This is a genomic window from Paenibacillus sp. J22R3 (genome assembly GCF_056269305.1).
This window is the reverse complement of sequence record NZ_JBWDNS010000002.1, coordinates 865,074-922,744: the sequence shown is the minus strand read 5'-3', so window position 1 is coordinate 922,744 and position 57,671 is coordinate 865,074. Positions and strand designations below refer to the sequence as shown.

Annotated in this window: 52 protein-coding genes (2 of these 52 cut by a window edge); 15 read left to right on the top strand and 37 right to left on the bottom strand. The window is 50.7% G+C overall.

Translation table 11 applies throughout. From position 1 onward, the window contains the following. Together AC0YN4_RS12215 and AC0YN4_RS12210 are read right to left on the bottom strand one after the other, a co-directional pair. Positions 1-107, bottom strand: partial view of a Gfo/Idh/MocA family protein gene (locus AC0YN4_RS12215; protein WP_475781737.1) — the 5' end (the start) only. It extends 907 nt beyond the left edge of the window; 107 of the gene's 1,014 nt are visible here — the first part of the coding sequence; the start codon lies at positions 105-107; its stop codon lies beyond the left edge, outside the window. 17 nt (positions 108-124) lie between these two features. After that, positions 125-1,018 carry a sugar phosphate isomerase/epimerase family protein gene (locus AC0YN4_RS12210; RefSeq protein WP_475781888.1) on the bottom strand — a complete coding sequence of 298 codons (894 nt, stop codon included), beginning with the start codon at positions 1,016-1,018 and terminating at the stop codon, positions 125-127. A gap of 193 nt (positions 1,019-1,211) precedes the next feature. Between AC0YN4_RS12210 and AC0YN4_RS12205 the strand changes: the two genes are divergently transcribed. Next, positions 1,212-2,072: a helix-turn-helix domain-containing protein gene (locus AC0YN4_RS12205; protein WP_475781736.1), complete on the top strand. Its 861-nt coding sequence runs from the start codon at positions 1,212-1,214 to the stop codon at positions 2,070-2,072. Between the two features lie 15 nt (positions 2,073-2,087). Next, on the top strand, positions 2,088-2,633 hold the full coding sequence (locus AC0YN4_RS12200; protein ID WP_475781887.1) for a GNAT family N-acetyltransferase: 546 nt from the start codon (positions 2,088-2,090) through the stop codon (positions 2,631-2,633). 100 nt (positions 2,634-2,733) lie between these two features. On the opposite strand, the gene AC0YN4_RS12195 is transcribed toward AC0YN4_RS12200, so the two are convergent. The 4 genes from AC0YN4_RS12195 to AC0YN4_RS12180 form a co-directional block, all read right to left on the bottom strand. Beyond that, on the bottom strand, positions 2,734-3,732 hold the full coding sequence (locus AC0YN4_RS12195) for an aldose epimerase family protein (protein ID WP_475781735.1): 999 nt from the start codon (positions 3,730-3,732) through the stop codon (positions 2,734-2,736). Between the two features lie 174 nt (positions 3,733-3,906). Then, positions 3,907-4,710 (bottom strand): alpha/beta hydrolase, encoded by an 804-nt coding sequence (locus AC0YN4_RS12190; RefSeq protein ID WP_475835895.1) that lies wholly within the window; start codon positions 4,708-4,710, stop codon positions 3,907-3,909. Continuing rightward, entirely contained in the window at positions 4,686-5,618 is a 933-nt protein-coding gene (locus AC0YN4_RS12185; protein ID WP_475781733.1) for an aldo/keto reductase, read from the bottom strand. Before AC0YN4_RS12185 ends, AC0YN4_RS12190 begins: the two co-directional genes overlap by 25 nt. A gap of 24 nt (positions 5,619-5,642) precedes the next feature. After that, complete coding sequence (locus tag AC0YN4_RS12180) at positions 5,643-6,629, bottom strand: Gfo/Idh/MocA family protein (RefSeq protein ID WP_475781732.1); 987 nt, start codon at positions 6,627-6,629, stop codon at positions 5,643-5,645. Between the two features lie 157 nt (positions 6,630-6,786). Between AC0YN4_RS12180 and AC0YN4_RS12175 the strand changes: the two genes are divergently transcribed. After that, the gene (locus AC0YN4_RS12175) at positions 6,787-7,392 is read left to right on the top strand and encodes a DedA family protein (protein ID WP_475781731.1); all 606 of its coding nucleotides are present in this window, start codon (positions 6,787-6,789) and stop codon (positions 7,390-7,392) included. On the opposite strand, the gene AC0YN4_RS12170 is transcribed toward AC0YN4_RS12175, so the two are convergent. Next, positions 7,389-8,174 (bottom strand): arylamine N-acetyltransferase family protein, encoded by a 786-nt coding sequence (locus AC0YN4_RS12170; RefSeq protein WP_475835894.1) that lies wholly within the window; start codon positions 8,172-8,174, stop codon positions 7,389-7,391. The genes AC0YN4_RS12175 and AC0YN4_RS12170 overlap by 4 nt on opposite strands. Before the next feature lie 168 nt (positions 8,175-8,342). Here AC0YN4_RS12170 and AC0YN4_RS12165 point away from each other — a divergent pair, with 168 nt between their 5' ends. From AC0YN4_RS12165 to AC0YN4_RS12155, 3 genes are all read left to right on the top strand, one after another. Then, positions 8,343-9,293 (top strand): nucleoside hydrolase, encoded by a 951-nt coding sequence (locus tag AC0YN4_RS12165; protein WP_475835893.1) that lies wholly within the window; start codon positions 8,343-8,345, stop codon positions 9,291-9,293. A 118-nt stretch (positions 9,294-9,411) separates the two neighbouring features. Further along, positions 9,412-9,909 carry an AraC family transcriptional regulator gene (locus AC0YN4_RS12160; RefSeq protein ID WP_475781728.1) on the top strand — a complete coding sequence of 166 codons (498 nt, stop codon included), beginning with the start codon at positions 9,412-9,414 and terminating at the stop codon, positions 9,907-9,909. Between the two features lie 36 nt (positions 9,910-9,945). Continuing rightward, on the top strand, positions 9,946-10,845 hold the full coding sequence (locus AC0YN4_RS12155; RefSeq protein WP_475781727.1) for a helix-turn-helix domain-containing protein: 900 nt from the start codon (positions 9,946-9,948) through the stop codon (positions 10,843-10,845). Between the two features lie 62 nt (positions 10,846-10,907). Here AC0YN4_RS12155 and AC0YN4_RS12150 read toward each other — a convergent pair whose 3' ends face one another. The 9 genes from AC0YN4_RS12150 to AC0YN4_RS12110 all read right to left on the bottom strand — a co-directional run bounded on the left by AC0YN4_RS12150 (position 10,908) and on the right by AC0YN4_RS12110 (position 22,187). Beyond that, a complete protein-coding gene (locus AC0YN4_RS12150; protein WP_475781726.1) occupies positions 10,908-12,668 on the bottom strand; it encodes an ABC transporter substrate-binding protein in 1,761 nt (586 codons plus the stop codon). An 84-nt stretch (positions 12,669-12,752) separates the two neighbouring features. Then, positions 12,753-13,658, bottom strand: a complete 906-nt coding sequence (locus AC0YN4_RS12145) for a carbohydrate ABC transporter permease (RefSeq protein ID WP_475781725.1) — start codon at positions 13,656-13,658, stop codon at positions 12,753-12,755. A gap of 11 nt (positions 13,659-13,669) precedes the next feature. Continuing rightward, positions 13,670-14,593, bottom strand: a complete 924-nt coding sequence (locus AC0YN4_RS12140) for an ABC transporter permease (protein ID WP_475781724.1) — start codon at positions 14,591-14,593, stop codon at positions 13,670-13,672. Positions 14,594-14,684: 91 nt separating this feature from the next. Continuing rightward, positions 14,685-16,247 carry a response regulator gene (locus AC0YN4_RS12135; protein WP_475781723.1) on the bottom strand — a complete coding sequence of 521 codons (1,563 nt, stop codon included), beginning with the start codon at positions 16,245-16,247 and terminating at the stop codon, positions 14,685-14,687. Then, positions 16,240-18,000 (bottom strand): cache domain-containing sensor histidine kinase, encoded by a 1,761-nt coding sequence (locus AC0YN4_RS12130; RefSeq protein ID WP_475835892.1) that lies wholly within the window; start codon positions 17,998-18,000, stop codon positions 16,240-16,242. Before AC0YN4_RS12130 ends, AC0YN4_RS12135 begins: the two co-directional genes overlap by 8 nt. A 392-nt stretch (positions 18,001-18,392) precedes the next feature. Next, on the bottom strand, positions 18,393-19,199 hold the full coding sequence (locus AC0YN4_RS12125; RefSeq protein WP_475835891.1) for a GTP pyrophosphokinase: 807 nt from the start codon (positions 19,197-19,199) through the stop codon (positions 18,393-18,395). A gap of 39 nt (positions 19,200-19,238) precedes the next feature. Further along, a complete protein-coding gene (gene cls / locus AC0YN4_RS12120) occupies positions 19,239-20,687 on the bottom strand; it encodes a cardiolipin synthase (protein WP_475835890.1) in 1,449 nt (482 codons plus the stop codon). A gap of 558 nt (positions 20,688-21,245) precedes the next feature. Beyond that, the gene (locus tag AC0YN4_RS12115) at positions 21,246-21,572 is read right to left on the bottom strand and encodes a hypothetical protein (protein WP_475835889.1); all 327 of its coding nucleotides are present in this window, start codon (positions 21,570-21,572) and stop codon (positions 21,246-21,248) included. Between the two features lie 342 nt (positions 21,573-21,914). Then, on the bottom strand, positions 21,915-22,187 hold the full coding sequence (locus tag AC0YN4_RS12110) for a DUF2277 domain-containing protein (protein ID WP_475781718.1): 273 nt from the start codon (positions 22,185-22,187) through the stop codon (positions 21,915-21,917). Between the two features lie 146 nt (positions 22,188-22,333). Here AC0YN4_RS12110 and AC0YN4_RS12105 point away from each other — a divergent pair, with 146 nt between their 5' ends. Continuing rightward, positions 22,334-23,233 carry an SDR family oxidoreductase gene (locus tag AC0YN4_RS12105; protein ID WP_475781717.1) on the top strand — a complete coding sequence of 300 codons (900 nt, stop codon included), beginning with the start codon at positions 22,334-22,336 and terminating at the stop codon, positions 23,231-23,233. A gap of 65 nt (positions 23,234-23,298) precedes the next feature. On the opposite strand, the gene AC0YN4_RS12100 is transcribed toward AC0YN4_RS12105, so the two are convergent. From AC0YN4_RS12100 to AC0YN4_RS12085, 4 genes are read right to left on the bottom strand one after another with little or no spacing between them, the layout of a single operon-like run. Then, positions 23,299-24,006 carry a FadR/GntR family transcriptional regulator gene (locus AC0YN4_RS12100; protein ID WP_475781716.1) on the bottom strand — a complete coding sequence of 236 codons (708 nt, stop codon included), beginning with the start codon at positions 24,004-24,006 and terminating at the stop codon, positions 23,299-23,301. Positions 24,007-24,024: 18 nt separating this feature from the next. After that, positions 24,025-24,759, bottom strand: coding sequence for a LutC/YkgG family protein (locus tag AC0YN4_RS12095; protein ID WP_475835888.1), 735 nt, complete (start codon positions 24,757-24,759; stop codon positions 24,025-24,027). Next, complete coding sequence (locus tag AC0YN4_RS12090) at positions 24,749-26,278, bottom strand: LutB/LldF family L-lactate oxidation iron-sulfur protein (RefSeq protein WP_475835887.1); 1,530 nt, start codon at positions 26,276-26,278, stop codon at positions 24,749-24,751. Before AC0YN4_RS12090 ends, AC0YN4_RS12095 begins: the two co-directional genes overlap by 11 nt. Further along, positions 26,275-27,003, bottom strand: coding sequence for a (Fe-S)-binding protein (locus AC0YN4_RS12085; protein WP_475781886.1), 729 nt, complete (start codon positions 27,001-27,003; stop codon positions 26,275-26,277). Before AC0YN4_RS12085 ends, AC0YN4_RS12090 begins: the two co-directional genes overlap by 4 nt. 172 nt (positions 27,004-27,175) lie before the next feature. Between AC0YN4_RS12085 and AC0YN4_RS12080 the strand changes: the two genes are divergently transcribed. Genes AC0YN4_RS12080 through AC0YN4_RS12065 form a run of 4 tightly spaced genes read left to right on the top strand, consistent with a single transcriptional unit; the run spans position 27,176 to position 29,569 of the window. Beyond that, positions 27,176-27,505 carry a PadR family transcriptional regulator gene (locus tag AC0YN4_RS12080; RefSeq protein ID WP_475835886.1) on the top strand — a complete coding sequence of 110 codons (330 nt, stop codon included), beginning with the start codon at positions 27,176-27,178 and terminating at the stop codon, positions 27,503-27,505. Beyond that, a complete protein-coding gene (locus AC0YN4_RS12075) occupies positions 27,498-27,851 on the top strand; it encodes a DUF1048 domain-containing protein (RefSeq protein ID WP_475781712.1) in 354 nt (117 codons plus the stop codon). Before AC0YN4_RS12080 ends, AC0YN4_RS12075 begins: the two co-directional genes overlap by 8 nt. Before the next feature lie 12 nt (positions 27,852-27,863). Next, positions 27,864-28,808: an ATP-binding cassette domain-containing protein gene (locus AC0YN4_RS12070; protein ID WP_475835885.1), complete on the top strand. Its 945-nt coding sequence runs from the start codon at positions 27,864-27,866 to the stop codon at positions 28,806-28,808. Beyond that, positions 28,805-29,569, top strand: a complete 765-nt coding sequence (locus AC0YN4_RS12065) for an ABC transporter permease (RefSeq protein ID WP_475835884.1) — start codon at positions 28,805-28,807, stop codon at positions 29,567-29,569. The genes AC0YN4_RS12070 and AC0YN4_RS12065 overlap by 4 nt, the downstream gene beginning before the upstream one ends. A 54-nt stretch (positions 29,570-29,623) precedes the next feature. Here the strand turns inward: AC0YN4_RS12065 and AC0YN4_RS12060 are convergent, their stop codons facing one another. The 5 genes from AC0YN4_RS12060 to AC0YN4_RS12040 form a co-directional block, all read right to left on the bottom strand. After that, a complete protein-coding gene (locus tag AC0YN4_RS12060; protein WP_475781709.1) occupies positions 29,624-30,397 on the bottom strand; it encodes a DeoR/GlpR family DNA-binding transcription regulator in 774 nt (257 codons plus the stop codon). An 86-nt stretch (positions 30,398-30,483) separates the two neighbouring features. Further along, the gene (locus AC0YN4_RS12055) at positions 30,484-31,956 is read right to left on the bottom strand and encodes a rhamnulokinase (protein ID WP_475835883.1); all 1,473 of its coding nucleotides are present in this window, start codon (positions 31,954-31,956) and stop codon (positions 30,484-30,486) included. An 11-nt stretch (positions 31,957-31,967) separates the two neighbouring features. Then, positions 31,968-33,260 (bottom strand): L-rhamnose isomerase, encoded by a 1,293-nt coding sequence (rhaA, locus tag AC0YN4_RS12050; RefSeq protein WP_475835882.1) that lies wholly within the window; start codon positions 33,258-33,260, stop codon positions 31,968-31,970. A gap of 20 nt (positions 33,261-33,280) precedes the next feature. After that, a complete protein-coding gene (locus AC0YN4_RS12045) occupies positions 33,281-33,652 on the bottom strand; it encodes a sensory rhodopsin transducer (protein ID WP_475781706.1) in 372 nt (123 codons plus the stop codon). 17 nt (positions 33,653-33,669) lie between these two features. Then, the gene (locus AC0YN4_RS12040; RefSeq protein WP_475835881.1) at positions 33,670-35,739 is read right to left on the bottom strand and encodes a bifunctional aldolase/short-chain dehydrogenase; all 2,070 of its coding nucleotides are present in this window, start codon (positions 35,737-35,739) and stop codon (positions 33,670-33,672) included. 626 nt (positions 35,740-36,365) lie between these two features. Here AC0YN4_RS12040 and AC0YN4_RS12035 point away from each other — a divergent pair. Further along, a complete protein-coding gene (locus AC0YN4_RS12035) occupies positions 36,366-38,471 on the top strand; it encodes a Sip1-related alpha-galactosidase (protein ID WP_475781704.1) in 2,106 nt (701 codons plus the stop codon). Positions 38,472-38,641: 170 nt separating this feature from the next. Beyond that, positions 38,642-39,334 carry a hypothetical protein gene (locus AC0YN4_RS12030; RefSeq protein ID WP_475835880.1) on the top strand — a complete coding sequence of 231 codons (693 nt, stop codon included), beginning with the start codon at positions 38,642-38,644 and terminating at the stop codon, positions 39,332-39,334. A 746-nt stretch (positions 39,335-40,080) separates the two neighbouring features. Here AC0YN4_RS12030 and AC0YN4_RS12025 read toward each other — a convergent pair. The 11 genes from AC0YN4_RS12025 to AC0YN4_RS11975 all read right to left on the bottom strand — a co-directional run bounded on the left by AC0YN4_RS12025 (position 40,081) and on the right by AC0YN4_RS11975 (position 53,043). After that, positions 40,081-40,848, bottom strand: coding sequence for an alpha/beta hydrolase (locus AC0YN4_RS12025; protein ID WP_475835879.1), 768 nt, complete (start codon positions 40,846-40,848; stop codon positions 40,081-40,083). 44 nt (positions 40,849-40,892) lie between these two features. Continuing rightward, positions 40,893-41,732, bottom strand: a complete 840-nt coding sequence (locus AC0YN4_RS12020) for a ChbG/HpnK family deacetylase (protein ID WP_475835878.1) — start codon at positions 41,730-41,732, stop codon at positions 40,893-40,895. A 26-nt stretch (positions 41,733-41,758) separates the two neighbouring features. After that, positions 41,759-42,643, bottom strand: a complete 885-nt coding sequence (locus AC0YN4_RS12015; RefSeq protein WP_090981468.1) for a carbohydrate ABC transporter permease — start codon at positions 42,641-42,643, stop codon at positions 41,759-41,761. A gap of 24 nt (positions 42,644-42,667) precedes the next feature. Continuing rightward, entirely contained in the window at positions 42,668-43,567 is a 900-nt protein-coding gene (locus AC0YN4_RS12010; RefSeq protein WP_475781700.1) for an ABC transporter permease, read from the bottom strand. 88 nt (positions 43,568-43,655) lie between these two features. After that, positions 43,656-45,350 carry an extracellular solute-binding protein gene (locus AC0YN4_RS12005; protein ID WP_475835877.1) on the bottom strand — a complete coding sequence of 565 codons (1,695 nt, stop codon included), beginning with the start codon at positions 45,348-45,350 and terminating at the stop codon, positions 43,656-43,658. A 194-nt stretch (positions 45,351-45,544) separates the two neighbouring features. After that, a complete protein-coding gene (locus AC0YN4_RS12000; RefSeq protein ID WP_475835876.1) occupies positions 45,545-46,930 on the bottom strand; it encodes a response regulator in 1,386 nt (461 codons plus the stop codon). Continuing rightward, on the bottom strand, positions 46,923-48,689 hold the full coding sequence (locus tag AC0YN4_RS11995; protein WP_475781697.1) for a sensor histidine kinase: 1,767 nt from the start codon (positions 48,687-48,689) through the stop codon (positions 46,923-46,925). The genes AC0YN4_RS12000 and AC0YN4_RS11995 overlap by 8 nt, the downstream gene beginning before the upstream one ends. 266 nt (positions 48,690-48,955) lie before the next feature. Continuing rightward, a complete protein-coding gene (locus tag AC0YN4_RS11990) occupies positions 48,956-49,930 on the bottom strand; it encodes a DMT family transporter (RefSeq protein WP_475781696.1) in 975 nt (324 codons plus the stop codon). 102 nt (positions 49,931-50,032) lie between these two features. After that, positions 50,033-50,500 (bottom strand): GNAT family N-acetyltransferase, encoded by a 468-nt coding sequence (locus AC0YN4_RS11985; RefSeq protein WP_475781695.1) that lies wholly within the window; start codon positions 50,498-50,500, stop codon positions 50,033-50,035. Beyond that, the gene (locus AC0YN4_RS11980) at positions 50,497-52,029 is read right to left on the bottom strand and encodes an MDR family MFS transporter (protein WP_475781694.1); all 1,533 of its coding nucleotides are present in this window, start codon (positions 52,027-52,029) and stop codon (positions 50,497-50,499) included. The genes AC0YN4_RS11985 and AC0YN4_RS11980 overlap by 4 nt, the downstream gene beginning before the upstream one ends. 156 nt (positions 52,030-52,185) lie before the next feature. Further along, the gene (locus AC0YN4_RS11975; protein ID WP_475835875.1) at positions 52,186-53,043 is read right to left on the bottom strand and encodes a phytanoyl-CoA dioxygenase family protein; all 858 of its coding nucleotides are present in this window, start codon (positions 53,041-53,043) and stop codon (positions 52,186-52,188) included. Between the two features lie 120 nt (positions 53,044-53,163). On the opposite strand from AC0YN4_RS11975, the gene AC0YN4_RS11970 reads away from it, so the two are divergent. Further along, positions 53,164-54,036: a helix-turn-helix transcriptional regulator gene (locus tag AC0YN4_RS11970; protein WP_475835874.1), complete on the top strand. Its 873-nt coding sequence runs from the start codon at positions 53,164-53,166 to the stop codon at positions 54,034-54,036. A gap of 128 nt (positions 54,037-54,164) precedes the next feature. Next, on the top strand, positions 54,165-55,412 hold the full coding sequence (locus AC0YN4_RS11965) for an MFS transporter (RefSeq protein ID WP_475835873.1): 1,248 nt from the start codon (positions 54,165-54,167) through the stop codon (positions 55,410-55,412). Between the two features lie 585 nt (positions 55,413-55,997). Here AC0YN4_RS11965 and AC0YN4_RS11960 read toward each other — a convergent pair. After that, positions 55,998-57,671, bottom strand: partial view of an efflux RND transporter permease subunit gene (locus AC0YN4_RS11960; RefSeq protein WP_475835872.1) — the 3' portion only. It continues 1,416 nt past the right edge of the window; 1,674 of the gene's 3,090 nt are visible here — the last part of the coding sequence; its start codon lies beyond the right edge, outside the window — the gene reads right to left on this strand; the stop codon is at positions 55,998-56,000.

Genomic DNA, 57,671 nt, shown 5'->3' with positions numbered 1-57,671 from the left:
TAAATGTCGACTAGGCCGACAATTTCAGCATTTTCCCGTTCAATCGCGTAATCGATCCATGTATTGGACATGCCGCCGCAACCTGCTACTACAATGCGATGTTTCATGAGTAATCGATCTCCTTCTATACCGGATTAGGAACAAAGTCGCCGCCGCGGCAGCGTTTGAGATAATTTAGCCCATGTACCTGACCTGTCATTTCGAGCTCATCCTTGTAAACCGGATCATGCCAGCCCTCGATATCGATGCTGCCCTTGTAGCCGGCTTGACGCAGAATCGAAATAATATCGGTCCAGTTGGAATCGCCGAAACCAGGTGTCCGATGCCAAACAAATTCACGCGGTCCGTGAATGCCGTATTCCTTCACAACATCCCATGCGATTGTAGCATCTTTTCCATGTACGTTGAAGATTTTGGATGTCCATTTGCGAAGCTGCGGAATCGGATCGATTAAGCTCACCATCTGATGGCAAGGCTCCCATTGCAGTCCGATGTTATCCGCCTGCACCGTATTGAACATCATTTCCCACGCCGTCGGGTTATGCGCAATATTCCATTCACCACGCCCCCAAGTGCCGCCCATATCGCAGTTCTCGAAAGCGATCCGAACGCCGCGTGACTCTGCCCGCTTGGTCAGTTCGCCGAATACTTCACCAAATCTCGTCATGGACTCATCGATGCTGCCGGGCATTCTACCCGTAAATCCGGTCACAAGGTCTGTGCCGAACGCTTCTGCAGCATCTATTAACCGCTCCCAGCTGGCTAATGTATCATAGTTGTCGCCCGCGCCTGTGAGTGGATTGCCGAATACGCCTAACGTCGAGATGACGATGTCGCGCTCTGCCAGCTGCTCTCTGACCTGACGAGCGAGCTCCTGTAGATCCGTGCCTTGCGTGGTTTGCCAGAACGTTAAGCCGAATGATTCGAAACCATGCGGGATGATTTGCGGGATAACCGTTGCTGCCGTACTGCCATTGACCAGTGTGCCGATTCGAATATTGTTCACGATTCGTTCCATCACCTTTCCGAATGCTATTGCTTCCAAATGCTGGTTCTGCTCTTATCGTACCGAAAGTATGAGCTTCAAACCAGAACCAAAATTGCGAACAATTCGCACAATCTTATGATAATTCCGGTGATAAAAGCGATTCCAATTGAGATTTCACCAACTTATGACGTAAAATCGTACGTATAGACTGGAGGCTGTCCCTATGACGGTAAGTCCGTTTAAAGAGAATACGTGGATTCCCGATCGCACCTTTCCGATCAACGTGTTTATTGTGAAAGACGTGCATTTGCATTGGCATGATCATATGGAATGGGTCTATGTCAAAGAAGGTCGTGCCCGGGTACAAATTGATGCTTCCTTTATTCCACTGAACAAAGGAGAACTCGCGTTCATCAATACCAAGCAGCTTCATGGCGTCGTACCGCTAGAGCCGGATGCGGAGCTCATTTGTATCGTATTTAATGAGGCATTGGTGCGGGGAAGCGGGCTTGATATTACGGAGCATCACTATTTCGTGCCCTACCTGCAGCAGCAGGTGAAATGGCCAAGCTCGATGCAGACTACAAACCCCTACATGGATGAGATGAATCACTCATTCGTTAGACTTCTGGAGGAGTTCCAAGGCAAGCAGCCTGGGTATGAGCTGCTCGTGAAGGCGGAGCTGCTGCGGATCTTTGGGCTTTATTTTCGCTATGCCCAGCAGCACACGGACTTATCTCTGACGCGCGCGCAGAAGCCTTATGATTTATCGCATCTGCTCCAAACGCTCCGCGAACGGTATCAGGAATCGATCAGCGTGAACGAAGCTGCGCGTATGGTGAATCTAAGTCCGACTCATTTCTGCAAAATCTTCAAGCAGGTCACCGGCAAGACGTTAATCGAATACATCCACATGCTGCGTGTTCAAGAAGCCGAGCGCATGCTGCTCGATACCGATTATCCTGTCGCCGAAATTGCCGAGCGTGCGGGCTTCTCCACGATGACTTATTTTGGTAGAGTGTTTAAGAAGGTTCGCAATTCGACGCCGTCAGCGATCCGCAAGGGACAGCTGCCGCTGCCATGATTAGGAGGGACTCATCTGTTTCCGAGACTAGAAACCGACAGACTACTATTACGAGAGTTAACAGAAGCGGATGCGGCCGGGATATTTGCTTGTTTCTCAAACGTTGACGTCACGCGTTATTACGGGCAAGAACCGCTCGAGCGACTGGAGCAAGCCGCCGAATTCGTCATGCTGTTCGGTCGAAATTATCAAGAGAAGCGCGGTATTCGCTGGGGAATCCAGCGCAAAGACAGCCCGGATAACCGGATCATCGGCACGATCGGATTCAATGCGTGGATGCCCAAGCATCGCAGAGCCGAGATCGGCTACGAGCTCCATCCCGATCACTGGCACAAAGGCTATGCATCGGAGGCGGTTTCAGCGATCGTCGCCTACGGCTTTGACCAGCTTGAGCTGACAAGAATCGGTGCCGTAGTTTTTCAGGAAAATGCAGCTTCCCAGACCTTGTTAACGAAGCTTGGCTTTCAGCAAGAAGGGGTTCTGCGAGATTACATCGTGCAAGACGGCAGGTCGTATGACACGAATGTCTACAGCTTGCTCCGCACTTCTTCCTCGAGATAAAAAAGTCCGCTTCAGCGGCCCGCGCACTCTCCTCCTGGAGGATGCGCACTCGGCTGCTGATGCGGACTTTTGCTTATTTACAAAATATCGAACCTGCCAATTAAGCTTTCTTCACGTAAAGACGGCCCGTCTCTTCCCAAATCTCGCCGGGAGCTAGGCTGTACAAGCCGATTTCATCAGCAGGCATGTCCACATGCGGCGCGTTCACGAGGTTGATTTGCGGCTCTGGGCAGAAGAAGCCTTCCGTAGCCCCGTTGTTCCAAATCATCCACTGCTTGTACGAAGTACCCACATCATAAACGAGCGTGATGCCATGTTTCGTGTCGGTCAGCTCCATCCGGTTGCGGCCATTCTGTGCCACTGCCGTGTAATGGTTGTCCAGCGACTCGAAGAATGGATAAACGCCTTCGCCTTTCATCAGCTCTTCGTTCGTGGACAGCGGCTGGTGTTTGCCTGTCGGAAGCATGCGCTCGCTCATTTCCCAGCGCTCCCCGATCGTCAGCTTCAAGCGGTAGTCTTGCGCAGAACCGCCCGGAACGAACGGTGCATTCACCGAGGTGTGGAACGCGAACAGACATGGCATTACATCGTCGCCTTCATTGCGAACCATGACATGCTGGTGCAATCCGTCGGCACTGATCGCATAACGAAGCTTGATCGTGAATTTATGCGGCAGGTACGTATACACCGCACTTTGCTCATCCACTAACAGCGAAACAACTACGTAACTTTCACCGGCTGTCGTGCCGAATTCTTCAACTGCCCAAGTCTCGCTATGTACAAAGCCATGCAGATGGTTACCTGTCGCAGGCTCGTTGACCGGGAATTGGTACGTCCGTCCGTTCCAAGGAAACTTGCCATCCTCGAAGCGATTCGGAGGAAATAATACCGGAATCCCATGAATGAACGGTCTCGCTTTGAACGATTCCATTTCGTCTATTGTTGGTTCATGTAGATATTGAGTACCGCTTGCCACATCACGGAAAGCGATCAGATTTCCCCCAACCTCGGGCAGAATCGCCGCCTCGTAGCGGTCATATTTCAACCAAACTGCCTTTTCTCCCTGATAGGTACCTTCGAAAGCTCTATTCTCGCTCATCGTCATTTCTACTCTCCTTTAGCTTCTTGGATCGCACAGACTACCACACTAGATTAACATAGCGGGAAGGGGATAATCATCCGAATCGTTCAAAAAAAATCCCCCCTTGTAAGGAACGTCCACACTCACGCGGACCGTTCAGCTCACAAGAGAGGCTTTCTTCCATTCCATTTGCTAAAATCCGTTGCGCTTCAGCCAAAGTCCGCATACGGTTGTCCAGTTGGCCACGTGCGGGTCTGCTTTCGCAAGTCCCAAGCCATGTGCGCCTTGCTCATATACATGCAGGTCGAACGGGACCCCTGCGCGGCGCAGCGCCATCGCAAACAACAGGCTGTTCTCGACCGGAACCGCACCATCATCGGACGTATGCCAAAGGAAGGTCGGCGGTGTATCCAGTGTGACTTGCAGCTCATTGCTGAGCAGCTCGACTTGCTCCGCTGACGGATTCGGACCAAGCAGATTCATGCGGGAGCCCTCGTGTGTAAACGGAGACTGCATCGTAATTACCGGATAACACAGAATCGTAAGATCAGGTCGACTAGACATCCGTTCTATCGGATCATCTGCTTGCGAATTGCCTGCATCATAGTGGGTGCCGGCCGTTGAGACCAGATGCCCCCCTGCAGAGAACCCGAGTATGCCGATCTTCCTCGCGTTTAAGCCAAGCTCTTCCGCTTGAAGCCGAACATATCGAATGGCCCGCTGCACATCATACAGCGCACTCGGGTATTGATAAGGCGCTACCCGGTAACGCAGCACGAAAGCTGATATGCCAAGCTCGTTAAGCCAAAGCGCAATCGGCTCTCCTTCATGGTCAGCCCGCATGCCATACCCACCGCCCGGACAGACGATGACGACACTCTCGCTGCCTTCTACCAAATAAGGCGTGAGCGCCGGACGATCCTCATCGGTCGTTCCGGCAGCAAGCGGTGCGCCTTCCGGCCATAACTCGATTAACGTGTCCGCAGATCCAACCATTTGACTTCCTCCGGCGTCAGTGTGAGCGTCGTCGCTTCCAGACAAGATTTCATCTCTGCTTCATTCCGTGCTCCGATAATAGCAGCCGTTTGGAACGATTGGTTCAGCACGTAAGCAAGCGCAATCTGGATCGTCGAGAAGCCTTTCTCTTTGCCCAGCTGCTCTGCACGGCGGTAACGCTCCCAGTTGTCGTCATTATAGAATACGCGTACCAAATCCGCATCCGTGCGATCTTCAGCCGTAAACCGGCCTGTGAAGAAACCGCGTGCTTGTGCCGACCAAGACAGCAGCGGCAGCTCCGTGCGTTCATGCCAACCCAGAATCTCATCATCGACACTAATGCAATCTGCCCAATATGGCTCCTGTGCTTTCGCTAAGCTAAGGTTAGGGCTGCTGAAATCAAATCCGCGCAGACCATGAGCGGCCGCATATTCATTCGCTTCTTGCAGACGAGCTGTCGTCCAGTTCGAACCGCCGAACGCACGAATACGGCCTGCTTCGACATGCTCATTCAGAATTTCAACGATTTCGCCAACCGGGACATTCGTATCGTCACGATGAAGGGCATACAAGTCAATATAATCCGTGCGCAGACGCTCTAAGCTAACCATCAGCTGATCGTAAATGGCTTTCTTATTAACGGTTGGTCCCTCATGGTTCGGGTGACCGCCTTTTGTCCATACATTGATAGACTCGCGGTTTTTGCGTTCTTCCATCCACATGCCGATAGCCTGCTCGCTCTTGCCGCCGTAATAAATAAAGGCTGAATCGATGGTGTTGCCGCCGATTGCCGTAAACGCATCCAAATTCGCAGACACCAATTCATAAACTTCCGGTGCAAAATAGTCCGATCCCATGATAAGCTGAGAGATGCCTTGTTTAACGCCGGGTATTGTGATTTGTTTCATGGCTCTATAAACCTCCTAGATCGATTAGATGCTAACCCGAGTACGCGAGTAAGCTGATTTCAAACAAGCATCGATAACTTTCATATTGGCCACTGCATCCGCAGGTGTGAAGGAAGCTTCTTTCTCGCCCCATACTACGCGAGCAAACTCATCTGCTTGCAGCGCATATTGATTCAGTGTCGGCTGCGTCACTTCACGCTTGCCATCCTTCGAATGTACATAGAAAGTAGGATTGCCGATAAAAGCTTCAGGCACTTCGATACGTCCGTTCGTTCCGATGATTTCAAGCGTGTTGCGGAAAGCCGCCCACATGCCGCAATCGAATGTCAGAGCTACGCTGTTCGGGAATTCCAGAATACCCGATGCCATCATATCGACATTGTCGTGTTCCGGGGAAATTAAAGCATGGACGGTTGCCGCCTCAGGCTCAGCACCGAGCAGCAATCTTGCTGCGCTGATCGGATAGCAGCCTACATCATAGATCGAACCGCCGCCCCAATCTCTGCGGTAACGCACGTTCTTGGAATCGCCGGCGTTATTGAACGTAAACGTACCGTGAATTCCGCGAAGCTCACCGATTTCGCCGGAAGCGATAATCGCTTGAATCTCTTCATAACGCGGGTGCTGGCGGTACATGAACGCTTCAGCCAGATGAACACCGTTCTTCGCAGCGGCATCAGCCATGCGAGCAGCCTCTTCCGCATTAAGCGCGATTGGCTTCTCACATAGGACATGCTTCCCTGCTTCCATCGCACGGATGGACCATTCCATATGCAAATGATTCGGTAGTGGAATATAGATAGCATCGATATCCGCATCATTCAAAATTTCTTCATAGCTTCCATAGGCTTTGGCGATGCCGAGCTTCGCTGCGGTTTCTTCCGCCTTTGCCAAATCGCGGCTTGCAATCGCTGTCACTTCGCCGGTTTCGGATTGTTTCGTGCCCGGAATAACGGAATGTACGGCGATTCCGGCGCAGCCGATAACGCCCCAACGCAATTTACGTGTCAATGTAATGGCCACCTTTTTCAATAAATTGGATTCGACCCTAGTATAGTCCATAATGAGAAGGGAAGAAATATAAAACAACTTCATTTTCATATAACAAAAGCGTACTCAAGCGAGTCGAAACAGACTTGAACCCGCATAAGAAAGTAGGCTGCACCGCTTGGAATATCTATTAGAATTGCTCATTTTCCGCTATGGTTATATAGGTTTAACGTTCGCACTCGCACTTGGCATAGTCGGTGTACCTGTCCCGGACGAGGTGCTGCTCACCTATTCCGGCTATCTCGCCGGCAACGGAACCCTGCATCCGCTGCTTGTCGTGTTATGTGCCTTTCTCGGCTCGGCTTTAGGCATTACCTTAAGCTACTTGATCGGCATCCGATTCGGTCTCCCTTTCCTGCTCAAATACGGTCCCAAAATTCACATCTCGGCCGCTAGGATTGAACGTGCGCAAGGATGGATGAATAAATACGGCAATCTGCTGCTTATTGTGGGCTTCTTCGTTCCGGGCCTTCGCCACATTACGGCTTATATGGCGGGGATGTCGAGACTGAAATTCAGCACGTTTATGCTCTATGCTTATACAGGTGCGCTGTCTTGGAGCGTGCTCTTTATTTATATCGGCTTCCTGCTTGGCGATCGCTGGCTGCATGTCAAATATTACGTCCATCATTATGGGCTTGCCTTCTTGCTCTACGGAGGTATTACGATATTCGCGGTGCTTAGCTTCCGCATGCTGCTGGCAATGAGGAAAGTGAAAGCCTAGAGCTTGATGCCAAAATATTTCTCCAGCGCTGCATCAAACTCGCTCTTCGTCCCTGCATGAAATACAACAGGTGCACCATCGCCTGCGAAAATACGGAACTCTTCTCCGGATACCGTATTGCGCCCTTCCTTCGTTCGAATCGCGAGGATCGGCGCTTTTCTGAACACCGAATCCGGCGCATTCTCGCACCAGAACGTCGCAAACTCATAATCGCCCGCTAGCTGCGGCTCTTCGGTAAAGGAATAAATCCGGCTCCATTCCCCTCGCTTCAACTCACACAGAAACCAACCAAACTCGCCGCCCTGCTCCATCCGGTAGACTTCGTCACCTTGTGTCTGCTCCAGCTTCTCAACCAGCTCAATCGGCCGCCTCGGCACGATTCCGCCAACCCCAACATCGACTAAATATGTACGACCTTCAGCCTCCACCTTCAGCACATGGTGACGCCGTTTGGGCGGTAATGTGTCGACATCACGCCAGAAGCGGGCCACAAAATCCGTAACCGGATACCCCAGCTCCCGCAGCAGCCAGCCAAACAGCGCATTCAGCTCGAAGCAGTATCCGCCGCGGCGACGGTGGATGATTTTGTCCATGAGGGAATCGATTTGCAGAGACAATGGGATGCCGTTCATAATATCCAAATTCTCATAAGGCACCGCATGCAGATGACATTCTTGCAGGTCGGACAGCGCTGCTGCACTGCCGTCAAGCGGACCTTGGTAACCGATCCTATCGAGATAAGCTGCAATTTCAGGTTTTACGTTCGTGCGATCATTCGGCATCTTAGGTCTGCTCCTTTGCCCTTACATGGTAAGGAATGAATACTTCTAAGTTTAATTTTCATTGCGTATTTGTTCAACACTTTTCATCCTAATATTGGTGCTCCGGCTCCGGTCAGGGTATACTGGACTGTAGCATCATTTAACAACTGGATAATAAGGAGTTACATAATGAAACAACTGAAAATGATCATCGATGCCGATACGGGAATCGACGACGCGCTGGCCATCTTATATGGCATCAAGTCAGGCAAGGCAGATATCGTAGGGATTACAACCACTTTTGGCAATATTCCTGTCGACCAAGCAACCGAGAACACACTGAGAATTCTGAAGCTAGCCGGAGTCGAGAACGAAATTCCGGTCAGCCAAGGTTCTTCACAGCCACTTACTCGCACGGTGGAAGTATTCCCTACCCATGTGCATGGCATAAACGGTATCGGCGATGTAGAGATTCCTGCTTCAACGCAGCGTCCTATCTCCGAACCGGCTGCTGATTTCATCGTTCGCACGGCGGATGAGCTGGAGAATGAACTCGTTATCGTTGCACTTGGCAGACTTACGAACATCGCACATGCGCTGAAGAAAGATCCTGAGCTTCCTTCGAAGGTTAAGCATCTCTATGTGATGGGCGGAGCTGTTCACGTTCCCGGCAATGTAACACCGACCTCCGAAGCTAATATTTGGGGCGATCCGGAAGCGGCTGATTTCGTCTTCCAATCCGGCTTGAAGATTACGATGGTCGGTTTGGACGTCACCTATCAAACGCGGCTTCGTCAATCTCATCTGGATTTGCTGGAGCAAACCTGCAAGCCGGAGAATCGTGAGATTGTCAGCTTCCTGAATCGCTCTATGTCCTATTACTTCAATTTCTACCGCCAGTCGGATGCCCTGCAGCAATGTGCGCCTATGCATGACCCTCTAGCCGTGATGGTTGCACTGGAGCCCGGCATCGTGCAGACGCAGCAAATGCATCTGTCGGTAGAGTGTAAAGGTGAGCTTAGCCTGGGGATGACCGTTGCTGATCTGAGGAGAAAGCCTGTCGTCGGTTCACCGGTTGACGTTTGCATTAACGTTGATGCGGATCGCGCAATTGATTTATTGCTGGAAGTGTTTGTATAATCGAAATCAAGGGACAGGGCACGATTCGCTGCACTGTCCCTTTTAATTATGTTCCATTGACTAAGAACGAACGTTCCCTTATCATAAAAATGTATGAATCTTCCTTAGAGGTGATTGGATGAGACAGCTGAATAGTTCAGTATTGCCGGAGAAGAGGGCTCAACTTGCCCAGCATGCGGAAATGAAATTGATCGGCATCCCTTGCATTGGCCTCCAAGACATGGGGAGCAAGTACCGTCATGCCAAAGAAAGCTTGCTTGGTCTTGCCGCACATATGCCTCAGATTATGGATGCTTCCGTACAATATGGAATGTGGCCGCAGGCTGCAGGACAAGATGTCCCGAATACGCATGTTTATCTATTATCCGTAGAGGTGTCTACGTTTGAAGGAATACCGGCATGGTTTGCACGCATGACCATCCCCGCTCAGAGCTGCGTCGTTGCAGCCAGTCAAGACGGTGATTTCGAAGGTGCCGGCGATGTCATTAACGCATTTATTGAGACGAACGCCTTGCTTGCTGATCCGCAGCCACGAGACTATATCATCTGCGAGCGCTATCGTTATAATGCTGAAGGTTTCGCTCGATATTCTTTTCCAATACTATTATCGAAGTAAGCACTGTGCATTGAAATCCCCCAGCAGGAGGAGCCCATGACCGTATTCCGGGGTGAGAATTACTTCCATCAGGAGAATTTCCCCTTCCATATTGATCGCTACACGATCCAGAAGGGTGAGCATATCCCATCGCATACGCATGACTTTGTGGAGCTAGTCTTCGTCGTGGAAGGCAGCGCGCTGCATGAAATGTCCGGCCATACCTACCAGCTTGTTGCCGGGGATGTATTTGTGCTGGAGCCTAACGTCTATCACAGCTATACCTGTTCACCGGACAAAGAAACGATTGTGTACAACGTTCTCTTCGAAGCGTCTTTTCTTCAGCGCGAGATGGAAGTGCTGCAGCAGATGCCCTCATTCGTCAACTTCTTCTATCTGGTTCCTTTCCTGCGCAAAACGCAATCCTTCGTCCCTTATCATTCCCTCCAACCAAGTCAGAAGCTGCAAATCCAATCCCATCTGCAAATCATCTACGATGAATTCCGTCAGCGGCGGGAAGGCTATCAGCTCATCATCAAGACAAGGTGGATTGAATGTCTCGTCTGGCTGAGCCGATTCCATCACGAGAACCGCAAAACGCTGCAGCCCGTTGCCGTCAGCGACAAAGAGTGGATGGACTCCATCGTCAACTTCGTAGAGCTGCATTACTATCAGCCGCTCACTTTGCAGCAGCTAAGCCAATTATGCGGCATGAGCGTCTCTTCCTTCACCGCCAAGTTCAAGGAAACGACCGGGCTCAGCCTGCTCGACTATAAGCACGCCGTCCAAATCCGGCATGCCGTGAATCTGCTTGAGACGACCGACAACAAAGTGCTCAACATCGCCTTAGACGTCGGCTTCAACGATGTCAGCTTCTTCAACCGCATGTTCCGCAAGCATACCGGCCAGACACCCGGCGAATACCGTCGGCGGTTGCATGCGAGAACACTGCAATAAGACAAGAAAGCCTCTCACACCATTCTGGTGTAAGAGGCTTTCTTGTCTTAACTAGCTAATTCTTACTTCGCGCTCCAGAGCTCAACGCGGTCTTTCACGTATTTCGTGTAGCCTTCTTCCATTTTCTTCACGCCGGCTTTGTCAAGATCAGCCATGTAAGCATCCCATACTTTATCGAAGTCAGCTGGTTTAGCCAGGATCGCTTCAGGGATACGTTTCCATGTGATGTCTCTCATTTTCGTGCCAAGAATGGATACTTCATCTTCGCCCGGAATGGAGATATTCCATGCAGCGCCGTATGCTTTAACTTTGAACTCGTCTTCTTTAGGGAACAGGTCTTTCCAAGTTGTTGCTTTATAAGCGGCAAGCGTTTCTTTCTCTACATCGCTGTAGCCAAGAACCAATTGCTCAGGGAAGTTCTTCGTGTAGTAGTTGCCGGATGGATCTTTGGCGCCATCGCCGTAGTGAACCATCATGTTCCAGTAGAAGCCGATACCTGTTTCTTTCGTGAATGCTGTGTTGTCGTTGTTGATACGATCTTGCACTTCTTGCGGCACAACGCGTTTGCCATCTACAACATTATAGTGTTTGCCTTCGATACCCCAGTTGTTAAGCACTTGGAATTCGTCGGAAGCCAGGTAATCCAGGAATTTAATCGTACGAACCGGATCCGGATTCGTGCTGGAGATCGAGATGCCGTAGCCGCCCATGAAACCGGTTGGCCAGAACGATGCTTCTTTGATGTCTTTGGACATTGTAACCGGATAGTGACCATACGTTTGATCGAATTTGCCAGCTGTTTTCAAAGCTTGCTGACCATCGTTGTAATCCCAGTCTTGGTCGATCAGACCAAGAACACGGCCTGTAGCAACCTTCGCTTTGTATTGATCATATTTTTGAACGAAGCTTTCTTTGTCAAGCAAGCCGATATCGTTCATGTGATTCAACCAGCGGAAGTATTCTTTCTCTTCCGGACGACGGAAGTGGTAAGTCGCTTCATGCGTGTCTTGGTTAATGAAATATTCACCATCATCAGAACCGCCTGTTGTAGCTACGGCTGGGTTCGTAACGGAAATATACATATGCCAGTCATCCGCATTCAAGGATACGCCGATGTTTTTGTTGCCATTCTCGTCTGTTGGGTGTTTCTCTAAGTACGATTTGATTGCTGCCTCATAGTCTTGTACCGTACGGATTTCTGGGTAGCCTGCTTCTTTCACGACACGGTGTTGAAGCTCGAATCCGCCGCCTGCTACGAAACGCTGCTCATCCGCTGCAGCCCATGTCGGGATCGCATAGATCGCTTGGTCTTCATTCGTATATTTAGCGCGCACCAGGTAATCGCCCAGTACTTTCTTAATGTTTGGAGCGTATTTATCGATCAGATCAGTCAGGTCAATAACCGCGCCGGCGTCTACCAGCTTGCCGATATCGCCTTTAGCTGAGATAATATCCGGATATTCACCGCTTGTTGCGATGAGCGCTACCTTCTGTGCAGGGTCGCCGACTGCGAATTCCGCATCCAGAGTTACGCCGGTTTTCTCTGTAATTACTTTACTGACTTCATCCTGCATGTTATTCCAGTTTGGATTCGGGTCTTCAGCAAACATGGACAACTTGAGTGGAGAAGTATCTTCTGCTGCAGCATCTTTGTTTGCATCAGCGTTTGCGGCATTCGTATTCGAATTGCCTTCTGTAGTTACCGCAGTATTGCTCGTTTCGTTGTTCTTCTCATTGTTGTTGCCACCGCAGCCAGCAAGTAATCCAGCAAGCATTGTAAGCGACATTAGAATCGAAGCTGTTTTGGCTGTCTTTCTTTGCATGTTGCAAACCCTCCCATTATGGTAAAAATTATATTGTATAAACAGGAAACCTGCTAATACCAAAGTCTGGTGAATCGAAGCGAGTTAGCTTTTTACCGCGCCAAGCGTCATCCCTTTGACAAAATAGCTCTGCAAGAACGGATACACGATCAAGATCGGAACCGTAACGATAATCGTAATGGCCATCTTAACGGATTCCGGTGAAATCTGAGCCATAACCTCGACCATGTTGCGGCCGCGGAAATTATCGACGTTCGTTGTCGTGCTCTGAATGACCTTCATGAGCTCGTATTGAAGCGTGGTCAGATGATCCTGCGAGCCGTTGTACAGATAAGTATCGAACCAAGAGTTCCACTGACCGACCGCAAGGAACAAGGCAATCGTAGCGAGTGCCGGCTTCGTGAGCGGCAGAATGACACGCCAGTAGATCGTGAAATCGTTAGCGCCATCAAGCTTAGCTGATTCTTGCAGTGCATATGGGATCCCATCGATAAAGGATCGAATAACGAAGACATTGAATGCGCTAACAAGTCCGGGCAGCACATAGACGGCAAAGGTGCCCATCATATGAAGATCCTTAATCAGGATATAGAACGGTATCAATCCGCCGGATACGTACATCGTGAGAGCCAAGAACGTGGATACGAATTTCCGTCCCTGGAAGTCGACCCGGCTAAGCGTGAACGCCAGCATGGAAGCACTGATGAGCCCAAGCAGCGTGCCGATAACGGTTCGAAGGATTGATATTTTGAGTCCGGTTATTAAGCCGGAGAAGGCAAATATGGTTTCGTAATTCTTCAGTGTGAATTGCCGCGGGAAGATCGTAATTCCGCCGCGTACACTGTCTGTAGAATCATTAAGCGAAATCGCGAGAACGTTTAGAAACGGATATAAGGTTGCGATAGTAACGATGACGATTGCTGTGTAGACAACGATATCGAAGATGCGGTCAGACCAAGGCGTACCGCTGGATATTGAGCGTGTTTCCATTTGGCAGCCTCCTAAATGATGCTTTCTTTCGTAATTTTCTTAAAGATGCCGTTAGCCGTGAAGAGCAAGATAACACTGACGACAGAGTTGAAGATGTTAATTGCGGTACCGAATGAGTATCGGCCCATTCCTAAGCCGTAGTTAAGCGCATACAAATCAAGCGTTTGTGAGTAATCACGGACTAGATTGTTGCCTAGCAGGAACTGTTTCTCAAACCCGATGCTGATCAAGTGACCGATCGAGATGATGACCAGAATGATGATCGTGGAGCGAATACCCGGCAGTGTAATGTTCCAAACCTGCTGCAGTCTGCTCGCACCATCCACTCTTGCTGCCTCGTACAGCTCCGGTCCAATACCGGCAATCGCGGCCAGATAGATAATCGTGTTCCATCCGGTTTCTTTCCATACATCCGAGGCGGTGACGATCCCCCAGAACAGATTGCCTTTGGCTGAGAACTGAATCGGTTCGCTGATGATGTGCAGACCGACTAGCAGATCGTTCACTGCACCGTTATCGGTGGAGAGCATTTTCGTTACGATCCCTGCTGCTACGACCCAAGAGACGAAATGCGGCAAGTACGAAATCGTTTGAACGAAACGCTTGAACACTTGAATGCGAACTTCATTAAGCAAGATGGCAAAGATGATCGGGATCGCAAATCCGGCAATCAATCCCATCACGCTCATCGCCAGCGTATTGCGCAGTGCCTGGTAGAACGAATCGTCATGAAACAGTTCCTTGAAATAATCGAACCCAACCCATTTTTGTTCAAAAAACGATTTGGCCGGCTTGAATTTCTGGAACGCCATCGTCCATCCCCAGAGTGGCAAATAGCTGAATACGAACACCCACGCTATAAAGGGAAGAGACATCAGATACAAGTATTTCTGTTGCATAAATGTGTGCCAGAAACGCGGCTTCCGGTAGTTCATAAGCAATTCCTCCTTGCTGTATGATCTAATGATAAATGAAATAAAGCGCTTTCAGTACCCTAACAATTTTGCTCAAAATCATATAAAAATCTCACATTTTCCGATATGCCGAAGGAGAGCTGCCTACGTATTTTCTGAATTTGCTATGAAAATAATCGACGTTGGAGTATCCGACCTTCTCTGCAACGAGGTAGACCTTCATCCCTTGACTGAGCAATTCCTTCGCTTTCTCGACCCGAACTTTATCCACATACGTGTTGAAATATTCGCCTGTTTCATTCTTGAACAGCTTGCCTAGATACGCACTGTTGTAATTAAATACTGCTGCCAGCGTATCCAGCTTCAAATTCTCCACATAATTGCGCTGAATCAAATCAAGCATCTTCTTGATCTGTTTTTCCGTCCCTACGGTTGATGATTCCGGCTTTAATCCTTGCAGAAAAGCAATGACATGCTGCTCCATCTCGTTGTAGCGCGATTGTTCGAAGATCGCATGGATACTTGCGGACAGCTGACCGCCTCTTGTCTGCATATCAGGATCATGCTGCGACAGCTTGCTGATTACGCTGGTAACAATTTCAGCAAGCGCAGCCTTAATCGCTTGCTCCGAGCTGCCGCGCGCCAGCAGCCACCTTCCCTTCTCCGAAACCATTTCCTCTATAGCCTTCGCATTCCCGATATCTATGGCAAAATAAAGCTGCCCTGCCGTTTCCGCGCAATCGATCGCGGTTTCCTCGGCCGATGCGTCGATAAGCGGAGTAGACACTGCAATCGGAGCTGTTTCCGCTGTAATAAGCTGACCGCCGGCATAGAAGAATCGCATACTCACGTACTTCGCAGCTTCCTCGTAGGAACTGCTGATTTCCTCTAATCGATTCACGCTGGATCCTGCCGCAGCTGTAACCACGAGATCCTCCTGGGACAAGAGTGCCGTCATGTCTTTGTATAATGCATGTCGCTTCTGTTCAACCTGCAGATCCTTCTTCACAAGCAGTCCGATAAAGGAATCTAGAGTAAACACAACGCCGATGCCCTTCTCCTCAAACGCTTGAACGAACAGCCCCTTCAGCTTCATCAGCTGCCCATGCTCAATTTCATGTTCCTTGCCTTGCAATTTCAAGAGCACGACGGTATAGCTGTCCCAATTCAGTTCAGCATCCGCCAATTCTTGCGCCTGTAATGCTGTAGGCATTTGAGTGCCCTGAGTCAAATAGGACTGTACGACTCGCTCACGATTCCAAACTTCCTTTAGCTCGTTCTTGAGCTTCTCCGCGGATTCTCGCGTAAGCGTGGCGTGCAGCCTGTTCAAGTAATCGACCAACTCGTCCTCGTCGACCGGCTTGAGCAGATAACCGTCCGTATCCAGCGCAATCGCCTTCTTTGCATAATCGAAGTCCGCGTAGCCGCTCAGAATTAATACATGAACAGCCTGCTCGTTCTTCCTCAATTGCTCGATCAGCTCAAGTCCGCTCATTCCCGGCATCCGAATGTCCACGATCATCAGATCCGGTTTGTACCGATCGTATTTGACAAGGGCATCCTTCCCGTTTGCTGCGGTATCCACCACTTCATAGCCAAGTCCATTCCAGTCAATAAGCGTTCTTAAGCCTTCGCGGATCGTAGGTTCATCATCTGTAATGAGCACTTTATACATAAGCAGACTCGCCTCCAATAGGAATCGTAAATTGCACTCTGGTACCAATGCCCGGCTCGCTCCAAATATCGAGACCATACTCGCTGCCATATAGGAGCTTCAAACGCATATGGACATTTCGAAGCCCGATGCGGTTGCCTTCCCCGTCTTCTTGATCACCAAACGTTTGATACACCTCTTCCAGCCTGTCGCGCGCCATACCTTCGCCATTGTCAATGACTTCCACGTGAATCATATCCCCCTGCAATTCGGCTTTAACGCGAACGATACCGCCTTCTTCCCTGTTCTCAAGGCCATGAATGACGGCATTCTCCACTAAAGGCTGAATGATAAGCGGAAGAATCGGTGCCTGCTCCGCCGCGGGGTCAACCAGCAGCTCATACATTAACCGATCTTCATATCTGAATTTCTGGATGTCCAAATAACAGCGAACCATATCGATTTCATTGCGCAGCATGACGGTTCGATTGCCGGCTTCGAGATTTTTGCGCATCATTTTGCCCAGAAGCCTGACGACATTCGAAATCTCCTTCTCGCCCTTCAGATGTGCCTTCATCCGAATCGATTCTAGCGCATTGAATAAGAAATGCGGGTTGATTTGACTGGCCATCATTTTGAATTTGATCTCATTTTGCTTCGACTGAATTTGTACCTTCTGCTTGTTCGATTCCTGAACTTCGATGAGGAGCTCGTTAATGCTGACCACCATGGCATTGAACTGTCTGGATAGCTGTCCAATTTCGTCCTTGCCGTCAATTTCGAGCGCAATATCGAGGTTACCGGTCGCAACCTTCGTGATGTGTTTGCTGAGACGCAGCAGTCGATTCGAGAGAAACGTCGCAAAGCCGTATATCAAGCCGATTGCCACTACGAGACTAAGCGCAACGACTGTCAGCGCCAGCACGATAATTTGATTGGCGTCCTTCACGATGCTGTCGATGGAGAATACAGAGATTACGCGAAGCCCGTTCAAGCTTGAAGCCGGAACAAGCTGTTCGATTTGGATTTGAGATGATTTTCCATCCACAACGGCTTGGAATCTCCCGCTTTGCTTATCGATGACGTTCGGATCAAACGAGATTTCAGCCAGCGTCTTTCCTACTCGATTCGGTCGATTTGCAGACACGATATGATTATCCTCCGCCACGATCATCGTCTCGAACGTTTCTTGATTAAGAATCGAATCGAGCATGCGCCCGTTCACATTGATTACGAGTACGCCAATGTTATGCTGACTAAGGAAATCGATTTTGCGAATGAGGCTCAAATAGTGTTGATGATCGCGTTCATCCTCGATGTAGTTCCACCCGATCAGTCCACTGCTGTTTATTGCCGTTTGATACCATTTCGTCCGGATAATCGAACCCGTCGGCTGGATGAATTCCCAATTATCGAGCAGCGTCTTATTATTGATATAGAAGCGAATATTGGTAATTTCTTTATACAAACGGATATATTCCTTAATGTCCGGATAATCTTTGTAAGCCTTCACGACGTCGTAGACCGTCTCATATTGACCATTCGCGAGTCCCGCAAGCCGGCTGTCATTGGACATTCGATAGGAAATATCATTCGAGACGTTGATCACCTCGGCCGTCCGTTTCTTCACCCGCTCCACGTTCGCAGCTGTCTGTTCAAGTGCATTCTCCAGCGCCATATGCCGCAGCTCACTTGTCAGGAAGACCCCAACCATCATAACGGGTACGAAAACAACGACGATGCAGGATAAAATAAGCTTTGTTCTCAGCTTCATGTCATTCATGCTGCGGATTAGGAATCGGAACATAGCTGCAGCCTTCCCTTCTGTATGTGAACTGCCTATATTCTGGAAGCGTTTTCAAAATTAACGGTTATTCTGATGCTCGAAAGCATATTCTCCATTCTAATCAATTGAAAGTCGAAAGAACAGGTAAAAATTGTTCCATTTTTCATATAATAATTAGTGATTTCGGAACACTTTGTGACATTGGAGGGTATTGGCTCGGGGAGGCGGAAACAAGGTAAGCGGTACTTCTCTTGCTCGCTGTTCAGCCAAATTCGGCTCATGTGCGGTAATTGGTACCTCTCTTGGCCCACGACAACATGCAAAAAAGGCGCAGACCTTGGAAGGTCGCGCCTTTGCGATTTCATTCATGTTCCATCATGTTACTTCAAAATCGTCGCCGGAGTCGGAGATGACTGTGCAGGTGCTGCCGGCGCTGCATTGGTTGCGAGTGCAGCAGGCGATGGTTTAGGCGAAAGTGCAGCCACGGGTGCAGGCTTCAGCACTCGTTTCGGCGCTGGTGGTGCAGGCGGCGCCAAGGTGAGCGAAGATGCCGTGGTTTGAAGCGCATTATCACTGAAGCGCTGTACTTCCTCCTTCAAGCCAAGCATCCTTTTGTCGAGCGCTCCGATCATGTCGGCCGTTTCCTTCAGTTGATCGCGAATGGACTCCGGCATGTCATCATGAAATTGATAATAGATCTTGTGCTCCAAGCTGGCCCAGAAATCCATTGCAATGGTCCGCAGTTGAATTTCCACTTTCACATGCTCAATGCGATCGGATAGGAAAACCGGAATTTCAATAATCATATGCAAGCTTTGATACCCGTTTGGCTTCGGATCCTTTATGTAATCCTTCACCTCGATCACCTTTACATCACCTTGTCTGAGAATCATCTCGTAGACGCGGTATACGTCAGTTGTGAACGAGCAAATCACCCGTACGCCGGCGATATCCCGGATATGCGCGGCCGCATTTTCTTTGGACACTTCCACGCCTTTGCGCTGCAGTTTCTCCACGATGCTCTCAGGCGATTTTATCCGTGTTTTCACATGCTCAATTGGGTTGTAATGCTGAACAAATTGCAGTTCCTCATTAAGAATAGTCAGTTTCGTGCTCATTTCATCCAGTGCAAACTTATAGCTCATCAGCATTTTGGCCCATTCCATGACCATCTGCTTGTCCATCATCTCTCTCACACTCCTTGTTGCTCTTATCTGTATTACCCACTACAAGATCGGCGATAACAGCCGTACGCAGGATTCCCTAAACCGGTGAAACGTCGACCGTTGCGTATAAGCTTCATAAGTCAGCTCAGCGCTTTCCTTCATGTCATCTTCGAATATACGTTTTAGCTGCGAGGCAGTTTCGGTATCATATAAGATCGCATTGACTTCAAAATTCAATTTAAAGCTGCGAATGTCCACATTAGCTGTCCCCACCGAGGCGACGTGACCATCCACTACGATCGTTTTGGCGTGCAGGAACCCCTTCTCATAGAGGTAGCATTTCATACCTTCACTTAGTAAATCCCCCAGATACGAGTACGACGCCCAATACACCATTTTGTGATCCGGCTTGCTTGGCAGCATCATGCGAACGTCGATTCCGGATAAGACGGCCATTTTCAAAGCGGTTAATAAGCTCTCATCGGGTATAAAATAAGGCGTTTGAATATAAATCGTTTCCTTCGCGGAATTGATCATTTTGATATAGGCGTTCTTAATTTGCTCCAAAGTCTGGTCTGGTCCGCTTGATACAATCTGAATGCCCGCGTTTCCGGTATTGGCGGTCGGTGGGAACAACTCCAACACGTCCCGCATAATCGGCGACGATGAAGCCATATTCCAATCCAGCATGTAATGCGCCTGCATCTGGAGCACCGCATGACCGGTAATGCGCAGATGCGAATCCCGCCACGCGCCATAGCGCTCGTCTTGCCCTAAATATTCATCGCCAATATTGAAGCCGCCAATATAACCGATTTGTCCGTCAATAATCGCGAGCTTGCGATGATTGCGGTAATTGACGCGAATGTTCAGGTAGGGGATTTTGGACGGGAAGAAGAAGGCAACCTCTCCGCCTGCCGCCCGCAGCCGATCGAAGAAATGACGCGGGAGCAGCGAGCAGCCGATGTCATCGACAAGAAAGCGGACCTTGACTCCTTGTTTGGCTTTGCTGGACAACGCATCGAGCAGGCGATTTCCTAATTTGTCGTTCTGCACGATGTAGTACATGAGATGAATGTGACTGCTCGCCCGCTCAATGTCGTCGAACAGCGCACCGAATTTATCATTGCCGTCTGTGTAAATTTCAACCTTGTTATTCTGCGTGTACAGTGCGAAGCCGCTCGTCAAATTCATATAGATCATATCCGCGTAGTTCGCAGCTGCGGCGTCGTTAAACACGACCTGATTATCCCGAAACTCCCGCCGCTGATTCTCGATCATCGCGTTCATCGTTTCCTTCGTTCGTTTGTTCAGCTTATAAATCTTCTTCTTGCTCAGGTTCTGCCCTAGGACCAGGTACACCACGAATCCGACCGCAGGCAGAAAGAGCAGCACCATCAGCCAGGCCCACGTCACGCCGACGTTACGCCTCTCCAAGAAAATAACCGCAATCGCAAGCGGAATATTAACGACCATCAAATAAGTAAAAAAATTCCCAAATGTAAGCATCGGCATGCCTCTCCTCGAATGCTGGCGCCTCATCGCATTCCTTCCCCAGTATAAACCATTTTGAGCCGTAGGCCAAAAGTGGGGGGAACGGCGAGGGTCGGCGCCTATGAAGACCTCCTCGTTCGCTTCATGCGGCTCATTCCGCCAAATTTGCTACTAGGTAGACCTCCTCGTTCGCTTCATGCGGGCTCATTCCGCCAAATTTGCTACTAGGTAGACCTCCTCGTTCGCCTCATGCGCTCACTCCGCCAAATTTTCTACTAGGTAGACCTCCTCGTTCGCTTCATGCGCTCGTTCAAACTAACTGGCTACTATTATCGCATAAACTCTAACTCTTACTTGCTTCTCCAGTTTGAAGTAGAAAGCTTATAGCGCATAATCCTACCTGTCGGAGAGACTTTGGCGACAAGAAGGCCTTTGCTAACAAGTGAACGAAGGTATTTTGCTGCGGATTCTCTGGTAATCCCCATCTTCTTCGCTGCTGTTACCGGAGTCAGTTCCCCCCAGCACTCTTGCATCAAATGCAGGAGTGCTCGCTCGTATACGCTCAACTCCTCGCTAACTGGACGAGCGATGCCGCCCCATTTGGCCAGCGCCATGAGGAGCGCGGCGAGGTTTCTCCATGACCTCGTCATAGGCAAAACGCAGCAGTTTCCAGCCTTCGATCAGCAGATGGTTTTGGCGGCTTAGATCATCTGCGAACTTCCAACGGGAAATGTCCCTCCAGTGTGGTCCGAAGCCGTCAACCTCCAGTAGCAGCTGATAAGTTAGCGGAGGGCAATAAGCATAGTCTACGAACCGCGTCCCGCCCTTCAAATCCTGCAGCTCATACTCGGGATGCAGATATTCCAAATTCCCCACAGCCGGCCACCACACTTGCTGCAACAGTGCTTTCTCTGCATCGCCATGTGTTCTGCCAATCTGCGTTTTCGTTCCTCGCTCCCACTCGCCAACGCCTGCTCCATCATGCGTGCATATGCCTGCTCAAACCCTTGCTCCATCTTCACAACACACTCCTCCGACAAATAAAAATAGGCTGCCCGCTCGGAAAACTTCCGAGAAGAGCAGCCTGTGCTTCAGGACTACTATTTGTTACTTACTATTAATTATAGTGGATTCAACTTTAGCGCGCTAGATCGGGTTATTGTGATGACGCTGAATCAACCGAATGTGAGCACGTTCGGTCTCATGTCGGCAATGGCTGCCATGGCATGAATGAATGATACGTTACTTTGTCCCAAACCGCTTCACCGACCGAATTTTGGCGCGTTCGATTTCGATTTGGCGATTGCGCGGTTCGGCATTGGTTACCAGGGAGCTAAGCAGCTTCTGCGCAACAGCGGTGACTTCGTCAATCGCGGTATGGAAGGCGGCCTCGTTCGCTTTGGATGGCGCAGTGAATCCCGAGAGCTTACGGACAAATTGCACCGCGGCTGCATGAACCTCTTCTTCAGTAGCAGGCGGGTCAAAATTGAACAGCGTCTTAATATTACGGCACATAGTATTTCTCCTTTTGAGCAGACATTTTCCTTATTTTACTACATCGCAGCCACAGTCACTAGTCTCGAACTCCGCTCATGTACCCATTCATGCACACATGAATACAGTAGACCATCTGATTATTCGCAGGAGGTTAGCTACAGCCAATGATTCCCGTATACCCCTATTATGGAAAAAGGACAGTCTGCAAAGAAGAACCCATCGCGTTTCCTCCCCAGCATCAGCCTGTCCAACCAGGGCTTGAGTATGAGATGGTACCGAGGCCGATATTTGAAACCCCTTCGTATAAAGGCAGCTGCAAGCTTCAAGATAAGGTTGCCATCATTACCGGAGGTGATAGCGGAATCGGTCGCGCGGTTGCCATTGCTTTTGCCAAAGAAGGCGCTCATGTCGTCATCCCCTATCTGTACGAGCACAGAGATGCTAATGAAACCAAACAGAGAATCGAACAGCTCGGCAGAACCTGCCTGCTCATCCCCGGTGATTTAAGATCGGAGCAGCACTGCCGGGACGTCGTCAATCTGACGATGCGGACTTACGGCAAGATAGATGTCTTAATCCTTAACCAAGGCGTACAGTTCCCTCAAACCAGCATTATGCATATATCCACCGAGCAGCTCTATAACACGTACAAAACGAACATTTTTCCCATGTTCTATATCACCAGAGCCGCGCTTCCACATATGAAATCCGGCGGTACGATCGTGAATACAGCTTCTATCACTGCTTATCAAGGGGCACCTCTCCTCATTGACTATTCTTCTACAAAAGGTGCCGTTGTTTCGTTCACACGCTCACTCGCCCTCTCCCTGGTGCACCAAGGGATCCGTGTAAATGCGGTCGCGCCGGGTCCGATTTGGACGCCGCTTACCGTGTCCAGCTTCCCTGCGGATTACGTGTCCACCTTCGGCCTGGATACGCCGATGAAGCGCGCCGGCCAGCCATTCGAGCTGGCACCTGCTTATGTCTACCTCGCATCCGACGATTCGAGCTACGTAACAGGTGAAGTTATCCACGTCAATGGAGGAGCAATGGTCACAACCTAGCATGATCACATGCAAAACAAAATGCCCGCCAAGATCATAAACCTGATCCCGGCGGGCATCAATCCCTACAAATGCTTCAACAGGTTACTCACCACATGCACAAGGTGCTGCTTCATCCGTTCGCCCGCTAGATCGGCATCTCGGCTGGAGATCGCTTCGTATATCGCGAGATGCTCGCGGTACAATCGCTCGGAAACCGAGCGATTCGCGTAAATCTCGACCCGCCGAATCTCGCGGATGGCCATCTCAAGTTGGCTCACGATGGAATCGAACAGCCGCACCATAATGGAGTTATGCGTCGCATGAGCCAGCGTCGCATGGAACTCTACATCGGTGCGTTCCCCCTCCAGATCATTGCCGACCGATGCTTCCATCTCCAGCATGATCCGGTGCAGCTCCGCCAAATCCGCATCCGTCGCCTTCAGCGCAGCGATGGAGGCGTTCGACACCTCCAGGGACTGCCTCGCTTCGAGCAGCTCAAGCAGCGTCTCGCGGTTCATCCGCAGCGACTGCAGCTCGGGCAGCTCGACTTCTACCGGAGCATTGGAAATAACCGTACATCCGCCGCCCTGCTTAATCTCGATATAGCCCATCGCCTTCAGCGCACTCAGTGCCTCGCGCATGGTCGAACGTCCAACGCCGAACTGCTCCGACATCTCCTTCGTCGAAGGCAGTTTATCGCCGACCTTCAGCTTGCCGTCAATCACCAAGCGCTTCAGCTGTTCAGCAATCTCCTCATAATGATTGCGTTTCGATAAACGGGTAACTTCCATCGGTAGAATTCCCTTCTATTAGCCAACAATGATCGCATAGACGACGCCAGGCCCGTGTACGCCAATCGTCAGATCGTTCTCGATATCTGCCGACCGCGAAGGTCCGGATATAAAATGAATGCCTGCCGGTAAATTCGCACGTCCCGCCTGATCAAAGTTTATCAGAACTTGCCCTAAACGTGTATGCAGCCGCTCAATCGGAATAATCGCCATGAGCACGGTTGGCAGTAAACTAACGGAGCGTCCTTTGTCCTTCGACGACAATACCGTAATCGAGGCCGTATACGCAGCCGCATAATCAGCGACGACAACACCGAAATCCGCTTCGGCAGCGCGTGCTTTCCAGTATTCCTCCGGATCGCTGTTCCAAACGGAAATCGTCGCATCCGGAATGGCTGCTTCCAAGCCAAGCTCGTTCAGTTCAGGCTGATTTTGTCGGATCACATACTTCGCGCTCATCTCGACCGCTTTGCCCGCAATAAACGACTTCGCTTCTTCCATCTCGGCAAGCCGTACGGGATGCCCCCCGACAGCTTTGAAATTGTCCATAAACTTCGTAACGCGCTCCTCGAGCGGCCATTCAAACTCTTGCCAGAAATCAGGCGCGCCGCGATACGGATGCGCCGGCGGCTCAATCTCACGCGGACGTCTCAGCTTCGCGGAGATGCCGTCAATGAATCCGACCTGCTTCGCGCGAGAATCCGCGGCAAGCCCGTCGAGCCATGCTTGATGCTCCTTTGACCTAGTTGCCATGACCATGACCTCCTCCTTTGCCTGTTCCGCGGTCTTTCACAATCGCTTCCATCCGGCTCTTCATAGCAGGGTCCATCTCCTGCAAGCCGCTGCGAATTTCCGCTTCCATCGTCGGCCATTTCTCCCTAAACGATTCCTTCGGCAAGCTTGGCGCAACGCGGTACGTGTTCCAGCCCTTCAACGGACCGAGCTTCGTGCGAATACCGCCGTCACGAACGACAAGCTTTTGACCCAATTGACCGATCTTCAGCACCGCTTTAAACCGCTTCGAATTCTTCATTACCGCAGCGAAGCCCTTCATTCCGAGCGCTTCCAGCTTATCGCCTCGACCGCTCTCCAGCTTGCGGCGGCGCAAATACACGAGCATTTCGTGCAGCGGAATCTTCACCGGACATGCCTCGTAACATGCACCGCATAAGCTCGATGCGTTGGCGATATCATCCCACTCCGCAGGATTTTTCTTCAGCGCCGGCGTTAACACAGCACCAATCGGTCCGCTATAAGTGCCGCCATACGCATGACCGCCAATATGGCGATACACCGGACAAGCATTCAGACAAGCACCGCAGCGAATACAGTTCAGCAGCTCTTGGAACTCAGGGTCGCCAAGCTGCAGCGAACGCCCGTTATCCACGATAATAATATGCATCTCATCCGGACCATCCGCATCGACCTCGCGGCGCGGCCCCGAAATAGCCGACATGTACACGGTAAGCTTCTGCCCAGTCGCCGACCGCGGCAGCAAAGTCGCCATGACTTCCAAATCGGCGAACGAAGGAATAATACGCTCCATCCCCATCAGCGTAATTTGCGTCTTCGGAACGGTCGTCACCATCCGTGCATTGCCCTCATTCTCGAACAAGACCATAGATCCAGTCTCGGCTATGGCAAAGTTACAGCCTGTCATGCCGATGTCCGCTTCCAGGAACCGCTCACGCAATTTGCGACGAACGAAGCCGGCAAGAATCTGCGTATCCGGTTCAAGTGTTTCTCCGGCATCCGCCGAGAGCAAATCTGCAATTTGATAGCGATTCAAGTGAATAGCCGGAATGATGATATGGGATGGCGTTTGGCCAGCCAATTGAATGATATATTCACCAAGATCGGTCTCAATCGCCTCGACCCCGATCGACTCCAATGCCGTGTTGAGATGAAGCTCCTCGGTCACCATCGACTTGGACTTCACGACCGATTTGGCCTCCACATGCTTCGCAATATCAAGCGAGATCTTAACCGCATCCGCAGCCGTCTCGGCAAAATGCACATGGACGCCGTTCGCCCGCGCATTGTTCACAAACAGATTCAAGTAATAATCGAGATGCGCGATCGTATGAAGACGGATTTGCCGTCCGCGCTCACGCCAATCGTCCCAGTTGCCATGATCCTCGGCTGCTTTTTCCTTGCCCGTACGCAGACGCTCTGTCGTAAACCGAACCGCTTTACGCAGAAAATCATTGTTCAGCGCGATATCCGCCCGTTCTTTGACCGTGCTGCCGCCAACCGCTCCTGCTCCGCTCATGCGCCTTTCACTCCTTCATAGAGAAGCTCCGCCAGATGCATCACGCGCACTGGTTTATCCCGATAACGCAAATTGCCCGCAATGTTCATGAGGCAAGCCATATCCAGGCCGACCAGCACTTCCGCTTCTGTCTCCAGTACATGATCGCTCTTCTCGCTCACCATCGCACCGGAAATATCCGACATTTTCACCGCAAACGTACCCCCGAACCCGCAGCAATCATTGGCAAAAGGAAGCGGAATAAGCTCCATCCCCTGCACCTGCTTCATCAGCATAAGCGGTTCCTCCTTCACGCCCAGCAGACGGCTGCCGTGGCAGGAAGGATGATAAGTGACTTTGTGCGGGAAGCTTGCGCCGACATCCGTAACTCCAAGCACTTGAACCAGAAATTGCGTAAATTCATAGGATTTCTCCTGCAGCTTAATCGCTTTCTCCAGCATGACAGGATCGTTCTCGAACAGCTTCGGATAATGATGAATCATGCCGGTACATGAGCCCGAAGGAGAAATGACGAAATCGCAATCTTCAAAAGCAGCCAGAATCGTAGCCGCCGTCTCCCGCGCTTCCTTCCAGTAGCCGCTGTTGAAAGCAGGCTGACCGCAGCAGGTTTGTACCGTTGGAAATTCCACCGTCACACCGTATCTAGCTAACAACCGTACCATCGCTTCACCGACCGGAGGATATAAGGCATCGCTTAAACAAGTTATAAATAAGGAAACTTTCACGCTCATCGGCACCTCGCCTTATGAAATAGTTATGATATCATTTTATCAGGTTGTCAGACATGTTGACAATAGAAAAATGCGGAGACTTGGCTCAATCCCCTGTTTACAACTCAACTACTTGGTGATACTATGTAGTGGTACTAAGCGATACAAAGTAGCTTGGAGGACGCTTATGGAAAACCTTACGGAAATGCTGAAAGGAATTCTGGAAGGCTGCGTGCTTGAAATCATCGGCCGGAAAGAAACCTATGGCTATGAAATCGTAAAATCGCTCAATACGCTCGGCTTTGAGGATGTCGTCGAAGGTACGGTCTACACGATACTCATTCGGCTCGAGAAGAATCAACTCGTTGATATCGAGAAGAAGCCATCCGACGTCGGTCCACCAAGGAAGTTTTACCGGTTGAATGACGCCGGGCAGCGCGAGCTCCAGCTGTTCTGGGACAAATGGGGTTACATTTCGTCAAGACTTACCCAACTGAAGGAGGATAGCCGTGTTTAAGAAAATAGCTCATTCCATCCGAGAAGGACATAAACAGAAAAAAGTATACAGAGCATGCATCAAACGTTCAAAAAAGCTTCCCTATGAATACCGTGAGGTTTACAATATTGCCTCCCATTATATGCTGACCTTCTCCTCACAGGATCCCGCAGTCATCAACCTATTCCCCGAAATGCTCGACATGTTCGAGCTGGCTGCCGCTGAAGGACGAGACGTATTGGATCTTGTCGGAAATGACGTTATGGCTTTCTGTGACGGATTGCTTGAAGGTGTCGCTTCTCAGACTTGGACAGGGCAAATGCGCGCCAAAATGAATGCATCCATTCATAAAAAACTAGGCAAATAGGAGGCGATCAGCATGCCGACGAACAATCTAACCATCGAGGTTAAGGGCCTCAAGAAGGCTTATAAGAATATAGAAGTGCTGCGAGGCGTGGACTTCACCGTACAGCAAGGTTCAACCTTTGCCCTGCTCGGTTCCAACGGTGCCGGTAAAACCACGATCATCAAAACACTTGCCACCTTGCTTCAGCCTGACAGCGGGCAAGCGAAGATTAATGGCTATGATGTCACCTTGCAGCCGGATCAGGTACGTAAGGATATCAGCCTGACGGGTCAGAGCGTCACCGTCGACTACATTCTGTCCGGCCGCGAGAATCTTCGCATGATGGCCAAACTACGCCATTTACCCAATCCTGACAAACAAGCCGAAGAACTCTTGCGCCGCTTTGACCTGCTGGGTGCCGCCGATCGCCGCATCGCCACTTATTCAGGTGGCATGTGCAGGCGTTTGGATTTGGCCATGAGTTTGCTGGGTAATCCACGGGTTATTTTTCTCGATGAGCCGACCACCGGTCTTGACCCTCAATCCCGCATTGCCATGTGGGAAATCATCAAAGGTCTTGCGAAGTCAGGCGTCACCGTCTTCCTTACTACGCAATATTTAGAAGAGGCCGACCAGCTTGCCGATCAAATCGCCATCTTACATGAAGGCAAAATCGTAGCAAACGGAACTCCCGCAGAGCTTAAAAACTTGCTGCCACGCGGACATTTGGAACTCCGGTTCGACAATGAAACTTCACTATATCAAGCACTTGAGCTATTTGCCGATTACAACGCGGCAGCAGATGAGCACAACCTCACGCTCTCCGTCATCACGGACGGAAGTACGAAGCAAATGCTCAAGCTGCTAACTAAAGCAGCGGATGCGGAAATCGAAATTGCTGAGTTTGCGCAAAAACTACCTACGCTGGAAGATGTATTCCTGACATTCGTCACTGGCGAAAAGGAGCGATCCCTATGAAGCTGATGCATGTGCTGAGCGATACTGCCGTTATGAGCGGACGCGTTATCCGCTACTCCACCCGCAGCATTGATACCATTATTACCGTCCTTGCTATGCCCATTATGATGATGCTGCTCTTCGTTTACGTCTTCGGCGGCGCGATGGACACCGGCGATTTAAGCTATATCAATTACATTGTGCCTGGAATCCTACTCTTCTGTATTGCCAGCGGTGTTGCCTATTCATCGCTCCGCATCAATAACGATCTCACAAAAGGCGTTTTCGAGCGCTTCCACTCCATGCCCATCGCAAAGGCCTCTATTCTTGGTGGTCATGTGATCGCATCCTTAGTGTTTAACTTAATTTCGTTGATTGCGATATTCATCGCTGCCTTCTTGATGGGATTTCGACCTCAAGCAGACTTGCTCGGTTGGGCCTTAGCCATTCTCATTCTAGTGCTCAGCATCCTCGCATTCACATGGATTGCCGTTACCTTCGGCTTGCTTGCCAAAACGTTCGAAGGTGCCGGGGTATTTGCTTACATTCTGATGTTGCTTCTATTCGTCAGCTCGGCGTTTGCCCCAACCGACAGCATGCCTAAGGTTGTTCGCGCATTTGCAGAATACCAGCCCATGACGCCGCTCATCGAAAGCATTCGTTCTCTCTTACTCGGAGGAACGGCCGATAAGACAACACTTGCGGCGGTGTTATGGAGTTCGGCAATCCTTGTTGTGTTCTGCTACTCCGCGTTGAAGGTGTATAAGCGGCGAATGAAATAAAACAAAAAAAGATGACTTCTGATTCGTGAATACATCAGAAGTCATCTTTGCCGTTTACACCGTCTGGACCGAAATTTCTGTACGTTCCGCAAGCTGCAGCCGCGTCTCCTGCGGAAGCCGTTGATCGGTAATGATCCGATCAATATCGCTCATGTCTGCGACATGCGTGAACGCCTGTACGCCGAACTTGCTGGCATCGGCCAGCAAGACAACCTCATCCGCCATACCGATCATTTTCTGCTTGATGCGCGCTTGCAGCTCATTCGACTCGCTAATGCCGCGGTCCAAATGAACGCCTTTGCATGAGAGAAATACTTTATCGACATGGTAAAGGTCGAGCGACCGTTCCGCCAGCGGACCAACAAAAGATAACGAGCGCTGCGCCAGTAAGCCGCCTGTCGAAATCACTTCGATGCGCTCCTTGCTGCTCAGCTCGGTCGCTACTTTAATCGAATTGGTCAGCACCGTCAGTGGAAAATCCGGCAGATACGAAGCCATATACCACGCGGTCGAGCTCGCGTCGAGCAAGATGCGGTCTTTCGGGCGAATGAGCTTCACCGCCTCCTGCGCAATCCGCTTCTTCTCTTCCGCGTGCGTAATTTCCCGCTCCGCATACGGAATTTCCGGCTGTTGCTGCTGCGGCAGATCCTTCACACTGACCGCGCCGCCATGAGAACGGCGAAGCCTGCCTGCCTGCTCAAGCCGGTCCAGGTCGCGGCGGATCGTCTCCTCCGTCACCTGGCACAGCTCGCTAAGCTCCGTTACCCGAATGCTGCCCCGTTCATTTACCAGTCCTACTATTTTCTCATAACGCTCTGCAACCAGCATAGTCATCCTCTTCTCGCGAACTGCTCATATTGCCTGCTACATGAAAGGGCTGCCCGCCTTCAAGCGGCGCAGCCAGCCATCTTAAATTATTTCAGTCCCGTCAAAGCACGGAATTTCTCGTATGCATCTTCCCATAATTGGCGTTCCTGCGGCTCGTACACCACAACAGGGAATGACTCCCGGATCACCTTACGCGCTTCCCAAATATCAGAGAGCTCGCCTTGCGCAATCCACTGCACGACTAGGTTGCCAAGTGCGCTGCCTTCAACCGGACCGGCCCAAACCGGCTTGCCGATCGCATTCGCCGACCACTGGCACAGAAGTACATTCTGAATACCGCCGCCAACCATGTGCAAACCGCTGAACGATTTGCCAGACAGCCGCTCTGTTAATTCAAGCACATAACGGTATTTCAGTGCAAGACTTTCCAGAATACAGCGAACGATAGCGCCCGGTGTTGCCGGTGCTGTCTGCCCCGTTGACACGCAATATTGACGAATGCGCGCTGGCATATCGCCTGCATGAAGGAACATCGGATCATCCGGCTCGATGAGAGCACCGAACGCCGGCGCTTTCTCCGCCATCGCGATCAGCTCAGGGAAGCTGTACGATTGACCTTCACGCTCCCAAGCTCTGCGGCTTTCCTGCAAAATCCACAGCCCCATAATGTTCTTGAGCAGACGGTATGTACCGTACACGCCGCCTTCATTCGTGAAATTCAGCTCCTGCGCGAGATCATTAATAATCGGCTGATCGATCTCCGTCCCCATTAGCGACCAAGTGCCACAGCTTAGGTAGGCAAAATCCCGCTCCAGCGCCGGTACCGCCGCAACCGCAGAACCCGTGTCGTGTTCGGCTGCAGCATACACCGGAACTGCGCCGATGCCAAGCTCTTCCATAAGCGAAGACCGCAATTGACCCACTCGTGCACCAGGCTGAACAACGTCGCCGAACAGCGAAGGCGAGATTCCAATCGCTTCAAGCAGCGGCTGGTCCCAGCGTCCTTCTAGCGGGTTATACAGCTGCGTCGTTGTCGCATTGGAGAATTCATTATGCATCTCGCCGGTCAAGAAGTAACGAAGCAGATCCGGAATCATCAGGAAACGTTCTGCACCTTCAAGAAGCGGAGAGTTCGCTTCCTTCAGCGCCGCAAGCTGGTAAATCGTATTGAACGGCAGAAACTGAATCCCTGTCCGGCCGAAAATCATCTCCGTCGTCAGACGCGCCATCGTGCGCTCCATAACACCATCGGTATGATGATCGCGATAGTGGTACGGATTGCCAAGCAGCTCGCCGCCTCGACCGATAAGTCCGAAGTCGACCGCCCAGGAATCGATGGCGAGACTTGCCGGCGTTTCGCCGGCATGCTTCGCCTTTAGCAGTCCCTGTTTAATCTCGTGAAACAAACGGAGAATATCCCATTGCAAACGGTCGCCAACGCCGACCGGGTCATTGCCGAATCGGTGGAGTTCCTCCACCTCAATGATGCGATTATTCAATCGGCCTAGCAGCGCTCTTCCGCTGCTGGCTCCAAGGTCATAAGCCAGAATGCTTGGCAAGCTGCATCCTCCTATACGTTAGATTCTGCTGCTTCGACCGGTTCTTTGCCACGTTGCAGCAGCACTGATTGCTCGTAAGCTTTCACTTCGGCAAGCCATGCTTCGCGCACAGGCACGCCGTTCTTCTCGCAGTAGTAATCCCAAACTGCGCCGAACGGGTAAGACTTGAATTCCTCTTGCAGCGCAAGGCGAGTCGTATAATCTCCTTCAAGCTCAGCTTGACGCAGCGCTTCAACCGGATCCAGCATTGCTCTCATCAGCGCTTTAATCGTGTTGCGCGTCCCGATAACCCAAGCTGCGACACGGTTAATGCTGGCATCGAAGAAATCAAGTCCGATATGTGTTTTGCCAAGCAGTTCGCCGCGGACAAGCTCACGACCGATATCAATCAGCTCATCGTCCATCGTGACGACATGATCGCTGTCCCAGCGCATTGGGCGGCTGACATGAAGCAGAATACCGTCCGTGAACAACGAAATCGCAGACAGCTTATTCGAAATGACTTCCGTCGGATGGAAATGGCCCGCATCCAGACAGATCAGTTTATTGTTCTGCATGCCATAGCCCATATAGAATTCATGCGAACCGACGACATAGGCTTCCGAGCCCAAGCCGAACAGTTTGCTTTCCACTGCATCCAGGTTATGAGCAGGGTTCAACTCTTCCTCGAATACTTGATCCAGCGCATCCTTGAGCCGTTTACGCGGCGCCAAACGATCCGCTGGCGTATCCTTGAAGCCGTCCGGAATCCATACGTTCGTGACGCAGGTTTGGCCTAGCTGCTCGCCGAAATACGCGCCGATCTTACGGGATGCTTTGCAGTGGTCGATCCAGAATTGACGAATTTCCGGATCCGGATGGCTCAGCGTGAAGCCGTCCTTCGACTTCTCGTGGGAGAAGCAGGTTGGGTTGAAATCAAGGCCAAGGCCTTGCTCCTTCGCCCAATCGACCCATTTCTGAAAATGCTTCGGTTCGATTTTGTCCAGCTCAACTTGCTCGTTAGTATCTACATATATTGCATGCAGATTAAGCTTGTGCTTACCCGGAATCAGGGAGAACGCCAGCTCCAAATCTGCGCGAAGCTCTTCCGGCGTACCGGCAGCCCCAGGATAATTACCGGTAACGGAGATCCCTCCGGTCAGCGCTTGGCCTTTATTCAGGAAGCCGCGTACATCGTCTCCCTGCCAGCAGTGCATTGATATTTTAATTTGAGCCAGCTGCTCAAGTGCCGCATCCACATCAATACCATGACGTGCATACAGCGCTTTGGCTGCCTCATAATTGGCTTGAATTGTTTGGTCCATCTCACATGCTCCTTTTATCGTTATTTGAGAGGATGAGCTACGACTGACATTAATGCATTCTCCGCCTGGGTTGCATCCAAACGGCTGTATTGCACGATAATCGGAATATCGCTCAATACCTCAATCGCATAAGGAACGCCGACCGGAATGAACTCTCCGGCTGACGACAGAGTAGAGGTACGGATATGTTTGGTTCGTCTGCCTGGTACGACAACAAGAATGTTCTCGATCGGATTGCGATCCTCGAAGAAAATAGTCATCCGAATGAGTGCGTCTTCGGAAGCACAATTGAGCACACATACCGATTCATGGCTTTCAAGTGAACCTTTACTCGTTGGAGGAATATAACCGTCCGGAATAATCCAGTGTTTCTCGCCTCTTGCTTGATACATGCCCGCACCAACCTCTCTTATCGTGTGAATGCTGCCGGCACGCCGCCGTCGATCGTCAACATACAACCCGTTGTTTTATCAGCCTTGGACGATGCGAAGAATGCAACGCCTTCAGCGATATCGCGCGGGTAGATGTTAACAAGCAGCGTCGTCCGTTTACGGTAGTACTCTTCCAGTTGATCCGGCTCGATACCGTAAGCGGCTGCCCGCTCGTTGCGCCAGCTGCCGTTCCAGATCGTAGAACCCTGCAGAATCGCATCCGGCAAAATCGTATTGCAGCGAATGCCGAACTCCCCGCCTTCTGCTGCCACGCAGCGTGCCAAGTGGGCCTCGAGTGCTTTGGCCGAACTGTACGCCGATGCGCTCTTGCCCGCATATACGGAGTTTTTCGATCCGATGAATACCATGTTGCCGCCGATTGCTTGCTCTTTCATCAACTTGAACGCTTCACGAGCCACAAGGAAGTAACCTGTGCCAAGCACGTTCATGTTCAGGTTCCATTCTTTCAAGGAAGTCTGGTCAAAAGGACTCGATGTTGCAAGACCTGCGTTGTTCACGATAATGTCGATACCGCCGTAAGTAAGAGCTGTTTCGGCAATAGCAGCCATAACCGCTTCTTCGCTTGTTACGTCCATTTTCACAGCAGCCGCACGGCCTTCGCCGAACTTCCCGTTAATTTCGCCGGCTACTCGCTCCGCACCTTCCAAATTCAGGTCAGCAAGCACAACATGCGCACCTTCGGAAACGAGGCGGCGAGCCGTTTCGCTGCCGATACCGCCGGCACCGCCGGTAATGAACGCCACTTTGCGGGAAAATTCCGCTTCTGCAGGAGCAAGCGATAATTTGTACAGCTCAAGCGGCCAGTACTCCACGTTGTAGGACTCGTTCTCGCTTAGGGAGACGAAATCGCCAAGCGCTGTTGCGCCGCGCATAACCGCAATGGCACGGTGGTAGAGTGCGCCGCTTACTTTGGAGTTGGACCAGCTCTTGCCTGTATTAATCATGCCGATTCCCGGGATCAGAATAACGCGCGGCGCAGCTTCGAACATCACGTCGCCTTCATTCTTATTCCGCTCGTAATAGGCTTCATATTGTTTCTTATACGCAGCGATGCTTTCTTTCAGAATCGCTTTCAAGCCATCGATGTCATCTACGTTCGGCGTCCAATCGATGAACAATGGAACAACCTTCGTGTGAACGAGGTGATCCGGGCATGCTGCACCGACTTGGGACAGCTCAGGGGATTTCGCGCCGCCAACGAATGCCAGTACATCGTCTGCATCGTCGAATGTCAGAATCATTTTCTTCGCATCGCTTACTGCGCCGCGAATCGTTGGCATCACTTGTGCAGCGATGCTTCTGCGCAGATCTGCTTCTAGCGCTGCGTGTTTCACGCCGCCGAACAGTTTCGCTTCATTGACACGAGCTTCGATGAAGTCTTCCGCTTCTGTGATGATTTTGATCGTTTGCTCGTACGCTTCCTCGGACGTTTCGCCCCAAGTGACAAGACCGTGTTTCTCCATGAGCACGAGCTCTGCTTTAGGGTTCGAAAGCACGCCTTGCGCGATCATTTTGGAAAGGGTGAAGCCTGGGCGTACATAAGGGACCCATACGAAACGGTCGCCGAAAATTTCTTTGGCCAGCTCTTTGCCGTTATCTGCGCAGCACAGGCTGATGATGGAATCCGGATGAGTATGATCCACATGTTTGAATGGAAGGAATGCATGCAGCAGCGTTTCAATAGAAGCGCGCGGGTGTTTGCTGTCGATCATGCAATGTGCGAGGTAGCCGACCATTTCTTCGTCGGACATCTCGTCGCGCTCGAACAGCGGACGGATATCCTCCAAGCGCAGACCTGTGAAGTTGCCTGCTTTCATCGTAGCAAGGTCAGATCCGCTTCCTTTCACATACATCACTTCAATGTCACGACCGCGGAAATCCTGAACCGTCGTCTTGCTCGACGTGTTGCCGCCGCCCCAGTTGCATACACGGCGATCCGTACCGATGATATTAGAACGATAAACCAACTGCGCAAGTCCGCCTTGCAGTTCCGATGCTTTCTCTTGCTCCCACAAACTTTGTACCATTGTGAATACCTCCGAATGAGTTTGATATATGATGTTGAAAATAGTTTAACATGTTTGTTTGTTTTTGAATACAGAAATTCAAAGAAAAACAAAAAGAGCTCAGAATGAGCAGCGAAAGTGAATCTTCGCTGTGTTTCCGAGCTAGCTTATCGTGCTGAGGTTGCTTCCCAGGTAGATTTCCTGGTGTACTTCATGGGCTCGAATCAAGCGAAAGAGTAGCTCCCAGGGCAACACATTCACCGATTCGCTACCTGCAGATCCCTTGGTACCCTTCTTTCGCTCAATTCGCTGAATTTTCTACCATGTAGATACCCTGGTACGTTTCATGCGTTCATTTCGGCGAATTTGCTACCATGTAGACACCTTGGTTCGCTTCTTTCGCTCATTTCGCCGGGAATCGTGACGGTCATGCCATCCTTCACACCGGCTTACTTCACCGACTGAGCCCCGATCGTGAAAGGCTCACACCGCGCCGATTCAATAATTCATCCCATTGCAACTACAGACGATTTTCCACCTTTGCAAGACCTATTTCCCTCCTAGCATGCAGGGCATTTAAGTTATGATTACAGTTGTACTCTGCTCGATTAGCAGAGCACGATTGAAGCGGCAAAGGGGATTGACAGATGAAACCACAGCATTTATTTAACCAATATGGACTTAAAGTTACTTATGAGAATGGCGATACCCCTAGTTACGAAACGGCGGGCTGGGTGAAAGGTGATGGTGGTCAAGACGAACTTGGCCGCTACGAAACGCATCTATTGCCTTTTCATGATGCGGAAGAAACAAGCCATCTGACACTTGAGCTTCGTTGTTATGCACACACCGTGAGCGCGTATATGTCCGTTCAATTAAAGCAGGATGTGTTCGGTGTCACGCATGCTTTGGCGGCGGATAACGGCATCTTGCTGTCGGTCGGCGAGCCTGTCGGCACCTTGGAAGGTGTGCTGGCCCACTATAATGCGTACAAATGGTGGTGGACCAGACCTTATATGGCGAAGAGCACAGCTGCGCTCCCCGAGAAAACGCAAGCGCTGCTCTGGAAAGCGAACGACCGCTATACCCAGCTGTTCCCGCAATGCTCGAATGTGTTCAAAACAACGCTGCGCGGTGACGGTGAGGGGCTGCAGTTTGTTATTTCTCCGCTGCTTCGCGGAGTAAGGACGGGTCGCGAGCTGCTGTTTGTTTTGCACGAAGGCGCTAGTGCTTATGATGTGGTTGAGAAAGCCGCAGAGGCCGTATTCCTCGCTCGGAAAGAACCGATTCGCCTGCGCGAGTCGAAGCGGTATCCGGAGGTTTTCGAATATTTGGGATGGTGCACATGGGATGCGTTCTACCATGATGTCTCGCAGAAGGGTATTGAAGATAAAGCCGCGGAGCTGAAAGCTAAACAGGTTCCTGTCAAATGGGTGATGATCGATGACGGCTGGTCACCGGTACGCGAGAAAGCGCTCGTATCGTTTCAGGAAGACCGCTCGAAGTTTCCGGATGGACTTGCCGGTACGGTAAGCAAGCTTAAGAATGAGTACGGCGTCAATTGGGTCGGTGTATGGCACGCGTTTACGGGTTATTGGCATGGCGTTGATCCGGAGGGCGAGATTGCCCTTAAACATCGTGACCTGCTGCAGGCCGACACTGCAGGGCGTCTCGTACCGAGCACGGATGCGAAGAGTGGCTTCGGCTTCTGGAAGCAATGGCATAGCTGGTTGGCTGGGCAAGGCATCGATATGCTGAAGGTCGACAGCCAGAGCTCTTTGATCGAATTTGTCAAAGGCCAGCAGCCTCTTGGACAAGCGGCGAAAGGATTGCATGAAGCGTTGGAAGCTTCGGCATCGCTCTATTTTGACGGTCGGTTGATTAACTGCATGGGCATGGCACAGGAGAATGTTTGGAGCCGCGTCAACTCCGCGATTTCGCGCAACAGCGACGATTTCTATCCAGCCAAACCAGAATGGTTCCGTGAGCATGCGCTCCAGAACGCCTACAATTCGTTCTATCACAGCACGCTGTACTGGGGCGATTGGGATATCTGGTGGACTTCCCACGAAGATAGCCTTGCTCATGCCGTTCTCCGCGCGATTAGCGGCGGCCCGGTTTATGTCAGCGACAAAGTCGGCGAAACCGATGCTGACGTGCTTCGCCCGCTTATTCTGTCGGATGGCCGCGTGCTTCGTACCGACAAACCAGGCGTGCCGACAGAGGATGTGCTGCTGGTGAACCCTGTCGAAACAGCGGTGCCGCTCAAAATCATGAGCCGCTCCGGCGACAGCGGCTTGCTCGCTGCGTTCCACATTCATGCGGAAGCCGCGCCGCTCGAAGGCGAGTTCCGTTTGAGTGACATAGACGGACTGGAGGCTGACGCCGAGTATGCCGTTTACGACTACTTCGGCCGCAGCGCTTCGTTGCTGGACGAGTCGGGGGGTTATGGCTTCACCGTTGAACGCGGAAAGCCGCAGCTGTTTAGTGTTGCACCTTATCGCAATGGTTTTGCAAGCTTCGGCCTAATCGATAAGTACGTTTCGGCAGCAACCGTCAAATGGATGCTCGCTCAACCGGATCGTGCAACCGTGCTGCTTCACGAAGGCGGCGTATACGGTTTTGCGGCGAAGTCCGCACCATTATGTGCGTCCGTAAATGGAAAAGCGGTTGAGATTCAATTCGAGAACGGCTGCTATTTGATAGCTTGCGATTCGGTGGCAAAAGTGCATATCGAAATTAAGTGGACATAGACAAAATCAAAACCGGCATATTATTTCTCCGTTAGGTTACAGTAATCCAACCTAGACGAAATGGACTTGAAGGCGTTAAAATGCAATAGATGGCGAAGAACGCCCCGAGAAACATCCTTTAAGGATGTCTCGGGGCGTTTTCATTTTTATTTCTGGAGGAGGATGTCTAAATGGCATTGCACGGATTCAACGAAGCCCATAAGAAATGGTTGACTCGTCACCTCAGTTTAAGATCAGGAGAACGCAAAGGTCGATTGGAACGCGGTCATGCACATGGGGAAGTTTTGTTCGCTCGCAGTATCTGGTGGGAGCTGCAAGGAAGCTTGGAACATCTGCATCCTGAGTTCGAAATCGAGGATTGGCGCGGCAGACCATGGTTTGCGGACTTCGCATTTTTGCCTCCGGGCGGTTATCTTAAACTGCTCATCGAGGTCAAAAGCTTTTCATCCCATGCCCGGGATATGGACCGTTTCAAGTTCAGCGGCAATTGCAATCGAGAGATTTATGTGCAAGCGATCGGCTATCGATTGATCTCCATTCCGTATGACGATATAGAAAGAAATCCTGAATTAATTATTAGTCTGCTGCGACTTTATCTGAATCAATTCCTGCCTAATGCACAGATCGTCAGTCGATCTCTCATAACCGAAAAGGAGGTTATGCGTTTTGCGCTTGTGCTAGGGAAACCCGTCAAACCAATCGATATTTCAAGACACCTCGCTATCAATTACCGCACGACACTACGCCATATTCGTGAATTGGTCTCCAAAGGTAAACTTCGTCCAGTCATCTCGGGCAAAGGTACCAAAGTGTTAGGGTACGAAATCACACCTACTGCACGACTCGACGTTAACATGCACTAAGTACAATACATTCTCTCTATTCATGCCTCTGATGACGTGTGAAGTGTATGGAGTACAAGTCAAATCAATATTTTTAGGAAATACATCTGGTTTTCAGTAGTTCAATTGTATTGGTTACACGTTAGCTACATACTTTGCCACAAATCCTCCGTTTGAAGTGTAGTTTTTACATCTCAATGTATGTCGAGAGGAACCGGGAGGAGTCAAGCGAACTCGGAAAAGGTGGTGTGAGGAACCGGCGTGTATCAGGCGTGCTCGGTATGGTGTTGTGGGAATCTGGCGTGTGGCGGGCGCGCTCGATATGGTGGTGTGGGAATCTGGCGTGTGGCGGGCGCGCTAGATATGGTGGTGTGGGAATCTGGCGTGTGGCGGGCGTGCTCGGTATGGTAGTGTGGGAATCTGGCGTGTGGCGGGCGTGCTCGGTATGGTGGTGTGGGAATCTGGCGTGTGGCGGGCGCGCTCGATATGGTGGTGTGGGAATCTGGCGTGTGGCGGACGTGCTCGGTATGGTGGTGTGGGAATCTGGCGTGTGGCGGGCGTGCTCGGTATGGTGGTTTGGGAATCTGGCGTGTGGCGGGCGTGCTCGGTATGGTGGTTTGGGAATCTGGCGTGTGGCGGGCGCGCTCGATATGGTGGTGTGGAAATCTGGCGTGTGGCGGGCGCGCTCGGTGAGTGCGTGCTGGTATAACAAGGCGCATATACAAAAATCCCGTCTTCGGCACTCCGGGAGACGGGATTCAATTCCTTTATTTCAGCACAGCATCCTTCTTCGCAGCGCCGGTAAGAAATTCAAGCACACGAGGCAGCTTCATGTTCCAGTAGCCCCACTCGTGCAGGCCTGGTTCTTCCTCATACGTAAGCTCAACGCCCAGCGCCTGCAAGTGCTTCAGGAAGCGGATATTGTCAGCATAGAGGAAGTCTTCCGTTCCGCAGCATTGATACAGCGCAGGAAGCTCTTTGCCCGATCGTGCCGCGACATTCGCGAGGTGGAACAAGTCGTCCTTGTGCTCCTTCGTGGCTGCCACGTCACCGAAAATATCAGTGAACTCACTTCCTTCAAACAAGTTCTCGATCGCGCGGATATCCAGCGCGCCGGAGAAGCTTGCTGCAGCAGCGTAACGATCCGGATGTGCCAGCGCCAATTTCATTGCGCCGTAACCGCCCATCGATAGGCCAGCTGCAAAGGTATCTTCTCTGCGGTCCGAAATCGGGAACATCGCTTTGACGATCTTCGGAAGCTCCTCGCTTACATAGGTCCAGTACTTTGCGCCATGCGCCATATCCGAGTAGAAGCTGCGGTGCACGTTCGGCATGACGACGAACATGCGGTATTTCGAAAGCTGGTACTCTAGCGTCGTTTGGCGAAGCCACGTATTCTCGTTATCACTTAACCCATGGAGCATGTACAGCACCGGCAGCTTCTCGCCCGGCTGCACATCCTGCGGCATCACGATAGATACCGATGAGGTCATCCCCAATACGCTTGAAAAAAAATCCATATGAATGACTGCCATCGTTCATTCTCCTCCTGTAGCTGCAATAGAATCCGCAATCGTTTCTATAGGACTTGCGCCTCGTCATAGCGAAGCAATCGAACGCCACCGCTCCTCACGGCTTCGAGCACACGCGAATCCGTAAACATCAAACGCTCCCAGTGACGATCTTGCGCAACCTTCGTACCCGGATAATCCGAGTTTCCCCAGCTCCGAGTCTCTTCATCGTCATAGCCGGGATGGCCGACGATCAAATACTGCCCCGGCGCGGCAAGCTTCAGCCTAGCGACAAACTGATCCACCGGATCACCCACACTCGCTCTCGCACTCACTTCCGCATTCGTCCCCGCTCCAACTTCCGCAGCTCCGCCAAGCTCCGGCAATCTGCCCGTAAACGGTCGATGACTGATAAGCCCCTCCTGCAAGCACCATGCATCAAAAGCCGCATCGAGCCCTTTGACCGCCCACTCGAAGAACATATGCGAATCGGCATATGTAATTTCGAACCCGGCAGCACGCAGCTTGTCCAGCTGCGCCTTCATCTCGCTCAAGATCTGCTCGACATCCGGCTGCGCGGCAAGCCACAGCCCCGGATGCTGCTTGAAATAGCCATCCGCATCAACAAGTGTGGGCACTTGCGATGCCGGAAGCAGCGGCTTCCAGCGGAATGTCTCCCATTCCGCATTCATTGTAGCATGAAGACCGAAGCAGGTGCTTCGGTCTCCGGCAAACAAAGCCGCCGCATGATCAAGCGCGGCGCCTGTTGCCATCACGGAGACGTTGCGCACGATGCCGTGCTTCACGCTCTCCGCGATCGCCAGGTTATGCGACTCGCAATTTCCGCAGTCGTCGGCTCTCGTAATTAATGATACCGGACTGTTCGTACTGTTCGTACCGTTCGTCATGAAAAGATCCTCGCTTCACATTGGATTTATTCTTTGACAGAACCCATCGTTATCCCCGTGATGAAATAGCGCTGAAGCAGCGGATAAATAATGAGAATCGGCAGCATCGTTACGGCGATTTTGGCCGAGTTAAGCGTTTCGCTCGAGACTTTCGTAAGCTGACTTACGTTCTCCGTGGTGATTTTCGTCGGATCGATGGTAACAACGACCTGCTGTAAATACGTTTGCAGCGGAATTAAGTTGCTCTTCGTGACGTAGATCATCGCAGAGAAGTACTCATTCCATGTGGTAACGACGTTGAATAGCGTAATGGTCGCAAGTACAGGCAACGAGAGCGGCAAGTAAATGAGTACCAGCTTCCGCCATGCGCCTGCTCCGTCCATGCCAGCCGATTCGTCCAGTTCCTTCGGCAGGTTGCGGAAGAAGTTCATCACCAGAATAGCGTTGTACACGTTAACCAGACCCGGCAGAATCAGAACCCAGAAGTTGTTCATCATCCCGAGGGATTTGATTGTCAGGTACGTCGGTACGAGGCCGCCGTTAAACATCATGACGAAAACGAATACCCACATATAGACGTTCCGCGATTTAAATTGTCTGGTTTCACGCGATAGCGGGTATGACATCAGCACAGTGACAAGCAAGCTAAATCCAGTATAAGTGACGGTACGTTTCACCGAAACCCAGAAAGAGAGGAAGAATTGCTTATCCGTAAACACTTTTTGATAGGAGCTGATATCAAAGCCCTTCGGCCATAGAAAAACTTGTCCAGCCATTGCGAAGGAAGCTTTACTCAGCGACAATGCCAGCGTATGAATAATAGGCGCAACGGACAGAAGAGATACGACTACCATGAAAAGCAGCAGAAATACATCAAATGACCGCGAACCGAGCGTTTTATTTTGAACCATACCATTTCACCTCGCTTGTATACACTAGAAGATACGATAATTAGCAAATCGATAAGCCATCGTATAAGTAAGAATAACCAGGATGAAGCTCACGACGGAATTAAGCAGTCCGATCGCGGTTGCCATCTCGTATTGGGCGGACATCAGCCCCGAGCGGTACACATACGTATCAATAATATCGCCGGATTCCATGACCAATACGTTGTACATGTTGAAGACTTGGTCGAAGCCCGCATTAAGCACACCATTAAGGCTCAGCGTAGCAAGCAGCGCGATCGTCATCGCAATACCCGGCAATGTAATATTCATTAGTTTCTGGAAACGTCCTGCTCCGTCAATTTCAGCCGCTTCATAGAGCGAAGGGTTGATGTTAGTGAGGGCAGCTAAGTAGATGATGGTAGAGAAACCAAACTCTTTCCATACGTTAGAAGAGACGATGATCGTGCGGAACCATTCATTGCTCCCAAGGAACATTTGCGGTTCGAAGCCAAACCAGCTGTGCAGCACCCAGTTCACAGGACCGCTAAGGGAAAGTACATCTTTGAGAATACCTGCAACGACTACCCAAGACAGGAAATGGGGCAGATACACGATGGTTTGAACGGTACGTTTAAACCATCGAAGTCTAATTTCATTGAGCATAAGCGCGAATACGACTGGCACAATAATGAGGGTGATGATTTTACCGAACGAAATAATCAAGGTGTTGCGCAGAATCGTGGCACTTTCCGGATTGTCGAGCACGAAGAGAAAATGCTTGAAGCCTGCCCATGGCGAGCCCCAGATGCCTTTAGTAGGCACAAAATCTTTGAATGCCAATACGATACCTGACATCGGATAGATTTGAAAAATCAAGACCAATGCGAGTGCCGGCAACAGCATGATATGAAAATGTATGGATTCCTTCTGCCACAGCTTTGCCATCTCTATAATCCTCCCATCACGCTTAGGAAACGAAAGGCGTTAACCGTTAGGATTAACGCCTTTCCTTCTCCATCAGCTTGAACTAACCTTAATGCGTTTTTGTATACTCTGCGTTTACTTCTTCCGTGATCTTCTCGCCGCCCAGCTTGTTCCACTGCGTTACGAAGCTGTCGAACTCCGAAATATCTTTCTTGCCCATGATGATTTCGAGGAACACTTTCGTTTGCAGGTCAGTAAGCGTCGTGTTGCTTTGCTCCATTGTTGGCGTTGTGCCAGTGAATTCGTTGAATACGTTGTTCAGCTTGTTATGCGATACTACGCCGTTACCTTCCATCCAAGCCAGGAACGTCTTGTAGTTGTTTAGATCTTTCTTCGGATTGTCTTTCTCGGATTTCACTTGATCGAAGATTGGTTTCTCTGCGATATCAAGAATACCTTCTTGTGCTGAACCTGCGAAAATCTCATCGAATTTCTTAACGGTACGAGCTGTTGTATCCGGGAATGCAGGGGAAATTTGTGCGTTCAGACCCCATTGGTTTCTAGTCGAATCGCTTGCTTTGTAGATGCCTGTTGTTTCAAGCTCAAGCAGCTCAGGAATTTTCTTCGTCGAGTTTGCTTTCATCGTGTTCATGATCTTAACAGCAAGTTCCGGGTGTTTGAAGCCTTTCTTAACAACCATGAAGGAATTGGAGTAGAACTCGTTACCTACGTTAACATGGTCGCCTGTCAGGATCGGATAGGCTTTCCACTCGCCTTTAGGATTGTTGTCGATTGCACCGCCGATTGGCCAGTACGGGTTCCACCACATGCCCATCATCATTCCAGCGCGGTCGCTAACTAGGAATTCAGCTGTTTTGTTACCGTCGCGAAGCGCGAATTCGCTGTCGATCGAGCCGTCTTTGTACATTTGCGCCAGTTTGCCAAGCGCTGTTTTCATTTCAGGCGTTGTCGAGCCGTACACGAGCTTACCGGAAGCGTCTTTGACCCACATGTTCGGGAATGCATTCTCTGCCCATACGAAACCAGTCAAAGTGAACGGATCGTTGTTGAACAATTGAGCGCCTTGTACAGCAAGTCCAAGCGTATCTGCTTTACCGTTGCCGTCCGGATCTTGTTCTTTGAACGCTTTGGCTACAGCCATCAGTTCATCCGTTGTTGTAGGAGCTTTCAATTGCAGCTTGTCCAGCCAATCTTGGCGGATCCAAACCATTTGAGCGTTGTTCATATCGTTTACGCTTGGCAAGCCGTACAGCTTACCGTCGAAGGATGCGTTCTCAAGCGCTTTGTTGTCAACCGACGCGTTAACTTCTTTAACCGCATCGCTTGCATATTGCTCGTAAACCGTTGTCAGGTCTTCAAGCATGCCTGCATCGTACATACGTTTCAGAAGCGTTTTTGCAGGCGTCTTGTCGATGTTCTCCACAACGAAGATGTCCGGCAGATCGTTACTTGCAATCATGAGGTTGAATTTATTGGAGTATGCCGATCCATTCGCTTCCCAAAGCGGAGTGGATTTCACGTTAAGCGATGTTTCCAGGTAGGACTTGTATTTATTGTTCTCGAAGGACTCGCCTTCAGGGAACTTCTTAGCTGCTTCCGGGTTGTTGTTCACGATTGTCGTAAACGCAACGGTTTCTGCATATTTGCCAAACGGATCCGCTTTCTCTACTGGTGTGTTAGCCGGTGCTTCCGCCTGTGTGTTGTTCTCGTTATTGGAGTTTGCGGTCTCGTTTGTTTTATCTCCGCAAGCGGTTACAACAAGCATTAATGCTACTGCTGACAACAATGCTGCCTTTTTCAATGCTACCCCTTCTTTCGGCTGTTTAATGTTATTTGGTACATGTCCATCATACCGCCGCATCAAGCCGAATCGTGAGAGAATCGGGACTTATGCATGGGAGAAGAACGTCTGCCCATCGAACTTAGCTGTCGACGCCAGACGACTTTTTTCTCACCTGCATTCGTTTTTTTTCTACCTTACCGCCGCAGCTGGCGCTCTCTGAACTCTGATGGCACCATGCCGGTTTGCAGCCGGAATATCTTGCTGAAGTACTTCTCATCCTGGAAGCCTGTCTTCTCCGCGATCCAATAGATCGGCATATCCGCATGCTGCACCAGCATTTGCTTGGCATTCTCCAGCCGCGCCTCTTTCACTGCCTCATGAAAGGACTTTCCGATGATTTCTTTGAAAATCGTACTAAAATAGCTCTGGCTGAGATTCACTTTGGCGGACAACTCGGTACGATTGGCGCTTTCGCCCGAATCCGTATGCAGCATCTCGAGTGCACGCATGATCGCGATAAAGACGTCATTCGAGAACCCGCGGCTTCTGGCATATTGCGCGATGCTGCTTGACGCCTGCTCATACCAGCGCTGCCATTCGAACAGCCTGGTGAAAGCCGCTGTCGCCGCGCGCCAATTCGGCCATAGCCGGTTGTTAACGGCCAGCAAGTCCCACGCTGCTGCCAATTCCTCGAACATCGCCACGACGCTGCGATAGGAAGGCTTGCTATCGCGAATGGACAGCATCAATTCTTCGAGCTCCTTCTTATCGAACATCCAGCGCTGATTGCGCCATGTTTGCCGGATCTCGGAAGATACATCCATAGTGCTCGGCTTCTCTCCCGTTAACTCCGTAAGCGAAACGATATATTCATCGTTTGCATACGACTCGTAAAACATGCGTTCCTTGAGCATCGGAAGCCAATCGGAGGTTCTCGGCTTGTCCGGCCAATTCGTTACGCGTGCGTAACAAGGCTTGTCCGCTTCTCCGTCATGTTCAATCCGAGAGAGCAGCGCATCGATTTCCGAGCTGGTTTTGCCCGGAACCATCCAGATCGACTCTTGAATTTGAACGGCGCCTTCTAATCCTTCAGGACGTGCTTGCGGCGTCCCCCGCTCCGGGACCATAATGACCAGTGATTGACGGGAATCAGGCTGCTTCGCCTGCTCGCCCGCTTCAGCCTGTCCGCCTTGTGCTTGCTCGGCCACGATTCGCTCCGAAATACGCAGCAGCATTTCTTCGAGCACGTTGTCGGCAATATCGGTCTTGACCACGTAATCAATGGCGCCTAAACGCATCGCATCCTGCAAGAAATGAAAATCCTGATGGCAAGTCAATACAACGGTACGTACCGCCGGGTGACGCTCCTTTACAATGCGCATCAGTTCAAAACCATCCATGATAGGCATCGTCAAATCGGTCAATAGCAGGTCAATCGGCACTTTGTCAATAATATCGAGCGCACTTTCCCCATTGTCCGCTTCGGCGACAATTTCAAACCCGCACTCCTTCCACGGAACGGTAAATACGAGGCCTTTGCGTACCAAATGCTCATCGTCTACGATCAATGTCCTAATCATCCCACACCTCCTTCACTGTAATTGGCAGCAGCAGCCTCATTTCCGTACCGACTCCGATTTCACTTTTCACTTCCAGTCCGTACGGATCACCGTAATACATTCTCACAATATTATTGACAAAGCTCAGCCCAATACCAAGTCCGACCTTGCGACGGCTAGCTTCATTAGAGGACTGAAACAGCGACTCGATGACGTCCTGCGACATCCCTTCCCCATTGTCTTTAACACTAATGAACAGATGGTCTTCATTCGCCTTGCTTACGCTTACGACAATAGTGCCGTCCTTCTGCTTGAAACCGTGATACAGGGCATTCTCGACAATCGGCTGCAAAATAAATCGGGGCATCTCAATCTTGCTTGTTCCCTCTTCCACTTCGATCTCCACATTGAAGTTATGATTGTACCTGATTTGCTGCAGCTCCATATAGTCTTTGACTGTCTGGATTTCATCTCCGACGGTGACGATTTTGCCTTCCTTGCCCAAATTGTAATTGAGCACGCGCGTGAAAATCATCAGCAGCCGGACGATCTCGTCCTGACCGTTAATCCGAGCAAGCCACTGCGCCGTATTGAGCGTGTTATGGATAAAATGTGGATTCATCTGGTACATCAGCTTCTCGACTTCAAGCTGTCTTTTACGTGCTTCCTTCTGCTCGATTTCCGACATCAGACCGCGAATGCGCTGACGCATTTCATAGAAGTGGTAAAGTAGTTCATCAAACTCCTTGATATGAAGGGAAACCGCCGGTTCATGGAACCGATTCTCGCCAAGCATCTTGAACTGCTTGCGAATGCGCTGCAGCGGGCCATAAATCATGCTCCAGATTATCCAACCGATGGCTAACCCGATTACGAGCGAGAGAATACCGACGGCTGCGAAGCGTTTCAGCCAAGTATTCATCTCTTTATGGTAGTCATTGCGGTCAATCACAACAGCAACTTTGATGCCGTACGTGCTTTCGTTCTCGAAGAAGACGAATTTATCTCCCATTCGCTCTTTAATGGATGTGATATCGGCGCCAGGCGGGAACTCGGTATCTTCCTGACTGTTATAGATAATGCGTCCCTTCGCATCGATCATCAAATGCCGGACAGGCATCCCGTAAGGGTCATTATTGAACAAGCTCGTAATCGCGGAGACGTTCGTCTCGATGTAAACAAAGATCGGCACGTTGTTCTTCTCGCCGGAGCTGGACTCCGTTTGCCGCATAATGGAGAAGACGGAATTGCGGCTGTTCGTATATAACGTTCGATGCGGCCCATGAATCGTATAATTGCTCGTATTCTGATTGATTTTCGCAAAGTCGTCAATGTTTAGCTTGGGGTTGATATATAGATTCTCGAACAGGAATTCCCTCGTTTCGGGCAAGTAATACGTCGTTAAGCCAAGCAGAGGATTCGTGTAATTAATCAGCGAGATGTAATTCTCAATTTCGTCCGCCAGCTCTTTGCGATCAAGCGGATCAGGTGTAGTGAGAAAGCTCTTCAGGTCTTTGCCGACCTTCCCTTCGAAAGCCAGCTGGCGCGAGGAATAATCCAAGTTGCTCAAGATGGACTCAATTCCTTTGCGCTCCTGCTCCAAGCTTTTCTCGACCCCTTTCTCCACCTTGTTCTGAAGCAAATTGTAGATGCCAAAGAATGAGATGAGTCCAATCAAGATCAGCGGAATAATAACGGACAGCGTCAGCATGGCCAGCAGTCGGTGTTTCAGTGTGTAAGGCAGTAGATCGAGCATGCGTTTCGAACTTCGAAATGCCATAATGTCCTCCTTCTTGCTTCTATGAGGTTAAGTTGAAGCGTTAGTACAGAAAGCATGAAAACCTCCATGCACGCAAAGCATCAGCTTTACGAACAAGGAGGTGAGGATGAGCGTATGGTTGACCGGCTCTGCCATGGCTGCTTGAAGGAGCTCCTGATGCTTCAACTATTTTACATCTAGTTCATGCATAGAACAACTCCGGCAGCTTCGGTAATGAAAGTATTTGCAGGTGAGAGCGCATTTATGCTCGCGTTCTTCGGTTTGATCTAGTTCAAGGTGCTTCCGGCTTTCTGCTTCACGGTTCCGGCTCCGGCTCTTGTTCTGGTTCTGGCCGGCAGGCTGATGCCGATCAGTCCCGCGAACATCAGGCAAGCGCCAACGAGTTGACCGGAATAGACCGGTTCTTGGAAGAACAACACGCCGGACAAAGCTGCCGCGAGCGGCGTCAAATACCGATAGAAGCTTGCCGTTGCTGCGCCGATCTGAGGCATAACTTTGTTCCACAGCAGGAAGCAGATGATCGTAATGACGAAAATATTGCAAGCCAGCGCCCCGATCGTTGACCAGCTCATGCCCGTCCAATCGGTTGCTCCCCAAGCTTTGGTTGTAAAAGGCAGCATAAACAACGTACCGAAGCTGAACATCCACGTGGTCATGCGCAGCGCCGTATATTTCTTGAGCACCGGAATACAAGCAGCAGAATAGAAACCGCCGCAGATGCTTACGGCGAAAGCGAGCAAATTGCCCAGCAGCAAATCAGAATCAAGGGAGAAGCTTCCTCCGGCCAATATGACCAGAATGACACCCAGCATGGATACCAAACCGTACCCGATCAGCGATCGCCTAATTCGCTCTTTCGTAAAGATCGGTGCAAAGATCGCAGCGAAGATCGGCCAAGGTGCAATGCTGAGAATAGAAGAATTCGCAAGCGTCGTATAGTCGATGGATACCACAACGAAGCTCTCCAGCATCGTGGTGCCAATCAGTCCGAGGGCAATGAACTTCCACAGATCTGCCGGACTTATGCCTACGCTCCCTTCCTTCCACCGGAGAAGTCCGAACATGAGGATAGCGGACACGCCGAAACGCAGCACTAAGAATAACATCGGATCGAGCGACTCCAAGCCCACCCGAACGACAGCGTAATTAAGTCCCCACAGAAATGCGATAATGCCAAGTAGAAAGTATGCACTTACGCCTTGTTTTGCAAGCGGAGCATGTGCCGCCTTTGAAGGTTTCAACCGCTTCATCTCTCCCGTCGCCAATAGTCCCACTTATTGTAAGTCATCCTTTGCTCCCCTGCCAATGTCAAAAGCAAAGAGGAGATTGCCGGCTGTAACAGCTCAGCAATCTCCTCTTCTGACGAACTCCGTTATGAATAATTCCGGTGCCGCTTCCACATCTCGAACGGCCTCGAAGCCGAGCTTCGCGTACAGCCGCTTCGCCGGCGTATTCGCGGCTCCCGTTGCTACGATGAATGAGTCAGCCTGGTTCCGAAAGGAATCCAGTATAAACTGTACCAGCCTTTCGCCGATTCCTCTGCGGAAATAATCCGGATGGACAATGAGTCGATGGATATCCACTATGCTTCCATCCTCTTCCAATTTGTAGGAAATCGCTCCGGCCAATTCACCTTCAACGTAACAGCCGAAGAAGGTTTCTTGGCATTTCCCAAGCTTCTCAATCGTGTCATGAAGACCGGGAATTCCATCGAAGCCGATAAGTTCGGCCTCGATCCGGTAAGAAGGCAGCTGAACATCCAGCAGCTGCTCTGCAACAGATGGATCCGTGAGATCAAGCTGCTTTATCATATCGTCGCTTCCATCACGCTTTCTTTGGCCCCTGCTTCGTCATCCTTCTTCGTCACCAGTATTTCCTTCTTCAAGAACCAGCAGATCAGGAAGGATACAATCGCGAGCACGAATGAGATCCAGTAAAGGTGTGTAAAAGCGTCTGCGAAGACGATTTTGATTTGTTCAAGCAGCGTAGGATCGATACCTTCAGGAATCGCGCCCGTCGAGATATCGCCCAGCTTCGCCGCTTGATCGGCCGTCATGGAACCAGCCAAGCCTTTCAAACCGGACGTGACGTTAGCTGCGAGTACGGAGCCGAACAAGCTGAATCCGATCGTCATACCGATGGATTGGAAGAGCGTGACGGAAGATAGCGCAATACCACTGTGCTCTTTCTCAACCGATTCCTGTACGATCAGCTGATTGCCGAACAAGGTACCGAAACCAAGTCCGAGAATGATGAAGTAAATGACGAAAATATAAATTGGCGTATCTACATGTGTTGTCGACAGCAGATAGAATCCGATAACCGGAAGAATAAACGAAATCCCATAGATATTGCGGTAAGGAACTTTGGTCATCAACCGACCCGCAACTACACTTGCCGCTATTGCGCCCACCATCAGTGGAAGCGTCAGGTAGCCTGCCGCTGTAGGCGTCAGTCCGAGCACATTTTGCGCAAAGAATGGGAACGAAGAAAGTGCACCCATTACAGCGAGAATGAAGACGAATACGAGCGATGACAGCACAACGAAATTACGGTTTTTGAAGAGATGAAGCGGCAAGATCGGCTCCTTCGCCTTGGATTCCACGAAGACGAACAATACAAGCAGAACCAATCCGACTGCCATGAGGCCGAGCATTACAGGCTCTGTCCACCCATAGCCTTCTGTCTGATGCAGCACCGGTGTCAGAAGCAGACTGACTAACGCGGCAACAAGAATAATCGCCCCGAACCAATCGACACTCACTTTGCGCTCCACCCTGGTCTCCTGGAGCCCCATCGATAATATGATCGCAGCCAGAATTCCGACCGGAATATTCACGAGGAAGATCCAGTGCCATGAAATATGCTGGGCAAAATAGCCGCCGACGAGCGGTCCGAGCAGCTGCGGTATAAACATGACAGCTCCGAATATCCCTTGAATCTTGGCCCTTTGTTCGACCGGGAACGTATCGCCGAAGATGACCATCGCAAGCGGCATAAGTCCCCCTGCGCCAATCCCTTGAATGCCCCGTCCAATGAGCAGCACCTCCATCGACGGTGCCAAACCGCTAATAATGGAGCCTCCAATGAATAAGCCCATACTAAGCAAGTAAATCTTCTTGCGACCGTACAAATCGGCCAGCTTGCCGAGTACAGCCATAAAGGAAGTCATGGCGAGCATATAGACGCCGCCAACCCAGCCATACAGCGCTAAACCGCCCAGATCACGGATAATCGTGGGCATCGCCGTCGAAACAACCGTTTCGTCAAGCTCTGCGAAGATGACCCCGATCATCAACCCGATCAAAATCAATGTTTTATTGCTTTCTTTCTGCTTCAAGCCGTTAAGCCCCCTTTTCTTGATGTCCTTGTGTCATAATAAAGCATCTTTGTGAACGGAATATTAACAAAAGACACCAGCTCATTATACATTAAAAAACGACCGGACTTCCTCCGCCTCGCGAAGGATGTTCCGGTCGTTCTATAGGATGCCGTTTTAAGATTTGGAATATAACGTAGGGAAAAATTCTTCGTTATCGAATTTCATTCCGGGAATCGGGCGCGCACTTAGGTGAATCAGATTAGGGTGACGTTGACTGTGCTCACGGAAGTACGTATTGCCCGGCATCAAATGCGCAACGACAGATAGCCTTGGATCCGGGCTGTAGTTGGTACTTGAGCCATGGAAGGTGAGCGCATGATGGAAGCTAGCCTGCCCAGCCTTCAGAATACACGGCTCCTCAACCCAATCCCGCGTTGCAAACTTAGCCTTCAGCTTGCCCATGTCTTGATCGAAGAACGTATCGCTGCCTTCTACCGCTCCCCACTTATGCGAACCGAGAATCGTCATCATCCCGCCGTTCGTCATATCCGTATCTTGCAAAGCGATCCAAACGGTACACATATTGGCCGTGCTGCTGCAGCGCCAGTAACCGTAGTCTTGATGCCAGCCCACATTGCCTGCAGACGTTTCTTGGCCGGATGTGCCCGGTTTGTAAATAACCTGGTCATGCCACAATCGGATCGATTCCTCATCGAGAAGCTCAGCAGCCATTTTACCTAAGTTGCGGTCGGTTACGACGGAGCGGATCTCATCGTTAATCCACCAGCCATTGTCAAATTTACGCAGAGCGAACGGATTCTCCTGCATGTGGAAGTGGTGCATTGGCATGCCATGGCCGTCATATTTTCTGCTCCATACTCGTTCATGTGCATCACGCAGCCGTGCAATCGTATCATCATCGATCAGCTTTGGACTGATCCAGTAGCCATCGGTATTAAAGCGTTTCTTATCCTCTTCGGTAATGTTGTAATCAATAACTCCCATTACGTAAGACACCTCTTTCACTCTCATCGTAGTTGTTGCAACTGCTTTCATTGTAGAGCATGGCTGCTGGCGTTGACTTCCGAAAACCTATCAAATAGGATTAGAAACATAAGAGATATTCAGACACGAATGGAGCTGCAATTCCATATGGCTAAAGTCAGAAATGATGCGATTCGCTGGGAGATAAACGATCATGCCGCCAATCGTAGGATCGACTTTCCCGAGCTTATGATGCTGGGCTATGACCGTTTCCAGGAAGCCTCCCCGCTTACCGATCATCAACATGATGGCTGCTACGAATTTGTGTATGTCGATAATGGCCGGGTGACTTGGGAAGTCGATGGCGATTACTATCCCTCCTTTACGGGACAAATCTTCCATACCCGCCCAGGTGAATGGCATCGCGCACGCCTGAATTTTATCGAGCCATGCAGTATCTGGTGGTTCATCTTACGCGATCCCGCCGACTATCCGGGCTGGTTGTCGTTTAGCGATGAAGACCGGCATCAAATCCATCAAGCCTTGCTGCAGCTGCCCCGTATCGTTTCCGTAGACAGCCGCGTGCGCGAGCAATTCTATAAGCTCCGCAGCCTGCTGGAAGCAGAAGAACGCAGCGCGGCGTTCCGCGTGCGCCATCATCTGGTCGATATCCTGCTGCAGCTGCTCTATCCTCCCGCTCCTTCCCGCCAGCTTCCGCTTGATCTGAAAGAAGCGATGCTTGCGCTTACCGCCCAAATCGATTCCGCACCCGAGCGGCGCTGGAGTAACAAAGAGCTGGCCGCCATCGCAGGAGTCAGCGAATCGCACTTCTATCGGCTGTTTCATAATTTGCACGGCCAATCACCGGCTAATTATATGGATCGCATACGGATCAACCGCGCCTGCGAGCTGCTTCGCCAGCCCGGCGCCAATGTAACGGCAGTTGCGCTCGACCTCGGCTATAAGACGAGTCAGCATTTTGCAACGGTATTTAAGAAATACATTGGGGTATCTCCTTCGAGCTGGCGTTCGTCGTCTTAATAGGAAAGCTGAAATTTCTAGAGTTAGCGCTTGTGGAAAATTTCGGGACCTCCATCTTCCGTCGTAATCAAGTATAATAGAAGCTCATTGCGTTTATTTCAACAAGGGACAAACAGGAGAACACATCTATGCGCATACTTAATCAATACCCGAAGGAAATCAAAGTTTTTCTCGCTGCCAGTCTGATCAATGCCATCGGAAGCGCGCTGATGTGGCCGCTTGTGACGATGTTTGTCTTCGATGAGCTCGGTCGCAGCATGACCGATGCTGGGTTTGTCATTCTTATTCAATCGATCGGCGGCATCGCCGGACAGCTGCTCGGCGGCGCACTATATCACAAGGTTGGCGTGAAGAAGCTGATCATCGGTGCTTTGGCACTCAATGCGGCAGGCTTGCTGCTGCTGCCTGTTCTCAGTCATAATTGGCCTGTCTTTATCGCGATGATGGGGCTGATCGGACTGTTCAACGCACTGTCCATGCCGGCCATTCAAGCGTTCATCGGCTTCCGCTTCGCAGATCAGCGCGGTGAGCTGTTCAATATCGTCTATGTCGCCAACAATATCGGTGTCGCGATTGGAACCGCGCTCAGCGGTTTTCTCGCCGATATTTCATACTCGCTCAGCTTCTCAATGAATGGCGTAACATCCGCCGTATTCGCCATCTTCTTCTTGTTCTACTTGAAGCAAGTGGGGACTGGCAGTGACACGGCTGCGGTCAAGATGAAGCGACTATCTCCACAAAATGAAAGTGCCTGGGCGTTGCTGCTAGATGTGCGTGTGTATCTGTTCATGGCAGTAGGTGCTATGCTGCTAAATCTTGGCAACAGCATTTGGAATACCGGAGTCTCACCCTTCATCATCAGCGAAGGGCTTCCGAAGCAAATGTTCGGCTACCTGTGGACGCTGAACGGTATTCTAATCTTCGTGGCACAACCGCTTATTGGGTTGATTAAACGATTAGTAGCGCAAACTATTACTGCTCAATTGACGACCAGCGCACTGTTCTATCTATCCGGTTATGCTGCCATTCTCATGTTTCACAGCTTTCCGGGCATGGTGCTGGCGATGGTGCTCACCACCTTCGGTGAGATGCTGATTGCGCCGGCGATTCCTGCATTCCTCAGTGAAAACGGCGGCAAACAAGCCCCGTTCTACCTCGGACTTGCCGGTGGCATCGGCTCCGCGGGGCGTGTCCTCGGTCCATACATGATGGGCCATCTGTACGATATCGGCCAGCTGACTCCGGTAGCCTGGCTGGCTGTTATTACAGCGACTGCATCCGCGCTGTTCTTCGTTATTCATTCGCTCGTCAATAAGCGATGGATGAAGAACCAGACGGCCGCAACGCAGAAACAGGCGGTAACAGTAACCCATTAAATGGTTAGAAGCTGAGAACACGGTTATCCGTGCGCTCAGCTTCTTTTATTTGAGTCTGAGCCATAGTTCCCTCCCACTCTGCCCACTTTTCCACTCCGATAACGACCACGGAATAACCACTCTTGTCACTCCAACTAACCATTTCCACCTCCGCTCCATACGCCTAGCCTCGCTCACAAGCTCAATAATAGATAACATCGAAACTAACTCCTTCATGTGTTGCGCACACTACCCATAGACCACTTGAAAATCTAACGAACCGTGTGGCAGATCGGGGGCGGATGTTAGTTTGGACGCTGAGAGATCAATTTGGCGACTTTCAACTGCTGGATCGGGAATTGGAGGTTAGTATGTGCGTCGAATGTTTCATTTGGCGACTCTCAACTGCTCCTTCAAAAATCTAACGAATCGTAGAGACGCTAATTGGGTTGAAACGGTTCGTTAGAGTTTCTATGTGTGAGCCGAAGGGAGTGAGAGCCAGCGAGAATGAGGCGGTGGTGGCGTAGGTCGCGAACAAGAACGCAAAAAAAAAAACGGAGCAGTAGTAATACCTGCTCCGCTCCGTTACTGCTCCGTCCCCAAACCCTACAGATCCAATTCCTTCTCAATCTTGCGACGCTTACCTGTCAATTCATAAATGACCGGTACCACAATCAGCGTAAGCAGCGTCGACGTGGTCAAACCGCCGATTACGGTAATCGCAAGTCCGCCTGAGATCAGGCTTGTTGTCGATTCCGAGAGAGCTAGCGGCACAAGTGCCAGAATCGTTGCACATGCCGTCATTAGAATCGGTCTCAGCCTTGTCTTCGAAGCTTCAACAAGCGATTCACGAAGCGGAATGCCATCCTTGCGGTTCTTCTCTACGCGGTCAAGCAAGACGACTGCGTTCGTTACTACGATACCTACGAGCATCAGCATCCCGATCATGGAGCTCATCGATAACGATTGGCCAGTGATCAGAAGCGCGCCCAAGGAACCAACCGGTACGAAGAGCAACGAGGAGAGAATGATCAGCGGCGTGAGCAATCCGCCGAAGGTCATGCTCATGACCAAGAACACAAGTCCGATCGCTGCTGCCATCGCTATACCGATGCTTTGGAAGCCGCTGTTGATCATATCCTGGCCGCCGCCGATTTTCATTTCTACATTGCTTGGCAGCGATAAGCCGTCGATATCATCGGTGATTGTTTTCGTGACAGCTGCCGTCTTGTTGGCATCCTTCACGTTACCTGTTACTTTCGCGGACATTTTGCCATCCTCATGATTGATCGCAATTGGAGCAATCGTTTCCGTCAGCTCCACGAGATCCTTCAGCTGCTTCATGCCGCCTGCTGTCGGAATCGTAATCGCTTCGAGCTGCGCCTTGGATGTAATTTGCTGCGCATAGGACATCGTAATATCCCAGTTCTTGCTGTCAAGCAAGTAGCTGCCTACATCTGTCGGACGCAGCTGCTCGTTTACAGCGCCCATGATTTGGAACGCAGATACGTTCAAATCCTTCGCGGTTTGATTAAGCGAAATGACCCATTTTGGCGTCGTATCCTTCAAGTTATTCGTAACATCTTTCATGTCTGTATTCGCGGTCATCAGCTTCTCAATTTGCTGCGAAGCTGTCGTGAGTGCCGCCATATCTTCGGAATACAAGCTTACTTCCACGCTCGTACCCGTTGGCGGGCCGTTCTGCTCGCCTTCTTTGACATTAACCGTCGCACCCGGTACTTCTTTATCAATCAATACCTTCAAATCTTTGCCGACATCGTCCATCATCGTGTCCATCGACGTTCCTTCCGCGAATTGAACGGTGAATGCCGCTCTGTTCGCCGTGGAGCCGATTTGGATGAACGGATTATCCGCTCCGCCAATGGAAGCCTGATAATTGTCGACGCCTTTCAGATCCTTCAAGTAGCCTTCAACTTTCTCTGCAGCCTCATTCGTTTGCTCAATCGTGCTTTGCGTCGGCAACTTCAATTCGATGCCGATCGAAGGCACGGAGCCGGCTGGCAAGAATGCTACACCAAGCAGCGGAATCGTACCGAATGAACCAATCAAGATCACAATGGAAGCAATCAAAACCAGAACTTTGCGTTTAAGGGCGCCACGAATCAGTCGCTCGTAGAAGTCCATAAACTTGCCGCCTTCTTTATGCGGCTTAATGTGATTGAAGAATTTCGCGCCCAGTACCGGAATGAGCATCATCGCCACCAGCAAGGAGCTGACGATCGAGATTACGACCGAGATTGCGAATGGGCGGAAGAACTC

Coding starts and splice junctions, on each gene's coding strand:
- AC0YN4_RS12140 (WP_475781724.1), bottom strand. CDS start 14,593: ATGAACTACCGGAAGCCGCGTTTCTGGCACACATTTATGCAACAGAAA.
- AC0YN4_RS11965 (WP_475835873.1), top strand. CDS start 54,165: ATGCGCATACTTAATCAATACCCGAAGGAAATCAAAGTTTTTCTCGCT.
- AC0YN4_RS12125 (WP_475835891.1), bottom strand. CDS start 19,199: ATGATGGACAAGCAGATGGTCATGGAATGGGCCAAAATGCTGATGAGC.
- AC0YN4_RS12170 (WP_475835894.1), bottom strand. CDS start 8,174: ATGCCGAATGATCGCACGAACGTAAAACCTGAAATTGCAGCTTATCTC.
- AC0YN4_RS12195 (WP_475781735.1), bottom strand. CDS start 3,732: ATGAGCGAGAATAGAGCTTTCGAAGGTACCTATCAGGGAGAAAAGGCA.
- rhaA (WP_475835882.1), bottom strand. CDS start 33,260: ATGGACCAAACAATTCAAGCCAATTATGAGGCAGCCAAAGCGCTGTAT.
- AC0YN4_RS12045 (WP_475781706.1), bottom strand. CDS start 33,652: ATGTATCAAGCAAGAGGCGAGAAACACTGGATTATTCCGGACGGTTAT.
- AC0YN4_RS12210 (WP_475781888.1), bottom strand. CDS start 1,018: ATGGAACGAATCGTGAACAATATTCGAATCGGCACACTGGTCAATGGC.
- AC0YN4_RS12010 (WP_475781700.1), bottom strand. CDS start 43,567: ATGGCAAAGCTGTGGCAGAAGGAATCCATACATTTTCATATCATGCTG.
- AC0YN4_RS11970 (WP_475835874.1), top strand. CDS start 53,164: ATGGCTAAAGTCAGAAATGATGCGATTCGCTGGGAGATAAACGATCAT.
- AC0YN4_RS12015 (WP_090981468.1), bottom strand. CDS start 42,643: ATGGTTCAAAATAAAACGCTCGGTTCGCGGTCATTTGATGTATTTCTG.
- AC0YN4_RS12135 (WP_475781723.1), bottom strand. CDS start 16,247: ATGTATAAAGTGCTCATTACAGATGATGAACCTACGATCCGCGAAGGC.
- AC0YN4_RS12160 (WP_475781728.1), top strand. CDS start 9,412: ATGAGACAGCTGAATAGTTCAGTATTGCCGGAGAAGAGGGCTCAACTT.
- AC0YN4_RS12035 (WP_475781704.1), top strand. CDS start 36,366: ATGAAACCACAGCATTTATTTAACCAATATGGACTTAAAGTTACTTAT.
- AC0YN4_RS12105 (WP_475781717.1), top strand. CDS start 22,334: ATGATTCCCGTATACCCCTATTATGGAAAAAGGACAGTCTGCAAAGAA.
- cls (WP_475835890.1), bottom strand. CDS start 20,687: ATGCTTACATTTGGGAATTTTTTTACTTATTTGATGGTCGTTAATATT.
- AC0YN4_RS12030 (WP_475835880.1), top strand. CDS start 38,642: ATGGCATTGCACGGATTCAACGAAGCCCATAAGAAATGGTTGACTCGT.
- AC0YN4_RS12065 (WP_475835884.1), top strand. CDS start 28,805: ATGAAGCTGATGCATGTGCTGAGCGATACTGCCGTTATGAGCGGACGC.
- AC0YN4_RS12150 (WP_475781726.1), bottom strand. CDS start 12,668: ATGCAAAGAAAGACAGCCAAAACAGCTTCGATTCTAATGTCGCTTACA.
- AC0YN4_RS12130 (WP_475835892.1), bottom strand. CDS start 18,000: ATGAAGCTGAGAACAAAGCTTATTTTATCCTGCATCGTCGTTGTTTTC.
- AC0YN4_RS12090 (WP_475835887.1), bottom strand. CDS start 26,278: ATGAGCGGAGCAGGAGCGGTTGGCGGCAGCACGGTCAAAGAACGGGCG.
- AC0YN4_RS12040 (WP_475835881.1), bottom strand. CDS start 35,739: ATGGTACAAAGTTTGTGGGAGCAAGAGAAAGCATCGGAACTGCAAGGC.
- AC0YN4_RS12165 (WP_475835893.1), top strand. CDS start 8,343: ATGAAACAACTGAAAATGATCATCGATGCCGATACGGGAATCGACGAC.
- AC0YN4_RS12185 (WP_475781733.1), bottom strand. CDS start 5,618: ATGAAACAAATCACAATACCCGGCGTTAAACAAGGCATCTCTCAGCTT.
- AC0YN4_RS12060 (WP_475781709.1), bottom strand. CDS start 30,397: ATGCTGGTTGCAGAGCGTTATGAGAAAATAGTAGGACTGGTAAATGAA.
- AC0YN4_RS12000 (WP_475835876.1), bottom strand. CDS start 46,930: ATGATTAGGACATTGATCGTAGACGATGAGCATTTGGTACGCAAAGGC.
- AC0YN4_RS12205 (WP_475781736.1), top strand. CDS start 1,212: ATGACGGTAAGTCCGTTTAAAGAGAATACGTGGATTCCCGATCGCACC.
- AC0YN4_RS12100 (WP_475781716.1), bottom strand. CDS start 24,006: ATGGAAGTTACCCGTTTATCGAAACGCAATCATTATGAGGAGATTGCT.
- AC0YN4_RS12190 (WP_475835895.1), bottom strand. CDS start 4,710: ATGGTTGGATCTGCGGACACGTTAATCGAGTTATGGCCGGAAGGCGCA.
- AC0YN4_RS12110 (WP_475781718.1), bottom strand. CDS start 22,187: ATGTGCCGTAATATTAAGACGCTGTTCAATTTTGACCCGCCTGCTACT.
- AC0YN4_RS12155 (WP_475781727.1), top strand. CDS start 9,946: ATGACCGTATTCCGGGGTGAGAATTACTTCCATCAGGAGAATTTCCCC.
- AC0YN4_RS12020 (WP_475835878.1), bottom strand. CDS start 41,732: ATGACGAACGGTACGAACAGTACGAACAGTCCGGTATCATTAATTACG.
- AC0YN4_RS12025 (WP_475835879.1), bottom strand. CDS start 40,848: ATGGCAGTCATTCATATGGATTTTTTTTCAAGCGTATTGGGGATGACC.
- AC0YN4_RS12145 (WP_475781725.1), bottom strand. CDS start 13,658: ATGGAAACACGCTCAATATCCAGCGGTACGCCTTGGTCTGACCGCATC.
- AC0YN4_RS12070 (WP_475835885.1), top strand. CDS start 27,864: ATGCCGACGAACAATCTAACCATCGAGGTTAAGGGCCTCAAGAAGGCT.
- AC0YN4_RS11985 (WP_475781695.1), bottom strand. CDS start 50,500: ATGATAAAGCAGCTTGATCTCACGGATCCATCTGTTGCAGAGCAGCTG.
- AC0YN4_RS12080 (WP_475835886.1), top strand. CDS start 27,176: ATGGAAAACCTTACGGAAATGCTGAAAGGAATTCTGGAAGGCTGCGTG.
- AC0YN4_RS11995 (WP_475781697.1), bottom strand. CDS start 48,689: ATGGCATTTCGAAGTTCGAAACGCATGCTCGATCTACTGCCTTACACA.
- AC0YN4_RS12095 (WP_475835888.1), bottom strand. CDS start 24,759: ATGGCAACTAGGTCAAAGGAGCATCAAGCATGGCTCGACGGGCTTGCC.
- AC0YN4_RS11975 (WP_475835875.1), bottom strand. CDS start 53,043: ATGAGAGTGAAAGAGGTGTCTTACGTAATGGGAGTTATTGATTACAAC.